We start from the raw sequence: 55873 nt of genomic DNA, 5'->3' as shown, positions 1-55873 counted from the left end.
TCAGATAGATATCCGCGTCCATACTACCCATGACCTCTACCAGCCTATCGGTGCCAGACGGATGCTCGGCTGATGTCATGATGCATTGGCCACCGAAACCTACGACAGCGTCTTGCACACGTTTATCGTCAGTAGCGACGATAACAGCTTCTGCCTCCGGCACTTTCAGTGCGGCCTCGTACACGTGCTGAACCATAGGTTTGCCTAGGATATCTGCAAGCGGTTTGCCTGGGAGACGGCTGGATCCGTAGCGCGCGGGAATGACTATGACCAAACGTTTAGTCACACAAAGCTCCTCACGTGGAAGTAACTGATGTTGAGGATGTCATCGGATTTCTAGCGGCGCAAAGCCCTTGACAAGGTCATCAATAGCCTTGATTTGCGTGAGAAACGGTTCAAGTTGGTCCAATGGCAATGCGCTAGGCCCATCGCACTTGGCTTGATCGGGGTTAGGGTGTGCTTCCAGAAACAGGCCGGCCAGCCCGACCGCCATTCCCGCGCGTGCAAGTTCAAGAACTTGCGCGCGCCGGCCACCGGACGCGGCGGCACCCGGATCGCGCTGTTGCAAAGCGTGAGTGACGTCGAAAATAATCGGTAGACCCCCGGTAACCCGCTTCATCACTCCAAAGCCCAGCATGTCGACGACCAGATTGTCGTATCCGAAGCAGGTGCCCCGGTCACAGAGAATAACCTGCTCATTGCCTGCTTCCCGGAACTTTTCAACGATGTTGGCAACTTGGGACGGGCTAAGAAACTGGGGCTTCTTGATGTTGATTACACGTCCGGTCTTCGCCATTGCAACAACCAAGTCGGTCTGCCGGGCCAGAAATGCTGGCAATTGGAGCACATCGGCGACTTCTGCGACAGGTGCTGCCTGCCAAGGCTCATGCACATCGGTAATGATGGGTACTCCGAACTCTGCCTTGACGGCTTCGAGAATTCGAAGCCCTTCCTCCATCCCAGGCCCGCGGTATGAATGGATGGATGAGCGATTGGCTTTGTCGAAGCTAGCTTTGAATACTATGGGTATTCCTAGTTTTTGCGTGATGTTGCAAAAGGTCTCTGTGGCCTTTAATGTTGAGTTTAGTGACTCAATAACATTTATTCCGCCAAATAATGTGAATTTGGATGAATTCGAGATGCTGCTAATGATCATGGTGCTTTCTTTTTATTTGGTTATGGATACGATGGATTGGTTCTTAATTTTATTAAAGATAAGGGGAGCTTGTAGCTCGAAAAGCTTATCATCTCGTTCGAGCCATGGTAACTCCAGTTCTCCATTGTTCGATTTTTTGCAATCACTAACGAAGCGTGCTAAATCTTTCTTTGATGCGGCGAACATTGTTATTACGTGATGTATTGATGTGGGGATCGGTGTGGTATCAATTTTAATGTTGGTGGAATTTTTGATCAGCCATTCAATCTCTCGGACGTCATGCTCACAGAACTGTGCGTATATTATTTTTTCTCTGTAGTTTTTGAGATTTGATGTTGCAGGCGGATGGCCATTTTTTATAGCTTCTCTTTTGACATGGTTTTTGCTATTCAATAGTTCTATGAATTGGGGGTATGTTGAGAATGGAAGATTTTTCTTTAATGGGTATACTCGCGTCACTGGGGAGAAGCAAATTGATTTGCATTTTCTTAGGTGGAGTCCTTCTGATATGGATCTTCCGCAGAAAATCGCTGGGTAGGCCGATTTGCTGGAGCCAAGAAGAATTAACTCGTTTTTCCTTAGCTTTTCTGCAATATTGAATATATCTGCGGTTAATTTGTCCGTTTTGAATGTATAGTACGAGTTTACAGATTCATGGATATAAAGTGTATCATGCTCAAAATTTGAGTGTTTGAGCATAAATCCGGAAAATGGCGAGAAAACCACGAGGATCTTTTTCGTGGTTTTCTTTGAGCGCTTAAATAGCCATTTGTAGTGTGGTGTTGAATTTAAGAGTTCCATGGCTTACGCTCCTGCGAACTTGCTTCTCATTTCGTTGATAAGAGGTATGATATCTTCCAATTCTATTGCTTTGCCGGTGAAGGGGTTAATGTATACGCTGAACTCAATGCATGATGCGTAAAATAATTCCTCTTTGGTAATTCTTCTTTGTCTTCTATTTATTGCTTGTCTGTCGTTTGTCAGTCCCCATCCGGCATAAAATGGAATACCGAAGGTCTCAACTTGAATACCTCTTAGAATTGCCTCAAAACCAACTTGGGAGGAAACTGTGTACACCTTGCGACATTTTTCTAGCAAAGAAACTATGTCTACATTCTCATCTAGGATTTTTAACCTTTTGTTCGTTGATGCTATTTCTCGCACTGAGATATTGTCAGGATGTTTTTTAAAATATATCGTTGAGTTGGGGTTTTCAGAAATTGCAGCCGATATCATGAGTTCAAAAGTTTTTGGAGTGGCTGATGCAAATTCAATGCTGGCATCATTGGGTTTTTGGTCTATGATAATAATGCAATCGTCATCTATCTCTAAGTTGATTTCTTGTTTCACATATGCGTTATATTTGGTTATTTTGTTTTTTATTATGGCATCTATTGCGTTTTCTGCCCTTTTCTTTTGTTGGGGTGTTAAAATGCTTTCCGATGAATTTAAATGATCCTCTAGTCTGGAAGGTTGTCTGGCGTCATAGTAGTATGATAGGTCGTCAAGTATGTATCCAAAGCTTTGGGCGGCTGGTCCGTTAAATTTATTGTCGAAGTAATTTGCAAATGCTCCAAAAAATGATGTCTCTGCAAAAATTATCCTCTTTCCATAATGGGAGGCGTAATTTATACATTTCCACCAGTTCTCATTCCTGATTCTGTTTACAAGCATTATTATTAATTGGGCCTGGGATGGATCGATGTTTCGTCCTATATTTTGGGATCTAAATATGGTCTTTATGTTGTCGTGAAAACCGCCGTCAATGTCGCGAGGTTCTGCGTTTGTAAAGATGTAGGAATTTTCAGGGATATTTGATAAAAATTCTTTAATGCTTTGCTTCGGTGTTTTTCTTGCTTCGTTTTGCAGGTGCATAATTGCAATGTGCGAAGCGGACTGTAGGTAGTCATAGGGTACTATTTTTCTTTCGGATGCATGTTTTATGGATTCCATTGACTTGCTTAGAGTTTTGGTGTTGTTTATGTTTTTTACTAAATCGACTGCTAATCTGTGGAATGAGTCCTCGAGCCTCTCCATGTTTAGTCGCGTTCTTCTTAGGTTTTTTACACTTTTGATGTATCCCAATAGTTTTGTATAGAACTTCTTTGCTCCTCTATTTTTTGTTTTCGCTTCCGAGTATGTGTGTTGGATTTTGTGTTTCGCTTCGTTGGGTTTGGTTTCTATTTTTTGTGTGGATAGTGATTTTTCGATGTCTGCCCAGTACTGAGTCATCTTTGCATAGGATTCCCAAGTTGAAGATAATGGGTGTTCGCGCGATATCCATGGTTTTCTTTTGTATGTGTAATGTATTATGGATGGATTTTTTACTGCGTCCCTGTAGTCTCTTAGGGATTGTTTGTTGTTGATTCCGACATTATTTTTTGCCCAATGCTTGTCAAAATACGATCCGTGAACATTCCATTTTAAATTTATATATTTTATGTGTGAATTGAATACGACGTTGATGATTTGCTGATCGCCGAGGGATATTTTGTATTTATTTGCTGCTATGTATTCGTTTATTCTTTCTAGAAAATTTATTTCCCTTATTTTTTTGAGGTTGATTAGCATGACGCCTGCGTTGATATGAGGCGCATCTTCAGGTAGTCCAAATTTCTTGCTGTAGATTTTGCTTATTGAGTCCTCTACGCCTGCAAAAATTGCGTCTTCTATATCTATTTCCCAGAGCTTTGAAATCGAGTCGGTGATGGCTAGATCGCCATCAAGATAAATTACTTTTTCGATTCTTTTTGGAAGAATGTCGTGCATTAGTAGTCTGTAGTATGTTGCAATTGATATTCCTGGTGTGGTTTTTATGTTTTTGAATTGACTTGCGTCAACTTCAATTGTGTGTAAATTAAATGCATGTATTTTTTTTAGGTCTATGAATTTCTTCTCGTCTTCGCTCTCTAGTTTTTTGTCTGTGAGAATGTAGATTTCGAGTTGGTGTGTGGATTTGTAGTTTTTGAGGAGGGAGGCGATTGTGACGGCTGTGTATGGTAGAAAGTTTTTATCGCTTGCAAATACGATGTTTATCTCTTTTTCTGTGTTTTGGAGTGCGTGTGTGGATGTTGCTGTGTTGCTTTGGGTTACGTTTTGCATTTCAAATACCATGCGTTTGTTTGGAGGTTTCGATGTGATGGGACTACGATAATTTAGGTTTGGTCTTATAGGTCAAAAACGACCTTCGCACTGACTGCGATCTGGTACATGATTTGCGTAATATCTTTCCAGAACTGACGATTTTTCTGGTCTACCCGTGGCAGCACTAGGATCTGGTCACCGGCCTTGATAGCAGGTTTCATGCCCCATCTGCCCATGTTCACCTGTTCGAACGTGCCGTCGCGACGGGCTACCACCACGCGTGCATCGTCGGCGCGCTGGGTGTAGCCCCCAGCGCGATCAATGTAGTCCTGCAGGCGCAGGCCGGATTCATGCGCCACGGCGTTGGGAAAGAGCACTTCGCCGCCCACCAACACCAGTCCGTCACGGGTGGGCACGCGCAGGATGTCGCCGTTTTCCAGCAGCAGGTTGGTGCGTTCCTGCACGGGAGCGATGACAACCTGGCCAAGCGGTTGTACCCGGCGTGCACGTTCAATCCATTGCAGGGTGAGTTGCGCTTCCTCCTGGCGCAGGCGGGCTTCGTCTTGCGAGCCGCTGCGGGCCGTCAATACGGCTGTCTCCAGGCTGCGCAAGGAGGTTTCGAGGATCTGTTTCTGGCGTTGCTGCACGCTGCGGCGGAATAGCTGGATGCTTTCGATTTCCGAGCGGTCATTGAACTGGATTTGGCCAATCAGCTGGCCCAGCGTACTGCCGTAGGGCAGTACGTATTCCTGCGCGCTGAAGTGTTCGCCTTCCACGCGCACGGTGATGGTGCCGGGTTTTTTATCGGCAGTGAATTCCAGCTCGTCGCCGTTTTGCAGAAAAATCTGGCTGGCCTGCGAAAGGGGGTAGTATTCGGTGTTGCGCACAGTGCCTGAGTTGCGCTGGATGCGCACGTGGGTCGCTTCGGCAAATGGCTTGGCGACGGCGATGAGCTGGGCAACTGATGGACGGGCACTGCTGACTTCAAAGCGCTTGGCATTCTCGACCAGACCGCTGACGCGCACGACGTTCTGGCGCGGCGGCACAAAGATCACGTCTCCATTGGCCAGCTGTACCGTGGGCATGGTGCCGTTGAGCAGAAAGTCATACAGGTTGACGGTGGCGCGTACCTGCTCGCCCCGCTTAACTTGCACCGCCAGATAGGTGCCGCGCTCCGGGTCTACACCCCCGGCCTGGTCGAGGTAGTGCAGCAGGCTGTCCATGCTGGTACCGCTGTAGGCACCGGGCCGATGCACGAAACCGCTGACGAACACCCGCACGGGCTGCGCTTCAGCCAGGCTGGCATAGCTTTGCACATTGGCGCGGAACACACGCCGCACGGCGTTGTTGACGACCTGCTGCAGGTTCTCGTTGCGTTCGCCCAGAACGCGCACAGGGCCCACGTGAGGTAAGAAGATGTTGCCCTGCGGATCGACGGTGAGCACTGCGTCGTAGTTGAATGCGCCCCACAGGCGCACCTGGATGCTGTCTCCACTGGAGATGGTGTAGTCCGGGTTGAACTGTGTGGCCCCGGCGTTGGCAAATGCGCCGGTGAAAAGCTGTGCACCGAAGACGTCGCTTTGCAGGTTGCTCTGGTAATCGAACTGTTGTGGTACCTGTGGCTGCACTTGTGGCACAGGCGAATTTGCGGCAGGCATGGGCATGGGCATGCGCGCCGCGTTGACGGCGGCCGCGCCCGGATGCGCGCGCAGGATCCCGGGATTTTGCGTCTGGTTGGTGCCGGTGCTGCTTGTGGTGACTTGCTGGCTGGAGTAGGCCGTGTTGCCGTCTGTGGCGGGCAAGTCGCCCGGAAAGGCAATGCTTTGCGCATTTGCCTGCGTGAGGGCAAGGCCGCAAAGCAATGTGGCAGGCAGCCACCGCATAGTTAGGCGGCGCAGTATGCGCATGGGCATTGACAGTTGCGGGGCGCTGGCGGTGGCAGTATTGGCAACGGGCTGGTTGGTTAACAGGGACATGGGAGCGCTTGCCTTCTGCGATGAAAGTGGATGGTGGCCGCATGGGTGCCGCTGGGATGCCACGGCGCCATTTCCGGCGCCGTGGGCGCGCGCAGTGGCTGGAGCGGCGGTGGGCAGTTGCAATGGCGCGTGGGCGACGGGCATGGCAATGGCGGCGGGCGTTCAGTCGATCGGTTGCAAAATCGTCGGAGCGGTCAGTCCTGGTGGTCGCGCACAATGGCCGTCATCAACGTGAAGATGATGGCGAGCGCGCCAATCAGCAGCGCGAAGACCAGGGTGTTGTACATGCGGCGCGGCTCCAGCGGCTCTTCCGCCAGTGTAGGCTGCTGCAGCACAGTGATCTTCTTGAGCATGCGCAGTGCCTCGACGCGGCCCCGTTCCAGCGCCATGACGGTGGAGCGGTAGACCTCGTCGGCAAACTGGGCCTGCATTTCAAGGCGCTGGTATTCTTCCACGGCGCGGTTGAGGGCCTCGCCGTCCTTGGCTTTGCCCTTTGCCTTGGGGCCTGCGGTGAGCTTGGCGCGTTCATTGCGGATTTGCTTCTGCAGGGCGTCTATGCGCAGTTCGATTTGTTTGACGTCTGCCGCCTCCGGGCTCAGGTATCCGAGCATGACGCTGCGCTGCGCCTGCAGCGAGGCCAGCTCTCCTTCCAGCCGCGCACTAATGGCGGCCAAGCTTTCGGCCTGTGCCTGTGGTGATATCAGACCAGTGGCGTTCTGGTACTCCAGCAGGGCATTGCGTGTTTGCTGTGCGCGATGATTGCTTTCCTCCACCTGCCGCTCGAGAAACTCCACCTGCGTGCGGGCAATGGTGTGGCCGATCTCGTTCATGAAGGCTTCGCCTTCAGTCAGCAATGCGCGTGTAATGGCCTGAGCCATGGGCGCGTCATAGGCCTGTGCCCGAATGCGCAGGACGCCGACCTGGTCATCGATCTCAATGCTGACGCGCCGCAGATAGTAGTCGTGAAATTCCTCCTGGCTGGCATCGTGCGGCAGGCGGGAGAGCCAATCGTACGCCGTACCACTGTAATGTGCCTTGAGGTCGAGGTCGTCCTGCAGCTTTTGCAGCATGTCTACCGAGCGCAGGTGGTCGCGCAGCAGGCGCAAATCCGTGGTGCTGTAGCCACCGCCCGTAAGGGCGCTGGCAAGATCGAAGCTCTGCCCTGTTTGCAGGTCAGTGTTTTCGACGATGAGGTGGGTTTCGGAGACATAGCGATCCGATGCCATCAGCCCCCAGTAGATGGCACCGATCAGTATGATCACCAGACTGGCAATCAGGAGGGGATGTCCGCGCATCCATTGCTTGCCAGCACGCACGCTGTAGGCGGGCTCGGAAAAGAAAGCGCGCGACGCTGGGGCTACTTGCGCATCCGCGTGGGCATCACTGGCCGCAACGTGCGCAGGCGCACCAGCTGCAGCTTTTTGCTCCGCCGGCATCTGTTCGGGGCGTGAGCCGGCTTCGGTGGATGTCTTATCGGTCATAGGGAGAGGCTGTGATTGTATTGGGCCAGCGCGTCGTTAATGTCGTCAAACCAATAGGCTTTGCCCTGGTCCAGCCAGATGCCGCTTTCGCAGAATTGGCGCAGGGTGCTTTCGCTGTGCGCCACCATGATCAGGCTGCTGCGCCCGGCCAGCTGTTTGAATGCCTGGTTGGCCTTGCGGCGGAATGCCGCATCGCCGACCGAGGTGAGTTCATCCACCAGGTAAATGTCGAAGTCGAATGCCAGGCTCATGGCAAACTTCAGGCGCGCCTGCATGCCGCTGGAATAGGTCTTGATCGGTTCGTCAAAGGCTTCACCAAGCTCAGCAAAGTCGTTGATGAATTCCAGGGTCTCGTGCATCCGCGCATCCAGGCCGTGCAGGCGGCAGACGAAACGCGCGTTCTGGCGGCCGGTGAGCGAGCCTTGCAGGCCGCCAGCCAGCCCCAGCGGCCAGGAGGTGCGGCAGTGGCGGATAACGCGGCCATGGTCCGGGCTGTCGATGCCACCGATGAGCCGCAGCAGTGTGGACTTGCCCGCGCCGTTACGACCGATCAGGCCGACACTGCGGTTGGCCGGAATGGTCAGGTTGATGCCGGTGAGCACCCAGCGCCCCAGGCCATGGTCGGTGCGGTAGCGTTTGTGCAAATCAATGATCTCGATCATAGGGCCTGCAAGCGTTTGGCAAATCGGCGTTGCAGTGCCAGACCCAGTACCGTCAAGCTCAACGCCCAGGCGGCCAGATAGCCCATGCTGATTTCAGGCAGCACGTGGTAGCCCGGGAAGAAGCCGCTGCGGATCAACTCCACGCCATGCACGATGGGGTTGTAGAGCAGCCATTCACGTGCGGTAACTGGCAACATGGCCGGTGAGTACATGATGGCGGAGAGAAAATACAAGGGCACGAAGATGAAGCCGACCAATTTCTCTGTCTCCGGCACCAGCACATACAGAACCGAGAAAGTCAGCGCAAAGCCTGCGCCCATCAGCGCCAGCAGCGCCAGCGCAGCGCAGGCGATGAGCGGATCATGCGGTAGTACGTCAAAGCCTGCCACCGCAGCCAGCAGTAAAAGCAGTACCAGCACAATGAACTGCAGCGTGCTTTCCAGCGCAATGCGCGCCAGCACGGTATCCACCGGCAACACCTGGCGGTAGGAGAGCAGGCCCCGGTTGGCGCCGATGGCCGATGCGCAGCGCCGGCCTGTGGCCACAAACATCTGATAGCCCATGAAGCCCAGCGCGAGAAACAGCGCAAAGTCCACACCGCTGAGGTGGCGCTGGCGCAGGGTGGAGAAGATCAGCATCAGAAAGCCCACGTGCACCAGCGGCTCCAGCAGCAGCCAAAGCCACGCCATGCGGCGCCCGTAGAGGCGGGTGAGCGCCTCGCGCATGAACAGCGCATGCCAGACAGCCCAAGCCACCTGCCAAGGCGAGCGTGTGGATGTGATGCCTGGTGGGGGGGAGGAAGGTGTCGCTTGCGTCATGGAAATAGCATGCGCTGCCACAGTGGCCCATGACTCTATGGGCGCAGGCAGGGTGTGTCGGCGTAAAAGCTGGCGTTCAGTTGCGAGTGCTGGATCAGATATCGTTGATAAGCACGAAATAGTACCTTGTCGACTTTGCCTGGTGATCGCCAGAATGCATCCAACGGTAGCGAAGGCCCGTAGACCAGCCCGTCAACGTTGTAGATGCAGTCCCCGAGCACAGCGACCGGCGTATTGTGCAACAAGGCCTGCAGCCCAGTCGTACTGTTGACGGTCACCAGGCCCTTGGCATGTTCCAGGACCGAGGGCAAATGCAAATCCTGCGCAATCAAAACGCGGTCTTGCACACCAAGGCGCCTGGCATGCTGGCGGATGACTTGATGGTAGAGCCGGTAGGGTCGGTCCATCGGGTGGTGTTTGATGACCAGCAGGTCCTGCTTGTCTGCTGCCCGTGCGAAGGACTCGAGCACGTGGCAAATCATGGCCTCGCTATTCGCGAAAGGCGAGTGGTTGACCATTTGGCTGTCGTTATGCACCTGTAGCGGCAGCAAAAAGTAGCGTTTGTGATTGTGTGCTGCCAGCAGTTGCCGCATCAATGGCCGGTCCGTCACATACGCACGAAGCTTGCGCAGTCCGCCAACCACCCCCCAGCGCCACGCCTGCGAAACAGGGTTAATAGGGCGGTGGTAAACGTGATGGCGATAGCGCGCATATCCAAGCAACATTGCCACGGAATAAATGCTGGCAATCAGTGCGGTGCGCCGAAAGCGCTGGCCGGTTACCTCTTGGGCTGTGTGCGCTGGCGTTGCTGGCAGGGCTCGGTAGAAAGCGCCATCGCGCGGCAGGGGGGACAGTGCATTGACACCGCCTTCCTCAAGGGTGACGAAGTCGGGCCGGACGTAGCCTTCCTCAAACACGTGGACGGCGAGACCCAGCTCTCGCGCAACCTTGCGAGCGATTTGATGCACGGGCCGGCTTTGGCCGAACAACGCGATGGCCTCATAGCGGTGAGTTTGAATATGCGCTGCGAGCCATTCAGATAAATCCTCGTGGCGGCCAGTGTAGGCGGTCGCTCCCGGAAAACGGTAGAACAGGGCATCGCCTGCGTTGAAGTTGATCTTCCCGACCTCGCAACCGTGCCGGCTGAGATACTGCGCCAGCTTACTGAAGAAGGGGCCCATAGGCCCCTGTAGTAGCAGGATTTTGTGGTGACGCAACAGACGCTGCAGAGGCGGTGGCGTGACAGACGAGTCCGCTGCCACCCTCATCTCTGTGGCTGAGTGCGATGCGGTGGCATCCTTGGCAATGGGGGCGTTGGTGCCGTCGTCTTGCCGGATTGGAGAATTATTGTGTGTGGCAAACAAGGCAGGTGTCGTGGGTTGCGCATTGTGGCTCAGGCTGATGCATGGAAGATTCCGCAGCCATCGTGATCATGGAGATGCTTGTTGCCGCAGACCTTGGCGCGTAGCAAAAGCCCTTCCAGAAGGCGCGAAGCCGATGAGGAGCACTGCGCGCCGCACATTGCCCGAGCCGAAGCAAATTGTTATGGAATCTGTTGGTATTCCTTGATTCTCGGGGCGGTGTGACTGCAACAAATCATGAAGAAGCGCACCGCGAGTCGCATGCCATGCGAAGGGCGCATGCACGCACATGGTGCGTCCAGGCACTCTTGCAACAAGGCTTGACCCAACTCTCGTCATGGATGCATCGCCCGTTTTCTCGAAGTTACCAATCTCTCTTGGTGTTGCAATTTTATCAGTGCAACGTGACGGTGTTTGTGTCGATCTTCCAACATGGTCTAGCCAAGGTATGGCCATTGCGGCACGCGCAGCGACGCAGCGGCTTTTGGCACCCAGCGGTAGAATCGCGCCCCATGCTTGCCCAAAGAACCATCCAGACAATCACCCGCGCGGTAGGCGTTGGGTTGCACAGCGGCCAGCGGGTCGAGCTGACGCTGCGACCTGCGCCGGAAAATACCGGCATTGTCTTCACGCGGGTGGATTTGCCTGAGCCCGAGGTGATACCGGTGAATGCCGAGGCCGTGTTCGATACGCGCCTGGCGTCGGTCATTGGCAGACCCGGGGCGCGAGTTTCGACGATTGAACACATCATGTCGGCCTGCGCGGGGCTGGGCATCGACAACCTCTACATCGACCTGACGGCCGAAGAGGTGCCGATTCTTGACGGCTCTGCAGCCGGCTTCGTGTACCTGTTGCGCGAGGCGGGCATTGCCGTGCAGGGCGCGCCGCGGCAGTTCGTGCGTGTGCGCAAGCCCGTGGAGGTGCGCGTCGAGGGCGTTGGCGAGTGCAAGTGGGCCAGGCTTTCTCCCTATCAGGGGTTCAAGCTGGGCTTTGAGATCGACTTCAGCCACCCGGCTGTGGATTCGACGGGGCAGCGCGTCGAGTTCGACATGGGCGAGGGCAACTATGTGCGCGATATTGCGCGCGCGCGCACGTTTGGCTTTACGCGCGATGTGGAAGCCTTGCGCGCCAACGGCCTTGCGCTGGGTGGCGGCTATGACAACGCGATCGTGCTGGACGATTACAAGGTGCTCAACAGCGAAGGGTTGCGCTACGAGGACGAGTTCGCCAAGCACAAGATTCTCGATGCGATTGGCGACCTGTACGTGCTGAGCAAGCCCTTGCTTGCCGCCTACAGCGCCTACCGCTCCGGACACGCGATGAACAACCAGCTGTTGCGCGCCCTGCTGGCCGACCAGGCGGCATGGGACATCGTGACGTTCGAGGATGACGCCGAGGTGCCGCGCGGCTTTGCCCTGCCTGCTTTCAGCTGGTGAGACTCGGGCTTTCGGGCTCTGGTCATGGACCTCTGTGCATTGCAGGCGCGTGCACGGAGCTTTACACCTCCGGCGTCAAATTCTGCCGCGCTCCAACAGCCATCAATCTTGGCTGCGGTCACGGGTCTGCACAGGTTGTGCAGATGGTCACGCTGCCTGGCGCTGCATGTCCCCGGCGGTAACCGACGGGCGGCCAAAGCTGCTGTAGTGAAATCCCAGTGCCTGCATCTGCGCGGGATCGTAGAGGTTGCGGCCATCAATGACGACGGGCTGGCGCAAGAGGCCGCGCACGCGTTGCCAGTCCGGTTGCCGAAAGGGCTTCCATTCCGTGGGTATGACCAGTGCGTCCGCATCGTCCAATACGGCATAGGGGTCTTGCGCATGCAGCACGAGCTGCCCACTGGTCAGCCAGTGGGCCGGCACGCAGCGCAGGACGCTGGCAGTGGCAACGGGATCATGGGCCTGCACGACGGCGCCGGCCTCAAGCAGTGAGGCGATCAGCTGCAGCGCGGGCGCCTCGCGGACATCGTCAGTGCCGGGCTTGAATGCGAGGCCCCAGACGGCGATGGTGCGGCCATCGAGTGCGCCCAGTTGTTGTTGCAGTTTGACGAACAGGCCCGCTTTCTGGATGGTGTTGCGCTCTTCCACTGCCTGCAGGATGTGGCTGGGCAGCCCATGGCGTTGTGCGGTGTGGATGAGCGCGCGCACGTCCTTGGGAAAGCACGAGCCGCCATAGCCGCAGCCTGCGTAGAGGAAGTCGTAGCCGATGCGGCTGTCGGAGCCAACGCCAAGGCGCACTTTCTCGATGTCCACACCCAGTTGCTCGCACAGGCTGGCCATCTCGTTCATGAATGAGATGCGCGTGGCCAGCATGGCGTTGGCCGCGTATTTGCTCATCTCGGCTTCGCGTCGGCCCATGACCATCAGGCGCGGTTGCTTGCGCAGAAATGGTGCGTACAGCGCTTCCATGGTCTGGCGCGCCTGATCGTCCGCACAGCCGATGATGACGCGATCGGGGCGCATGAAGTCTTCCACCGCGCAGCCCTCGCGCAGGAATTCCGGGTTGCTCACCACGGGAACCGTGAAGCCGGCCTCGCGCTGCGTCAGGCCCCGGGCAATGGTGCGTTCGATGCGCTCCGCCGTGCCGACGGGGGCGGTCGATTTGTTGACCACGACACACCGCTGTGGCAGCCAGCGGCCCAGTTCCTCGGCCACGGCAAGCACCTGCGAGGTGTCCGCCGATCCGTCCGGTGCCGATGGCGTGCCTACGGCGATGAAGCACAGGTCGATGTTGGTCAGCACAGGGCGCAGCGTTTGCGCAAAGTGCAATCTGCCCTGCTGGTGGTTGCGCAGCAGCAGCGGCTCCAGCCCCGGTTCGTGGATGGGCACCTCGCCGTCACGCAGGCGGGCGATGCGTTCGGCGTCCCGGTCCACGCACACGACGTGGTGCCCCATTTCTGCAAAGCAGGTAGCACTGACCAGGCCAACGTAGCCACTTCCGATCACGACGATGCGCATAATGCAGGAGTCCTTTTCGATCAAGCCATCAGAACCAGCACGGCCAGTAAGCTGCCGATGGCAGCGCCGGCGAGTACATCACTGGGAAAATGCAGCCCCAGCACCACACGCGAGAGTGCGATCAGCAGCGTGAAAGGCACCAGCACCCACGCCAGCAGCGGCAGGTAGAAGCAGGCGACCAATGTGAAGGCTACGGCGTGCAGGGTATGCCCGCTGGGAAAACTGAATTCGTCCAGTGGTGCCGTCAGGGCGACGACAGTGCCGCCACGGGCATAAGGGCGCGGGCGGCTGGTGACTTTCTTGAGCCATTTGTACAGCAGTACGCCGGCGACCCCTGCAACGGCCATGCGGAAGGCGGCCTGCAAGTGCCCGGCTGCCAGCAGCAGCGCCATCAAGGCGTACCAGAAGATTCCGTTGCCCAGACGGCTGACCGTGCGCATGAGCGCGAGCAATGCGGGATGGCGCAGGCGCTGCTGGAGCGCTACGCACAGCATCAGCTCGCGGTGGCTGAAGCCGTAAGCGGGGTAGGCGGTGCTGGCGTTGTCAGGCGTTCTGGGCTGGGCGTGCATGGGCGGAGCTCCTTTCAGAACCCGCATCGGCCTGGTGGCCTGAGCGGTCGGGATGGACGGGATGGCCTGCGCCTGCGATGGAGATGGCATCGCGGTAGTCGGCAATCAGCGCGTCGATGACGCTTTTCCAGCTGCGGCAATTGCTGCCTGCATTGCGCGCCATCTGACGCAACAAGGGGGCGTCAAGTGCGGTGGCGAGCGTGGCCTGCACGAACGCCTCCTGATCGCCAAATGGCACCAAGATGCCGTTGACGCGGTGCGTGATCAGTTCGCGCGCGGCGGCGTAGTCGAAGCCGATGACAGGTACGCCGCTGGCCAGGGCCTCCTGCACGACGTTGCCGAAGGTCTCGCTCATGCTGGCGAATACGAACAGATCAGCAGAAGCGTAGTGGGCGCTCAGGTCAGAAGTGTTGACGGGGCCCGTAAGGATCACGTCCGGGTAGCTGCGTGCCAGGCGGTGGTATTCGGGTCCGCCGCCCACCAGGACCAGTCGCGTGTAGGGCAGATGCTGGCGCACCGCTTCCCAGGCGCGCACGACCAGGTCCAGTTGTTTCTCGGCGGCAAGCCGACCCACGCACAGCAGCACCAGATCGTCCTTGCCAACGCCCCATTGCGTGCGCAATGCCTGGCTGCGGTGCTGCGGGTGAAATAGCGTCCGGTCGACGCCGCGCGACATCACGCGCACCTGGCGCATGCCCTGCCTGGTCAAGGCGTCAGCCAGTTCCTGCGTGGGGGCCAGGTTGATATGGCAGCGGTTGTGAAAGCGCACCAGGTAGTTGCTGACCACCTGGCGCAGAAAGCCAAAGCGGTAGTGCTCCGTGTAGCGGTCAAAATGCGTGTGATAGCCGCCCACAAGGGGCAGTTTGAGCTTGCTGGCAGCGCGTACGGCGGACCAGCCCAGCGGGCCTTCCGTGAGCACGTGCACCACGTCCGGTGGCTGCTGCTGCCAGTTGCGCAGCAGCGTGCGGCCAGCCGGCAGCCCGAAACGGATGCCGTTGTAGCCAGGCACGCCAATGCCTCGCACCAGCGTGGTGGGCAGATCGGCAAAGCTGGCCAGGCGCCCGCGGTTTTCCTCGGGCTGCACCGGTCGCACGATATGCACCTTGTGACCGGCGGCCAGCAAGCCATTGACGACGCGCCCGGCCGTCATGGCTACACCGTTGACCTCGGGAGGAAAGGTTTCGGTGACCAATGCAATACGCAGCGGCTTGTCGCCCGCTGGCGGCGACAAATCCTGCAACAGGCCATCAAAGGCAGAGGGGTGCGCCGTGTTCATGAGCAGTCACTCTAGGCAGCGGCCATGAACGGGGTATGACGCTGCAGTGACTGTTTCGTGACGGAGACGCTTTTTGCCAGTCCCCGCCAGGGTGTCCACATGGTCAGATGGCGCTCGTCATTGCGAGGGCGCTGTGGCAATCGGGGAGAGAAGGCGCTGGCGCTGAGCGGGCATTGCAGCGCTCCAGCGCGCAATGACAAGGCAGATATCCACCCTTGGTCATTGCCGCAAAGCGTAGCGCCCAAGCCGCTTCCCGGCGGCCGTGGGGGCTTCAGTGGTGGTGACGGGAATCAGTAGCTGCGCCCGTTCCTGTACATCGCGTGCTGGCGCCGCTGCAGCGTGGTTGATTGTTGCAGCACGGCGCGTGTGCGTTGTGCATGCGCGTGGGTGATGGCCAGGCCCAGTGCATCGGCCGCATCAGTGCCGGGCAGCCCGGGCAGTTGCAGCAGTCGGCGCACCATTTCCTGAATCTGGGATTTGGCGGCGCGGCCATGTCCGGTCATGGCCTTCTTCATCTGCAACGCGGTGTATTCCGAGACGGGCAGCTGGTTGGCCACCAGCGCCGTTACGCAGGCTCCGCGCGCCTGCCCCAGCATCAGCGTCGACTGCGGGTTGACGTTGACGAAGACGATCTCCACGCAGGCTTCGTGCGGCTGATACTGTGCGGCAATCTGGCTGATGCCGTCAAACAGGACTTTCAGCCTACCCGGCAGATCGCCCAGCGCCACCTTGGTCGTGCGAATGGTGCCGCTGGCCACGTAACGCAGCTGCTGGCCATCGCTGTCGATGACGCCAAACCCCGTGGTTTGCAGGCCTGGGTCGATGCCGAGAATACGCATGGGGACTGTTAGAGAGGCAGAGAGGAAGAACGAGCAATGGAGGCTGGCATGTCTGTAGCGGCCAGCAATGAGATGGCGTGCCACTTGCCGAGTGTACGGGCTCAAGACCGTGCGGCGGCCGTCACATCCGGATTCCGAGCTCCTGCCGCAGCGCCTCCATGAAGCGCGGGTCGGCCACCGCGCCTACGTTGAAGCGCGCCCATGGGGAGATGCTCGCGTCCACGGTGAAAATGCGCCCGGGAGCCATAACGACATCACGCCGCAGCATGCGTTGCGCGAAGGCGGTGGAGTCCGTGATGCCCGGCAAAGTTGCCCACAGGTAGAGCGACTGCGCATTCTGCGCGAAGACGTTGGCGCCAATGGCATTGAAGAGCTGCAGCGCCTGCTGGGTGGCGCGCGCCAGCTGCTTGCGCAGCCGGGTGATGTGGCGCTGGTAATGGCCCTCCCGCAGCATCACGTCGACCGTCCGCTCGCTGTACTCGGAGCTGGCTACGTGCACCAGGGCCTTGAGGTCGGCCAGGTCGCTGGCCAGCGCAGCGTCACAGGCGATGAAGCCAACGCGCAATGCTGCAGAAAACGACTTGGAGAAGCTGCCTATGTAGATGGTGCGCTCCAGCTGGTCGAGTGCCGACAGACGGGTGGATGCCGTGGGCTTGAAGTCGGCCAGCGGATCGTCCTCCACCAGCAGCAGGTTGTACTTGTGCGCCAGTTGCAGTACGCGATAGGCCTTGGCGGCAGAGAGATCCGAGCCTGTTGGGTTGTGCGCGAGCGACTGGGTAAAAAATAGCCGGGGACGGTGTGCAATCAGCAATTGCTCCAAGGCTTCCAGATCCGGGCCATCGGTCTGGCGGGGAACGCCAAGCACCTGCGCGCTGGCGACCTTGAGCTTGCCAAATAGCGGGTAGTAGCCCGGATCGTCCACCAGCACCTTGCCGCCTGGCGGCACGAAATAGCGGATCACAAGATCCATCGCCTCGTTGGCGCCCTGCGTCAGCACCACCTGCGTGGGCTCGGCGCCTACGCCGATGTCCGCGAGCTTGCCGATGATGCTTTCCCGCAGCGCGCTGTAGCCGAAACGGTTGCCATAGCGAAACAGCGCACCCAGCCCCGTGCGCACGACCTTGCTGTGGAACCTGTCGAGTCGCACATCGGCCAGCCAGTCACTTGGTGGAAAACCGTCTCCGACCGAGAGTGCGCCAGCGCGCGTCTTGAGCTGCTCACGCATCAGCCAGACGATGTCCATCGCGCGGCCCAGGTTGCCGCGGTCCTCCTCGTGCGGCGGCGGCGTGCCTTCGGCCTGCGTGCGATGCGCACACACGTAGTACCCCGAGCCCCGGCGCGGTTCTACCAGGCCTTTGTTGACGAGCATTTCGAAGCTGGCCACCACCGTGTTCTTGGCGTAGTGGTGCAGTGCCGCCAGTTCCCGCAGCGACGGCAGCTTGTCGCCCGCCTTGTAGACACCACTGAGGATTTGTCGCTCGATGGTGTCGGCCAGTTGTTGCGCGCGCGTTGCAGTACGGTGCTTGGGCATGGTTAGGCAGGCTTTCTATCAGAACCTGTTAGGGAGACGGTGCACATCGTGTCACTCGACTGTTCCTGGAAAGTGTACCTTTTAACAAGGGTACAGATCGCCTAGAGTGGGACGATTCAAATAGAAGGAGATAACCATGGTCGATTCCCGACTGGCCAACTTTCGCGCCCTCACACCCGCGCAGCGTCTCGAACACATTGCCAAGGTCACCGCGCTGACTGAAGATGAAGTGGCGCTGCTGGCGCAACCCGGCGCCCTGAGCGTGGACCGCGCAGATGGCATGATCGAGAATGTCATCGGCACATTTGAGCTGCCGTTCGGCGTTGCGGGCAACTTCCAGATCAATGGCAGGGATGTGCTGGTTCCGATGGCGGTCGAGGAGCCCTCCATTGTTGCTGCCGCATCCTTCATGGCCAAGCTGGCCCGCGAGTGTGGCGGGTTCGAGACGTCCAGCACCGGGCCAGTGATGCGGGCGCAGGTTCAGGTGCTGGGCGTGACCGACCCGTATGGTGCGCGGCTGGCGCTGCTCAAGCACCGCGAGGAAATCGTGGCGCTGGCCAATAGTCGTGACAAAGTGCTCATCGGCCTGGGTGGCGGCTGCCGCGATATCGAAATCCACGTATTTCCAGACACCCCACGTGGTCCCATGGTGGTAATGCACCTGCTGGTGGATGTGCGTGACGCCATGGGTGCCAACACGGTCAATACCATGGCCGAATCGGTCTCGCCGCTGGTAGAGAAGATCACCGGGGGACAGGTGCGCTTGCGCATTCTCTCCAATCTTGCGGACCTGCGCCTGGCGCGTGCCCGTGTGCGGCTGACGCCTGAGGTGCTGCGCACGAGGGAGAGGGCGGGGGAGGCCATCATCGATGGCGTGCTGGATGCCTACACTTTCGCGGCGATTGATCCGTATCGTGCAGCCACGCACAACAAGGGGATCATGAACGGGATTGATCCTGTGATCGTTGCCACCGGCAACGATTGGCGCGCTGTGGAAGCGGGCGCGCACGCGTGGGCTTGCCGCAGCGGACGGTATGGCTCACTCACGACCTGGGAGAAAGATACCAGCGGCGCCCTGGTTGGCACCATCGAAATGCCGATGCCGGTCGGCCTCGTTGGTGGAGCGACCAAGACACATCCCCTGGCACAGCTTTCGCTCAAGATCATGGGTGTGGCGACGGCGCAGGAGCTTGGCGAGGTCGCGGTGGCCGTCGGCCTGGCGCAGAACCTTGGGGCGCTGCGGGCGCTGGCCACCGAAGGCATCCAGCGCGGCCACATGGCCTTGCACGCGCGCAACATTGCACTGGTTGCCGGCGCTGTGGGCGACGAGATTGACACCATTGCCAAACGCATGGCGGCCGAAGGCGACGTGCGCACTGACCGGGCACTGGCGTTGCTCAAGGAACTGCGCGGCACATAAAAGTCGTTTGAACGGGTGCCTGACGGCTTTCGAACCGGTTCCACGCGTTTAACACAAGGAGACAAGCAAATGACACATGCACCTCAGGTGCCAGCCGGACAATCGCTCGTGGAAGTGTGGGGCGATACAGCCGAGCTGCGACATATGGCTTGGGCCATCGTATTGGGCATAGGCATCAGCCTGTCAGGTTTTCTCATCGCCAACAAGATTCTGCAGGTGCATGTGGCCAGTGCCGAGTTGGCGCGTGCCTACGCGATGCTGGCAGGCCTGGCTGGCTGCATTCTTTCGGGCGTCGTGTGTGCAGTGCTTTTCAAGCCCAAGCGGCTGGTCGTCGAGGATGGCGCTGCCGATCCTCGCTGGCGCGAGGAAGTCATCGAAGAGTTGCGCCAGCAATACGGCAGCCTCGGTACGGAGGCCGAACTGTCGCCAGCCGTGGCGCAGGAGATGCGCGAGCTGGGCCTGTATGAACTGTTCACGCGCGATGCGCGCGATGACATAACGTCAGCACGTGCGCGGTAAACAAGGAGACATCGCAATGAGCGCAGAACTCGTTCAACAAATTTGGATTGCCGCAGCCATGGGGCTGGTCGGAGCGGCTGTTTTTGCCGCCATCGGCTTGGTCTCCGGAACGGATGAGACAACCACACTGGCACCGTTGACGCTGCTGGTGGTGTTGTTGGGGGTGCCGCCGGCAGGCGTGTTTACGTTCTTTCTTGCGGGTGCGGTGGCCAAGCACATGACGCACGCCGTGCCGACGGCATTGCTGGGCATTCCGGGCGATACCCTGGCTACGCCACTGCTGCAGGATGCCAACACGCTGCGCAAGCTGGGGGTGCCGCACATCGCGCTGCGCAAGATGATTTCGGGTGCCATCATTGCCGCGTTTGTGGCTGTGCCGTTGGCGGTGCTATTTGCCGTGATGCTGGCGCCGTTTGGGGACGCCATCACCAAGTCGGCGCCATGGATTTTTCTGGTGGCAGCGGTACTGATTGCCTATTTCTCGCCGGGTCGCTGGGCGTCGGTGGCGCTGCTGGTGCCGTTCGTGGTGCTGATTCTGGCATTGAAGGCGCTGACCGGCAGCTACGATGTCAACCTCAGCGTGAGCTACTTTCTGGGCATTGCCATCGGCCCGTTGGTAGCCGACCTGTTTTCGGTGATTTCGCCCGTTGAGCGCGGGCGCATGCGCAGGGACACACCGCGTACGTTCGAGCTCGCCCCGGATGTGAAGGGGTGGTCCGGGTACTTCCCCAACCCGTTCAAGGTGCTGGACCGCAAGCAGGTACGCTGGACGATCGGCACGGCTGCGATTTCCAGTGCCACGTTCGTCTTCAGTCCTGTGGCGATGACGGTGGCTCTCGGCGAACTGGTGGGCTCGCGCGTGCGCCATGCCTATCACCGCCTGACAACGGTGCTCAGCGCCCGCAACGGAGTGACCGAGGCTACTTACATTGCCGAGGCCATGATCCCTCTGATCGCATTCGGCCTGCCGCTGAGCCCCGTTGCTGCAGGCCCGGCGGCGCCGCTGTTCAATGCGCCACCGCGCTTTACGGTCGACAGTGCCACGGGCGCCACGCACAACCTGCACGATCTGATGAACCACTGGGAGTTCCTGGGGTACGGCATGATGGCAGTGGCGCTGGCAGCGCTGGTGTCCTATCCGTTCGCAATGAACTTCGCGCGCAGCGCCGCGCTGTTCGTCTCCCGCAAGGTCAGCCACGAGGCCATCATCGCCACGTTCATCGGCCTGATCTTCGTCATCAGCGTGTGGGAAGGGCAGCTGCTTGGCCTGCTGGTAATCACGACGATGGGGTTGGCCGGCGGCCTGCTCTCGCGCGTGCTGGGGTTCAATACCGGTGTGCAGTTCATGGGGTACTACGTGGCAGTGCTGTCTGCGCCGGCGCTGATCAGAACACTGGGGTGAGCGATCAGGTAAGCGGGCGTGCGCAAGCGTGAAAGCACTGCTCAGACCTATTTGGCGGTGCTTTCACGTTGTCGCGTGAACAAGCGTTTTATTTGCCAGGCAGTTCCACCGCTCCCATGCGTTGCACAATGACGCGGGTACGCTGGTTGACATAGCGGCTGTGGGGATTGGCGCCCAGCCGACGCGGGCTGGGCAGCAGCACGGCCAGTTTTGCGGCCTGCGCGGCCGAGAGCTGGCGCGCGCTGGTACCAAAGTAATGCCTGGCAGCGGCTTCAATGCCGTAAATGCTGTCACCCCATTCGATCTGGTTGAGGTAGATGTCGAGGATGCGCTGCTTGGGCAGCGCCGCTTCCAGCATCCACGCCAGCAGCAACTCCTGGCCCTTGCGCACAAAGCTGCGCTCGCCCGAAAGAAACAGGTTCTTGGCCAGCTGTTGCGTGATGGTCGAGCCGCCCAGTACCCGTTCACTCTGTAAGTTGCTTTGCCATGCGTTGCGCAGGGCTTGCCAATCGACGCCGCGGTGGCTGAAGAACAAGCTGTCCTCCGAGGCAATCACCGCGCGGCGGGCATGATCGGAGATCGCTGCGCCCGATACGGGGGTGTGCTGCCAGCGCACTGCGCGCTGCTGCACAAGGTTTTGCCAGATGGCCGTGCGTTGAAAGGCCGTTGAAGGCGGCTGCCACAGGTTCAGGCTCAACGTGGCCAGCAGAAAGTACAGCTGCAGGCACAGCCCTGCAAGCGCGCACAGTATCAACCAGCGCCACATCCACCTGGTGACGGGATTGTTGCGCAGGCGATTGGACACTGACACGGTCATGGCCGGGCAGCAGGAGGCTACGCGCCTGCGGTGGTGGCGTCAATCTCGGCGCGCAGCACTTGCAGCACCGCTTGAGCGGGAGGACGCACACCGCGCCAGATGGCAAAGGCCTCGGCCGCCTGTTCGACAAGCATGCCCAGTCCATCGCGTACTGTGATGCCGGGCGCGTGGCTGGCGCAGGCCTGCAGGAAGGGCTGCGCAGCCTGCCCGTACATCATGTCGTAGACGAACGCCTGCGGCGCAAGGCAGTGCAGCAGCGCCTGCATCGGCAAGGCCGCGCCCTGCAGGCTGCTGGCCGTGGCATTGATGAGGATTTGCTGTCGCGGCAGGGATGCGCCTTCAAGTTGCGCCAGTGACAGTGCCCCTAGTTGCACATCGTGGGCGCGCGCAACGTCCCGATGGCTGGCCACCAGCGCCTCGGCCCGGATGGCAGTGCGATTGACGACGGTGACGCTTGCCGGGCCTTCCTGCAGCAGGGCGGCCAGTGCGCCAGCGGCGGCTCCGCCAGCGCCCAGCAACAGAATGTGCCGATCCGAGAGAGGCTGCGCTGCATTGACGGTGATGTCGCGCACCAGGCCAATGCCATCGGTGTTGTAGGCCAGGATGTGGCCATCGGGCTGCAGCACCAGTGTATTGGCCGCGCCTGCGAGCTGCACGCGTGCATCGCGGTCGTGGGCGAGGCGCGCCGCCTCCGCCTTGAAGGGTACGGTGACGTTGCAGCCCTTGACGCCTTCTTGCTGCAGCTTGGCAAGGGTCTGTGCGAATCCGTCCACCGGCGCCAGGCAGGTGGTGTAGTGCAGGGATTGCCCGGTCAGGGCAGCGAAGTGCTGGTGAATGGCGGGTGAGCGACTGTGGGCAATGGGGTTGCCGATGACAACGTAGTGGTCGGTGCTAGGTGTTGGTGTGGGCATGGGCGCTTAGAACCTGTTCATGGTCTTTTTATACACCGCGTTGGTTCACCAGACGATGCGATGCAAGGCGCAAACCGCAGTCGGGCCGGTGGCCCGGCGAGGATTTGTAACGCCGCAGCGTGCGTCCGGCGAGCCAACCCCAAGGGCAGCCAGGTAAAAGCACACCGGGCGGCGTTGCCCGCCTTGCGCAGACAGCCAGTCTGGGCTGCGGCAGGCGCCTTGCCCGCCGCACTTTTGCCTGACTGCGCGATGCATAAAAAGATCATGAACAGGTTCTTAGCGGTCGCGGGCCTGCTGCATCTGCGTGGCGAGCGTGGCGTCGCGCTTGAACTCGAAGGTGGAGGTAAAGCCGATCTGGTCTGCCGTGCGGCGGATGTCCGGCGAGAAGCTGCCAAACGGCCCGGCCTTGTAGACGATGGCCTCGGCACGGCGGTCCAGTGCCAGGTTGCCGGAGCTGACATCCACGTCCGCCTGCAGCACGCTGCCGTCGTGGTTGATGAGGACCGTCAACACCAGACGGCCATAGAGCTTCTGGCCGTTCTGGGTCGGAAAGTTGCGGGTGCCGACGTCCTCGATGGCGCGGCGAACTTTATCAAGGTAAAGCGCGGTGACCGCATCTTGCGTGGCTGGACTGATGTAGCGTTTCTTGGGTCGTTCGTTCTCGAGCTTGACGAGCCGCTCCATCTCCGCCAACTGCTTGACCAGCAGCAGCCGGCGTTCCTGTTGGGCAATGGCTTCGGGCGAGAGGTCGGTGCGGCGCGGATCAGGCACGGGCAGCTGCGCCACCTGCTGGCGCAGCTGTGCCAGCAGGCGATTCTGCCGCTCGCGCGGGGTCTCCTGACGTTGCTCGGCTTCTTCCGTGTCGCTGCCCATGCGGGTGAGCGCCGAGTAAGGAGTGGGGCTGGTGGCGCGGCCACGGTCGGCGTCGCCGCCACCGGCCAGTGCCACCTGTGCCACGGCCTTGACCTCCTGGGGGCGCTCCTCGCTTTGCGCGTTGACGAGAATGATCTCCAGCGGCTGGGTGTTGAGTACGCGCTGAAACGTTTCGGGGCTGACAAAGCGGATCGACAGCACTACCGCATGCACCACCGCCGAGAGGAGTAGGGCGATGGACAGGGGCGAGAGATGACGCAGGCGCTCCAGCACTTTCACGGTGGCGATCACTCCGTCACGGAGGCCTCTTGGGCGGCGGGCTCGGGGGCCAGGTCAACGGCGATGGCCAGTGCCTCGGGCAGCAGCGACTCCTCATCGTCTGGGGCATCTTCCTCGGCGGTCTGCGCGAGGCTGGCGATGACGGTGCCGCTGATTTCCAGGGCGAGCAGATCCGCTTCGCCCAGCCGCACGCGCACGCGGCTGCCGCGCGCCAGGGCTTGCGCGCCCATCACGCGCACCACCAGCGGCAGCGTGTCTGCGCGCACGAGTGCTGGCTCGCCCTCCTGCGCTTCGCGGATCACGGCCGCATCGATTTCGGTGATGCCGTTCTGCTGCACGTAGCGCAACGTCCAGTAGCGCTCCATGTCACTCTGGTAACGGTTGTAGGCGGTGTACGTGGCATCGAACGCGCTGATCACGGAGAACAGCTCGGCGTCTTTCGGCTTGAAGGGGGCGGCCAGCGCTGCGGTCTGGCCGTGCTGCACGGCAGCGATGATTTGCCACTGGTTGACCAGATCGACATAGCGGCGCAGCGGCGAGGTCGCCCATGTATAGCTGGCCACGCCCATGCCGGCATGGGGCAGCGGTTTGGTGCCCATGCGCACCTTCACGCCGGGCGCCAGGCTGTGCTGGCTGCGGTAGATGCCGGGCACGCCGAAGTGCGCCAGCCAGCCGCCCCAATGGCTGTTGGCCACGATCATGGCTTCGGCCACGATCAGGTCCAGCGGTGCACCGCGCTTGCGGGTGGTGATCTCGACGGTTTCGCTGCCATCTGGAATGGCGCCTTGCTGTCCGTGCAGGCGGAAGTTGTAGTCCGGGCGCGAGAAGTGCTCCGGCTTGCCGCGCACGACTTCGCGGCGCGACTTCAGGACCTTGGCCAGGCGGTGCAGAAAGGCCAGCTGCGGCTGCAGCGCGATGAGCTCCGCCGGCACATCGGCCTGCCCGGCGACGGAGGGTGCCGCCAGCCAGTCCTCGGTGACGATATGGTCGATGCGGTCATAGCGCAGGTTGTGCAGCGTCTCGACGCGTTCGATGCGGGTCTCGTGCGACAGCGGCTCCAGCGTCGCCTCGTCATAGACGACGTACAGCGACACGGCCGGGTTGGCGCGGCCTGCATCCAGCGTATAGGCCTGCACCACGTCGTTAGGCAGCATGGTCAGCTTGGCCCCCGGCATGTAGACCGTCGAAAGCCGCGCGCGTGCCAGTTGGTCAAGCGCATCGCCGCGCTGAATCGCCAGGCCTGGCGCGGCAATGTGGATGCCCAGCGTGACCTGACCGCTGCCCAGTCCCTGCACAGAGAGTGCGTCATCGATTTCCGAGGTGTGGGAGTCGTCGATCGAGAAGGCCTGTACGGGTGCCAGCGGCAGCTCGGTCTGCGGCGCGGGGGCCGTCACTTCCGGAAATGCATAGCCCTTGGGGAACTGGTCGAACAGAAAACGCTGCCAGTGGAACTCGTAGGGCGAGCGAATGGCCCCGGCGCGCTGCAGTAGTGCCAGCGGGGCGGCACCAGTATTGCGGGCCGCCTCCACCACGGCCTTGTATTCGGGCGCGTTCTTGTCAGGCTTGAAGAGAATCCGGTAGAGCTGCTCGGCAATGGGTTCGGGCGTGCGGCCTGCGGCCAGATCGCTGGCCCAGGCCTCGATCTGTTGCTGCTGCAGGCGTTTCTTCTCGATCGCGGCCAGGGCTTGCTTGAGCACGTCCTGCGGGGCCTTGCGGAACTGGCCCTTGCCGGCACGGCGGAAGTAGTGGGGCGCTTCATGCAGCCGCAGCAGGGCGGCCGCCTGGTGCACGACATCGGCGTCGGCACTGAAATAGTCCTGCGCAAGGGCAGCGAAAGTGAAATCGCCTTCCGGCGCAAATTCCCAGGCCAGGTCCAGGTCGATCTCCTGCGCCTTTTCCTGCGCGCGGCGCAGCAGCTCCGCGGGTGCGGGCCGCTCGAACTTCAGCAGCGCGTTGGCCTTCTTGACCTTGACGCGCTTGCCACTGTCGAGCTCGACCTGCGAGGAGGCATCGGCCTCGGAGAGGATGCGGCCAGCCTGGAATTTGCCAGCCTCTTCAAACAACAGATACATCGCCCTATTCTCGCATGGCCGGTTGTGCGTCGGGAATATATCCGGCAACGGCGTTCACGCCCTTTTCAGAACCTGTTCTATGTCGTTGCATCCGCCCTGTGGCGCTATCCTGTGTGGTTTCATCAGCGAGCGGGTGCGTCGTGCCTTGCCGTCCCGGGCGGGATCGCGCGGTTGGTGCCGAAGAGCGCAGGTAGGCAGCCGCATGTTGCATGCGGGCGGCGCGGGCAGGTCTGCGCCCCGCCCAAGGCTTGCCCGAGTGTTGAATATTTGTTGCAATGGACGCGCTCTGCACGAGTTCCAACGGCTTCATGTCGTTAAACTAGCCTGACCTTCGGCAAGGGTTGCCGTTCTTTCGGGCGAGATGTTGCGCACGCGCCGACAGATGCCCGACGAGGTAGCGCCTATTTCGCAGCCATTTCTGACATGCCAGCTTCTGCCACCACCGACCCTCGCCACGCCAACGACGCTTCCAACGGTGGCGTTTTTGTACTGGGTGAGTTGCTGCAGTGCACGGATGCGGAGCTCGCCCAGCTGGAGCAATTGTGGCAGCAGCAAAACGACGGCCTGATTGCCGCCTTTGGGAATGCCATGCGCGCGCTCGATTGCTCCGGAGCGGCGGGCGCGCAGCTGGCGCGCCAGCATCTGCATCAGGCCATCGTGAGCCTGCAGATGCAGGACATAGCCGCGCAGGTGCTGCGTCAGGCACGTGAGCGGCTGCAAGGCTGCGTGCGCAGCCTGCATGATGGACGGGCGCGACAGCCGGCCGCGCTGGTGAACGTCACGGAGTCGATTGGCGCGCCGCCGCTTCGGATGCAGCTTGACAGCGCGGGATCGATTGAATTGTTTGACAATGCCACGCAAGCCGGGCATGGAGATGCAGAATGACCAACACATTGCCCCTTCGTATCTTGGCCGTGGACGACTCTCCGTCCATGCGGCGCATGGTGTGCTATACGCTTGAAGCGGCAGGCTACGCAGTGGTGGAGGCCGTTGATGGCGAAGATGCGCTGCAGCAGGCGCAGCAACACGATGACATTGCGCTGGTGCTGGCGGACCAGAACATGCCGCGACTCGATGGGCTGGGTCTGACGCGCCGGCTGCGCGCCATGCCGGCCTATGCCAGCACGCCCATTCTCATCCTCACCACCGAATCCGGCGACGACATCAAGCAGGCAGGCCGTGCTGCCGGAGCCACGGGTTGGCTGGTCAAGCCCTTTGACCCGGTACGGCTGGTGGATGTGATTCGCAGGGTGACGGCGCCGGCAGCGCGCGCCTGATGGCAGGGGGCAGGGCCGTGACGGAACGTTCGAAGGCACCGCCTTTCTCACTGCCGCAGCTTGACTTCCAGCAGTTTCATCAGTTGTTCTTTGATGAGGCGCAGGACAACCTCGACGAGCTGGAGCGGCTGCTGCTGGACACCCGCGCAGGCGCCGACCAGGAGAGCCACCTGCAAGCGCTGTTTCGCTGTGCCCACTCCATAAAGGGCGGGGCAGCCACTTTTGGTTTCGACGCGGTTGCCCGACTGGCACATGCAATGGAGACCTTGCTGGATGCCTGGCGCAAGGGGCATGCGCGCCCGAGCTCCGAATGCATCGAGCACATGCTCGCGGCCTCCGATGCGATGCGGGCCATGGTCGTGCAGCACGCGCGCGGGCAGGCAGTGGCCCCCGCAGTCATTGCCAGGGCCCAGGAAGCCGCCCAGACACTGCACCAGCATGGCGGTGCCGGCCAGCGTGCACAAGACGCTGCCCCCGCTGAAGGTGACGCGGGTGGGGCTGCCCCTGCCACTGGTGACGTGGCGCGCGAAGGCGAGGACTTCGGCTGGTTTGACGACGACGCCCCCGGCGTGCCCCCTGGCCAGTCGCACAGCGACACGCCACACCATTCGGAGCCGCCGTTGGTGGCGGAAGACTGGACGGCACCATGGACCGACGCCGCAGGCAATGCCAGCAGCGTGCGGGTGCCGATCGGGCGGATCGATGGCATTGTCGATCTGGTCGGTGAGCTGATCGTTGCGCAGACGACCCTGCAGCAGGCGGTGACCGCGCTGCCCCAGCAGCAGCGCTCGCATCTGGCGCCCACGATTCGGCGACAGAAGATGCTGCTGCGCAGCCTGCGCGAGGCGGTGATGCAGGCGCGTATGGTGCCTGCGTCGCAGCTGTTTCAGCGCCTGCCGCGTCTGGTGCACGCACTGGCACAGCGGCTTGGCAAGCAGGTGCGTCTGGAAACCAGTGGCGATGCCACAGAACTCGACAAGGCCGTGGTGGAGCGGCTGACCGATCCGTTGATCCAGCTGGTGCGCAATAGCATGGACCACGGCTTCGAGACGCCCGCGCAGCGGCGCCAGGCGGGCAAGCCCGAGGTGGGACGATTGCAGTTGGCCGCACGGCATGAAGGCGCGGAGGTCGTCATCGAAGTGCGCGACGACGGTCGGGGCCTCTCGCGCGAGCAGTTGCTCGCACGCGCGCATGCCAGCGGCGTGGCCATGGATGCGGATGCGCCGGACGCGCAGGTGTGGCAGCTGGCGTTCACGCCAGGGCTGAGCACCAGCGATGCCGTCACCGACATTTCCGGGCGCGGCGTGGGCATGGACGTGGTGCAAAGCAATGTGCATGCGCTGGGTGGGCGCATCGCCATCGAATCGCGCGTTGGCGAAGGCACGGTGGTGACACTGTGGCTGCCGCTGACGCTGGCGATCACCGACGGGTTGCTGGTGCAGGTGGGCAGTGAGCGCTATGTGCTGCCGCTGGCGGCGGTCGAGGCCTCCATGCCTGCCGGGCAGGCGGACATCCAGACCGTACAGGGCGTGCAGATGCTCATGCGCCTGCGCGGCGATGCGGCTCCGGCCAGTCGTCCGCTGGCGGAGCAGGTGCCGCATGGCGGGTATTGCCCGATCGTAGCGCTGGATACGCTGCTGGGCGTGCGGCGCCAGGATGGCAGCCAGGCGTGCAATGCCACCCTGGTCGTGTTGCGCAGCGGGACGCGGCGTGTGGCGGTACTGGTCGATGTGCTGCTCGATCACCAGCAGGTGGTGGTCAAGAATGTGGAGCGCCACTTTCGCAAGCTGCCCTACGTGGCAGCCGCGACCCTGCTTGGCGACGGCGCGGTGGCACTGATCCTGGATGTGGCACAACTGGCCAATGCACGCCTGACGGAGCCGCAGTCGGCCACAGCGGCAACCCTTTCCAATCCGAGAGCGCCGCGCGGCGACGCGGCAGGAGCAACGGCATGGCAGTGAGTCATTCTTGTGCCCAGCGTACCTATCTGACGTTTGCGCTGGCCCATGAACGTTATGCGTTCGATGTGGTCTGCGTGCGCGAGATTTGCCGCTATCAGGCACCGACGCGCATCGCCACTGCGGCGCCGTTCGTCAAGGGCGTGGTGCACCTGCACGGCGCCATTGTGCCGGTGCTGGACCTGCGGCTGCGCTTTGGCTGTCCGCGGGCCGACTATGACGACTTCACCGTGATGGTCGTGGTCGAGGTTGATGCGCGCATGGTTGCCATGGTGGTCGATGCGGTCAGCGATGTGGTGGAAGTGGCGCAAGAGGCCGTGCAGCCGGTGCCCGACATGCAGAGCGTCATCCATGCCAGCTGCTTTACCGGCCTGGTCGAACAGCCCGAAGGCATGCTGGTGCTGCTGGACGCGCAGCGGCTGGTGCGTGAAATCGACGCATGGCTGGATGCGCACGAGCAGGAGTCTGCAGGTGCCGCCGCTGGGGGATGAAGCCGCTGGCGCTGCGCAACTGCCCGTGCTGCAGCCGCACGACTTCGCACGGGTGCAGGCCATGATTCATGCCCGGGCGGGCATCCATCTGCACGATGGCAAGCGCGCGATGGTGCATAACCGGCTGGCGCGCCGCCTCAAGGCGCTGGGCCTGGCGCAGTTCGATGCGTATCTCGATCGGCTGCAGGCCGATGCGCATGATGCGGAGTGGCAGGCCTTTACGGATGCGCTCACCACGAATCTGACCGCCTTCCTGCGCGAGCCGCACCACTTTGCACTGCTGCGCGAGCTGCTGGCGGGCGATGCCTCGGCACCCTCGTGGCGCATCTGGAGTTGCGCGGCAGCCTCGGGCGAGGAGGTGTATTCGATTGCGATGACGGTGGACCAGGTGCTGGGTGCCCGCGCCGACAGCGTGCGCATCCTCGGCAGTGACGTGAACAGCCAAGTGCTGGCCGTTGCGCGGCGGGCCGAGTACGCCATGGCTCGCGTGCGCGATGTGCCGGTGGACATGCTCAAGACCTATTTTCAGCGCGGCAAGGGCGCGCAGCAGGGGCGGGTGCGCATTCAGCCCTGGCTGGTCGAGCGTGTACGGTTCTGCACCGTCAATCTCGCGTCGCCGCGGTGGGAGGCCATCGCCCAACCTCAGGATGTGGTGTTCTGCCGCAATGTGCTGATCTATTTCGATGCTGACACGCAGGATCGTGTGGTGCGCCGCCTTGCCCAGGTGCTGCGCCCCGGCGGCTTTCTGTTCATGGGGCATGCGGAGCACCTCAGCCGGCATCTGGATGTGTTCGAGCCCTTTGCGAGGACGGTGTATGTGCGCCGCTGACGCTGCTGCCGGCTACCGCTCCTCGCGGAGGCGCGCGGACGAGTTCGCCAGCGCACGGGGCTGGGTGGCCTACCGCGATCGCGAGTTCGGCAAGCCCGCCGTGAAGATTCTTCCCGGCGGCTTTTATGCGACCCAACGGGACTGTGTGCTGGCCACCGTGGTCGGCTCCTGCATATCGGTCTGCTTGTGGGATAGCGCCGCGGGCGCCGGTGGAATGAACCATTTCATGCTGCCGCAGGCCGAATTGGCGCGCGCGCCCGGTCTGGTCGAGGGCGCCTATGGCATGGCCGCCATGGAATTGCTCATCAATGCCTTGCTCAAGCTCGGTGCCGAGCGCAAGCGTCTGCAGGCCAAGGTGTTTGGCGGTGCGCAGATGATGCAAAGTCCCGGCGTGCACAACGTTGGCGAGCGCAACGTGCAGTTCGTGGACGCTTACCTGCGCACTGAGGGTATTGCCGTGCTGGCGCGCGACGTGCTCGGGCTGCAGCCGCGGCGGCTGGCATTTTTCCCACGCGATGGCCGGGTGTTGCTCAAACGACTGGGGTATGTGCCGCAGGATGCACGGGCGCAGCGGGCGCAGAGTGACAGTGCCCTGGCGCTGGCGCGCCGCAATGCCGGCGGCAGTGTCGAGCTGTTTGATTTATCTCGCTGACGGCAATGCGTAGGGCAACGGCAGACAGACCATCCGGACAGCTGCAGCAGCGCCGCATCCGCGTGCTGGTCGTGGACGACTCCGCACTCGTGCGTCAGTTGCTCAGGACCATCATCGACGCCCAGCCGGATATGCGCTGCGTGGGAGTCGCCAAGCATGCTGCCATGGCCCTGCAGATGGTGCAGACGCTGGCGCCGGATGTGCTCACACTGGATATCGAGATGCCGGGCATGTCCGGGCTGGAACTGCTTGAGCGCCTGATGCATAGTCAGCCCCTGCCGGTCGTGATGATCTCTGCGCAGACGTGCGAAGGCGCCGAAACCACGCTGCGGGCACTGGAAATGGGCGCCGTTGATTTCGTGCTCAAGCCGCGCATCGGGGTCGCCGATGGCTTGCACCAGCTGGCACAAGCGCTGGTAGAGAAAATCCGGGCCGCGGCGCAGGCCAACGTGGCAAGCTCGCGCCATCACGGCCTGTCGATGGAGGCTGACCACGCGGTGCAAGCAGGTAACACACCCGCGCACAGTGAGATCGCTGCTGGCACGCGGGACATGGCGGGCGGTGCCTGTAGGTATCAAGCGACTGCCACGCAGCTGGTGGCCATCGGGGCATCCACGGGGGGCACGGACGCGATACGGACTGTGCTGCAGGGGCTGCCCGAGACGATCCCTCCGGTGGTCATCGTGCAGCACATGCCAGCTGGTTTCACGCGCAGCTTCGCCGCGCGACTGGATGCTGACTGTGCGCTGCGGGTGTGCGAGGCGCGCGACGGCGACGTCTTGCGCGCGGGGCACGCCTATGTTGCACCGGGTGGACTGCATCTGCGTGTGCAGAAATCCGGCACCTCGTTGGTGGCTCGGTTGGCCGAGTCCGAACTTGTCATGCATCACCGGCCTTCGGTGGATGTGCTGTTTCGTTCCGCATTGCTGGCCACCGCACGGCACACCATTGCCGTGCTGCTAACTGGCATGGGAACCGACGGGGCCCAGGCCCTGCGCGCTCTGCGCCAGGCGGGTGCCTACACGATTGCGCAGGATGCGGCCAGCAGCGTGGTCTACGGGATGCCGCGTGAAGCCGCGCTGCTGGATGCTGCCGTGGACATCCTGCCACTGGCGCAGATTGCCGCGGCAGTGGTGCGTCATGCCTTGTCTGAATGACGCGGAAAGCGCCCGCAGTCGCGGCGATTCAGCTTCTGACCTCGCCCAGTGTGTAGAGAAACGTGGCGATCTGCGGCAGATGCTCGGCAAACGCATGGGTCAGCGCATGGTCATGGCCTTCCAGAATGAGGCATTGCGCGTCTGCGTGGCGTTCGGCCATTTCTTGCCAGTTCAGCACTTCATCGCCCTTGGCAATCACGACCAGGTGCGGTGCCTGGCATGGCGCGCCGCGGCTGTCCAAGGCGCGCAGCTGCTCGATGTACTCCGGCTTGAAGTAGAACGCTTCCTCGGGCCTGTGCCATTGCGTGTTCTGGCCGATGTAGCGCGCCAGGTCGCGCGCGGGATTCACGGCGGGGTTGAGCAGCACGGCGGGGCAGGCGTACCGCGCAGCAACCCAGCTGGCGTAGTAGCCACCAAGCGATGAGCCCATCACTGCCATGCGTTTGTGCGGCCAGGTGGCGACCGTCGCCTCGATCAGTTCCGCGGCAGCCTGCGGAGAAGGCGGCAGCTGCGGAATCTGCACCATCACATCCGGGTAGTGCGTGCTGAACCACTGCAGCGTCTGCTGCGCCTTGGCCGACATGGGCGACGAACGAAAGCCGTGCAGGTACAGCAAGTGTGTGAGTGTTTGGGCATGGACGCGGGACATGGCGCAGGTGTCCTCGTAATAGCAAAGTGGCTGCGTAGGCGCTGCATTCCGTGCATGTCAGAATGACAGACACAACTTTGCACCAAGACCCATCCATTTCCAACCCTCTGAGCGACAGATCCCGTTGAAAACCAAGGGCATTGGGCCCACCGTGCTAGCTCGCCTTGAACAAATGGGCATCGCATCGCTGGCGCAACTGGCCGCTGCGAATGTGGCCGACATCCTGGCGCGTGGAGCCAGTCTTACGGGCAGTAGCTGCTGGAAAAACAGCCCGCAGGCACGCGCGGCGATAGCTGCCGCCATCACGACCGCGCGTGAACAAATCCTTGCACGGCCCTGACGCTATCACCGGTTGCGCGATTTCATGGCGCGTTCGACTTCGCGCTTGCCTTCGCGTTCCTTGATGGTGCTGCGCTTGTCATATTCGGCTTTGCCCTTGGCCAGCGCGATTTCGCATTTGACGCGTCCGTTCTTCCAATACAGCTGCAGCGGCACCAGCGTGTAGCCCTTCTGCTCCACTTTGCCGATCAGGCGTTTGATCTCGTCCTTGTGCAGCAGCAGTTTCTTGGTGCGGTCGGGGATGGGATTGACGTGGGTGGAGGCGGACTTGAGCGGATTGATCTGGCCGCCGATGAGAAAGATCTCGCCATCGCGGATGACCACATAGCCATCGGTTAGCTGGGCCTTGCCGCTGCGCAGCGCCTTGACCTCCCAGCCTTGCAGCACCATGCCTGCCTCGTGACGCTCTTCCAGGAAATAGTTGAAGAAGGCGCGTTTGTTCTCGGCAATACGGCTGGAATTTTGCTTTGCTTGTTTGGTGGCCATGGCGTGAAGGTGGGGCCGCCGGAGGCGGGCTTCAAGGCGCGCGGCATGGTCGCTGACCACCATGGACTTAAAATGCCATGTTTAGCCAGCAATACCGCAACGCAAGGTGCAGCCAAGCATTCTATGCAGTTTTATCGCGAGCCGGCGGTTGAAAAGACTATGGACAGGTTCTGAGATGAAGCAAGTCGAGAAATCCGCGCTGGTTTGGCACGGCCCCGCAAGCATGTTTGCATTGGTGACTGATGTGGCGCGTTATTCGGAGTTCCTGCCATGGTGCGATCGCTCGCGCGTTCTGGAGCAGGATGAACACGGCATGACGGCAGAAGTTGGCATAGCCCTTGGCAAACTGCGTCAGTCATTTGTGACGCGTAACACGCATGAGGGTACTGAGAAGGTCCACATGCGCTTGCTGCGTGGGCCTTTTTCCGCGCTGGAAGGTACGTGGACGTTTCAGCCTGTCGGCGGCGCAGACGCGCATGCATCGCAGGCGTGCAAGGTGACGCTGGTGCTGCGTTATGACTTTGCGTCGTTGCCCTTGCGCCTGCTGGTCGGTCCGGTGTTCGACAAGATCGCCAACACCATGGTGGATGCATTCGTGCAGCGCGCCGATGCGCTCTACGGCAAGCGTCCGGGATGACGGGCGGCGAGACGCAGATCACGATTGAGGTGGCGCTTTGCGTGGCGCCGCGTCAGGTGGAGCGCTGGCCGCTGTCCGTTGCCGAAGGCACAACGCTCGCGCAGGTCAGTGCAATGGTCCTTGCGCGTTGGCAGACGCTGGCGTGCGATGATGCTGTGGTGCATGCGCAGAGCTGGCGCTGGGGAATCTGGGGGCGCATCGCGGATGCGAATACGATGTTGCAGGATGGTGACAGGCTGGAGGCCTACCGCCCCTTGCTGGTCGACCCGAAGGTGGCGCGGCGGCAGCGGTTCGCCCGGCAAGGCGCCCGCGGCGCCGGTCTGTTTGCCAAGGGGCGCAATACAAAAAAGCTCTAGTAGCAATTCCTTGGCGTTATCTGTTCAGGATTTACGGGGCGCAGCTTGCGGCGCATGTCCACTGTGGGCATCGTCCGTGCAGGAGTAAGATGCAGCGCCATGCGTTACGCAGGTGACAGCCGCACCTGCTCGGATGCCAGATAACCAACTGGAGCGTGAAGCGATGGGTAAATCCGTGATTGTGCTGGGAGCCGGGATGGTGGGCACCAGCACGGCTCTGCATTTGGCCAAGCGTGGCGATGATGTCGTACTCGTGGACCGACGCTCGCCGGGACGGGAGACGTCCTACGGCAATGCCGGGCTGATCCAGAGTGAGGCCGTTGAACCCTATGGATTTCCGCAGGGCCTGGCACCGATCCTGAAGGTCATTCGCAAGGGCGGCGTCGATGTCAACTACCACCTCACAGCCATGCCGGGTCTTACCGGCGTGTTGGAGAAGTACTGGCTCAACTCCACGCCCAAGCGCTACAGGCAAATCGTGCAGGAGTTCAGCCGCCTCATTCGCCATGCGATCAGTGCGCATGCGGAGCTGATGGCCGAAGCCGGCGCAGAGCACTTGGTGCGCAAGCACGGCTGGATCAAGGCCTTTCGTGACGAGCGCAACATTGTTGAATTAGTGGAGCACGCCCAGTGGTTGCAGCAGGAGTTTGGCGTGCCGCATACGCCGCTTGACCGGGCTGCGCTGGCCAGGCTGGAGCCGCAGTTGAAGGGCTTTGCTGGAGGCGTGCATTGGACCGAGCCTTGGGCCGTGCGCGACCCGGGCGCGCTGGTTGCCAGCTACGCGCGCTATTTCGAGCGACTCGGCGGCCGCTTCATGCTCGGCGATGCGCTGAGCCTGCGCCCCAGGGGCAAGGGGTGGGCTGTGCAGACCGATGAAGGTCTGCTGGAGGCCGAGCAAGTGGTGGTGGCGCTGGGGCCGTGGTCCGCCGGCTTAACCCGTAAATTGGGCTATCGGCTGCCGCTTTTCATCAAGCGAGGCTACCACCTGCATTACCGCGGCGAGCCGCTGAATCATCCGCTGCTTGATGCGGACAATGGCTTCATGCTGGTACCAATGGAAAAAGGGCTTCGGCTGACTACCGGTGCGGAATTTGCACGGCTCAATGACCGTGCGACGCCTGTGCAGGTCACCAAGGCTGAGCGCATCGCGCGGGAACTTGTGCCGCTTGGCGAACCTGTGGAGGACGAGCCGTGGATGGGCGCACGTCCTTGCACGGTGGACATGAAGCCGGTGCTTGGGGCCGCACCACGCCATCATGGCCTGTGGTTCCACTTCGGCCATGCGCATCAGGGCTTCACGCTGGGGCCAGCCACTGCCAAGCTGCTGGCGCAGGTGATGCACGGCGAGCAGCCATTTACCGACCCGACGCCTTACGGGCCAGGGCGTTTTCTCGCAAAATGAAGTGATTCGCCTGATGCAAAAAGGCCATGGAAGTGCCAGCGCCGTGCTGACACCGCCATGGCGCGGTGCGTTGTCGCGTCAAGTTAGCGGCGGCGCCCGCCTGTGAGCAGCAGCGTGAACAGCGCGCCGGCTGCGGCCGAGAAGAGCAACGCCTTGCCGGGCTTTTCATGCACATAACGGCAGGTGGCCTCCTGCAACTCCAGCACGCGTTCGCGGGCGCGCTCGCTGGTGTCGGCTACGAGGTTGATGCTTTGCGTAGCCACGTCCAGTGCCTTGTGGGCCAGCTGATCGATGGTGGGATCTGCATGTTCGCGCAATCCGCGCACGCCGCGCTCGACCTCGCGCAGGCCCTCATCGACAGTGCGGCGGGTGCTCTGCACGGCCTGCTCTGCGCCTTCCAGCGCACGATCTGCGACGTCGTGCGCCACGTCGGAAGCCTTGTCGACGCCGCGCTCGACCTTGTCAAGCGCGGTCTCTGCAGTATCGCGGATGGCTTCGTCGGCCTTGTCTGCTGCTTCTTCGATTTTCTTGCCGGTTGTCTTGGTGTTCATGAGGCAATTTCTCCTGTGAATCAATCGATGGCGAAATGAAGGCGGGTGTCAGCCGGATGCCGACGACCCTGCAAGTATGCGCGCATTTGCCTGGCAGGCAGATCAGCCTGGCTGGCCAGATGGCGCGTCGCAGCGCTCATCGCTTGAGCATGTTGAGCACGAAAGTGACCACGGCAATGATGATAAACACGAAGAAGAGAATCTTGGCAATCTCAGTGGCGCCTGCGGCAATGCCCGTGAAGCCAAACAGCGCGGCGATCAATGCGATGATGAAAAATATGACGGCGTAGCGAAGCATGAACTCTCTCCTGTCAGGGCGCAATGGGTGGCACGGCTGGCCGGGAAGTGCTCGGTTTTGCAGGCTCCGCGCCGGCGGAGATGCGCTGTGAGCAGCCATGCCCACACTGTAGGATGGCGCTTGCAGGCGCAATGGCGGGACATACGATCAGCACCCTGTAGGTGCTCGCCTTCTGCGGGTGTCGGACTGCTCCCACGTGCGGGTGGCTGTTCCTCCTCGTAGCGGGCGGTAGCCGCACGCGCAACTGCGGCATGGATGACATGGCCGTCAAAACGGAGGGAATTTTTTCGGTCATCCGGCCTCCCACAGCCATGGTGGCAAGATGCTGCCCTGCTATTTCTCTTGAAAGGACTGACGTTGAACCGAGCGATTGCTACTTTGCTGGGGGCTGTTTTGCTGACGTTGGGCGTGATTGCCGGCGCAGCAATGTTTGTGGTGTTGTTATTGGTGGGCGCTACCGTGTGGCTGGCATTCAAGGCACGCATGTGGTGGGCGCGTTGGACGGGCAAGCCGGTACCAACCTGGTCGGTGGGTGGGCTGGCTGCGCGGCAGGGATTCATGCGCACATACGGCAGCTTCCGCAGCACCGCGGCGACACACGGCAGCGCCGCACCCCACGCGCCTCGGACGATTGACGACGTGACCGATGTTGAGCCGCGCACACCGGCTGCCGAGCGGTAACGCTGGGTACGAGAACGGGTTGGCGCGGCCGGTCCTGTTATCGGGGGCCGGCGCTGCGTTGTAGGCGTTGCGTTGATTTATTTGATCCATGTGGGAATCTTGGATGGATGGGCTGCTGGCTGCGTTGGCCCTGCCTGAGTACGGGCTTTCCACGGTGTTTGTCGTGGCGCTGTTGTCAGCGACGCTGTTGCCCATGGGGTCCGAGCCTGCGGTGTTCGGACTGGTGCAGCTCAATCCGGCGCTGTTCTGGCCTACGATGGCGGTGGCAACACTGGGTAATACTCTGGGGGGCGTCATCAGTTGGTGGATGGGGGGGCTGGCCGGGCGTGCTGTCGAGCAGCGCATGGCACGAAAGGCGCCCTCTGAGAGCCCACCAAACCCGCGTGCATTGCGCTGGCTGCAGCGCTTCGGGCCCAAAGCGTGCTTTTTGAGTTTTCTTCCCGTGGTGGGCGATCCGCTTTGCGTGGTTGCCGGCTGGCTGCGCATGCCGCTGGGCCCTTGCGTGCTCTACATGGCGGTGGGAAAGTTCCTGCGCTACGTTGTGATGACGTGGCTGCTGATGCACGCCGCGCACGGGGGGATGCAGTGGTGGCGCGCGCTATAGCGCACGGTCCCAACGTCGCTGCTGTATGCGTGAGAACCTGTTGACGATTTTTTCATGCGCTTTTGCCCGGCTGCCCTTGGGGTTGCGCCGGATGGCAAGATCGTCAACAAGTTCTGTGTTGTTCGAGGCTGTGAAAAAGCCGCAACCAGGTGTGGTTGCGGCTTTGTTCCTGCTGCCATGCACATGCCGCGGCGGCGGGCGCCGCGCCGTGTATCAGGCTTTCTTGGCTTGCTGGTAGCGGCGCTCGACCTCAGCCCAGTTGATGACCTCGAAGAAGGCCGAAATGTAGTCCGGGCGACGGTTCTGGTACTTCAGGTAGTAGGCATGCTCCCACACGTCCAGACCCAGGATCGGCGTGTTGCCGGAGCCAATGCCTTTCATGAGCGGATTGTCCTGGTTGGCGCTGCTCTCGATCTTGAGCTTGCCATTCTTGTCGGTCGACAACCATGCCCAGCCGCTGCCAAAGCGTGTCTTGGCGGCATTGATGAAGTCTTCCTTGAACTTCTCGAAGCCCCCCAGGTCACTGTCGATGGCCTTGGCGACATCGCCGGCGGGCTTGCCGCCACCACCCTTGCCGGCCGGTGCCATCACGGTCCAGAACAGGCTGTGGTTGGCGTGGCCGCCACCGTTATTGCGCACGGCGGTGCGGATGTTTTCCGGCAGCTTGTCGAGATCGGAAATCAGCACTTCGACGTCCAGGCCATCGAACTCGGTGCCCTTGACGGCGTTGTTGAGGTTGTCCACATACGTCTGATGATGCTTGGTATGGTGGATTTCCATCGTCTTGGCATCGATTTCAGGCTCCAATGCGTCATAGGCATAGGGCAGAGGTGGCAAGGTATAGCTCATGGTGGATCCTCTTCGCGGTTGGTAATTGAACAACTGTTGGACGGATGGCGGCCGCGCGGCCATGGCGTTGTCAGCCATGCGCTGCAAACCGCCCTCAGTCCATCGAATTGATTCTAGCCCGCCGCGGGAATTCCGACACAGCGCGGGCTTGGAACTGTATTGGCATCGCGGTCAAATGGGCTGACCGTGCCTGACTTGGCCGCTAGCCCAGATCCAACGCCTGGCCGGACGCGTGCAGTTGGACGATCGCTTCGTGCGGCTCACGCTGCAGCAATGTGGTGATGAACGATTCGCCATCGACCTGGCAGTAGGCCATGGACCACTGGTCGTACAGCCGATCGCCGGCGAGGGGCTCATTCAGCAGCGGTGTGAAGTTGCTGTGGCGTGGATCTTTTTCCAGGCGCTGCACCAGTGCGTGTACGCTGCCTTGTGGGCCTTCGATGTACTGACAGAAGCACTCGCCATCGAACACCAGCACGCCAGTGATGCCGTTGGCGGCATTGAATACGCGCGAGGTGCGGATGATGGCGCTGACGCACGATGCGTCATGGCCACTGGCCAGCATGCTGTGGTAGAAGAAACGGTGTAGCTGTGTCTGCACGGGTGCTTTCCTGAGAGCCTGGTCAAAGTCTTTTCATACGCCGCGCGGTCAAAATGGAGTGCCGCCGTCTCAGTAAGCCCGCTGGGCTGCGGCAGGAGGAAGCGTCGCGACGTTGTGGGCTGCATCCTGAAGCAGCAGGCGTGCGATGGCGTCTGCCGGCTGAGGGTGATGAAACAGAAAACCCTGCGCAATGGTGCAGCCCTTCTTGCGCAGCATTTCCAGTTGGGCTGCCGTCTCCACCCCTTCGGCGATGATGGTCATGTGCAGGGCCGGGCCCAGCTGGCACAGCGCCCTGACGATGGCGGCGATCACAGCATCTGCGTGCATGCGATGGATGAAGTCGCGGTCGATCTTGATGAAGTCGACCGGGTAGTCGCGCAGGTTGGTGAAGGATGAATGGCCCGTGCCGAAGTCGTCCAGCGCGATGCGCACGCCGGCCTGTTTGAGTTTGCGCAGCGCACGCTCGACAAAGGCTGCGCTGCGCTCACTCAGGCTGTGTTCCGTGATCTCGATCTCGATCAGATCGGTGGGAATGCCGTGCGTCTGCATTTGCTGCAGCAGCCGCTCCGCGTAGTCGTCACGCAGGAACTCCACCGGTGCGGCATTGAGCGAAATGGGCACCGACAGAAGTCCCCGCGCGCGCCATGCGGTAATGTCGCTGAACACCCGCTCGCGCATGGCATCGCTGATGTGGGTGGCCAGCTCGTAGTTCTTGAATGCTTCTGCCACCTGCCGTGGCAGGCGAGCCTGCCCGCGCCTGTCGCGCCAGCGCAGCAGCGCCTCGAAGCCCTGGATGCGCCGATCATCGATACGGATCTTGGCCTGATAGAACGGCTCGATGCTCTTTTCACGGATGATGGCGCGGGCGCGGATTACCTGTGCCGCAGTCCGCGCGGCGTTGTGCATCAGGTGTACGTTGTACATGCGCACGCCGCCACGCCCGCTGGTCTTGATGTCGCTCAGGGCGACCTCGGCACATCGCAGCAGACCGGATGCGTTGCGCGCATCGCGCGGATACAGCGTGCAGCCGATACTCATGCCCACGTTGATGGGCCTGCCACGGTGCAGGATCGGTAGCTCGGCCTGGCGCTGAATGCGTGCGGCAGCCTCCAGCAGCGCGTCCATGTGGGGCAGCTGTGGCAGGATGATGGCGAATTCGTCGCCATCCAGGCGCGCGATGTAGCTATCGCCAGGCAGGCAGGCCCGAAGGCGCCGGGCCAGGCTGCGCAGCAGCTGATCGCCAGCTACGTGGCCCAGCGTGTCGTTGACATGCTTGAAATGGTCCAAATCGACCAGCAGCAGTCCAATGGACGGGTCGCCTTGCCGATGATGCGCCAGACTGCGTTGCAGCTGCATCTTGAAGCTGTTACGGTTGGGCAGGCCAGTGAGCGCATCGATTTGGCAAGCGTCGCGCAGGCGCTGCTCAACGCTGCGTAGCGCCGTCACGTCCCGGGAGACGCAGAGTATGGATATGACCTTCCCGCGAGCATCGGTCACGGGTGTAAGTAGGTTGTCCCAGTAGCAGGGGATGTCCTGGACCTGCGTGACACTGGAGAAGCGGCATGTCTTACCAGCGGCAGCGCGAGCGAGCGCGCGCCGCGCAGCGGGGTGCATGGCGCTGGGCAACAGGTCGAGCCAGCGTCGCCCGGCTGCCGCAGCCTCCGCGACGTTAAGGGCCTGGCAGCCCGCGCTGTTCATGTGCTGAAGCACACCCTGCGGCGTGAGCACCTTGATGCAGTCAGCACTGGCATTGGCCATGCGCTGGTAGGTGGCCACAGTGTGCGCGAGGCGTTCGCACTGGCCGACCTCCTGATCCACCTCCGCGAGGCTGGCATGAATCAGCAGCTGCGCGCCGCCGGCGAGCGGCCAGCGTGCCATGGTGAGCTTGTACCAGCGGGCAACTCCTTCATGGCACCCCAGGCGCAACAGCATATGCGAAGGCTTGGTGGCACCCGGACACGCCTGTGCCAGGGCTGCCACGCAGGCAGAGACGGCGGCATTGCCAGCCTGCGCGTCCGCGCCGTCCACCAGTGTCCGCCATGCGGCATTGGCCAACACCTGATCACCACCGGTGTCGTATAAGGCCAACGGTTGGGGCATCGTCTCCAGAGCCTCAGCCAGCGGCGAGGCAATGGCGGCAGCGCGGGGGCAGGGCAGAGCGGGCATGCTGGAGCTTCCTGTATCAACTGGGTGAAGCGGAAGCAATTTTTGACATTTGATTGAACGATACCATGGAACGCTGTGTTCCGCTTTCACGTACTGTGAGGCGGGTTAGCGTGCCAGAGGTGGCAGGCACCTGTCGTGTGACGCAGGCAATGGTTGCCGCCCCCGAATGCACGAGGAGCTGAATTGCGCGGCGGGATGGCGCGCGCGGGCCATGGCAGGCCCGAGTCATCGCATGTGCTGGGGGTGTGCTGCGCGTGAGGATCCGCTGCGCACCCAGCGCTGATGGGGCCAGGTGATGGACGCGGAAATGGACTGTCGTGCGCCGGCGCAGGGGGCAGATCCATTCAAGATCTTGCCATGTGCTTTTGCGTGGCGTTGGGGGGCAGTAGCGCCCGGTGGCGATGCAAATCCTCACCGGGCTGTCGGCCCGACCTGCGGTTTGCACCGTGCAACACTGGCGCCTGGCAGGCAGCGCGCCGTATGAAAGAAATCGTAAACAGGCGCTGAGGGCAACACGGCCCGGCCGCCGCCCTTGGCGGCCCACTGGCGCTTTGCGGCGTGCGTTGGCTACGCGTAGGTGCGTGTCTCACCCTCGCCAAACAGATTGCAGATGGCCCGCGCCGACAGCTCCGGGTGCTGAGGGTCGGTGCCGACATCCTCACTGTAATGCCAGGTCATCGCGCACTTCTGGCCGGGAGCCAGTGCCACCTGCACGGCCAGGGTATCGCCCGGTTGCAATGCTGCCGCGGAGGTGATGAACACGAACTTCAGGTCATCGCCCAGGCTGGCGAGCAACGCATAGTCCTGCGGCGGCGCGGTGATGGTGATGGCCGCTTGCAGTGACGCGCCGAGCTTGCCAGCCTCGCGCATCTTCTCGATTTCCTTGTTGGCCACATCGCGGATGGCTCGGACGCGCTCCCACTTGGCACGCAGGTCCGCAGCGTCGGCGGTTTCGGGGATGGTGTGGTAGGTCTCGATGAAGATGCTCTCTGACTGACCGGGCGCGAAGATCGGCCACGCTTCCTCGGCGGTAAAGGAAAGGAACGGGGCCATCCAGCGCAGCATGGCATGGGTGATGTGCCACAGCGCAGTCTGCGCGCTGCGTCGCGCCAGACTCTTGGCCTGCGTGACATAGAGCCGATCCTTGAGGATGTCCAGGTAGAACGCACCGAGTTCCTCCGAGCAATAGACCTGCAGCTTGGCGACGACAGGGTGGAACTCGTAGACATCGTAGTGGGCCAGTACCTCGCGCTGGAACTCGGCAGCCTGCGCAAGCGCATAGCGGTCGATCTCCAGCATCTGCTCCAGTGGCACAGCGTCCCTGACGGGATCGAAGTCACTCGTGTTGGCCAGCAGAAAGCGCAACGTGTTGCGAATGCGGCGGTAGGCATCGACTACGCGGGCGAGAATCTTTTCGTCGATGGCCAGGTCGCCAGAATAGTCGGTGGAGGCCACCCACAGTCGGATGATTTCCGCACCGAGCTTGTTGCTGACTGTCTGCGGTGCCACCGTGTTACCCAGCGACTTGCTCATTTTCTTGCCCTGGCCGTCGACCGTGAAGCCGTGCGTGAGCAGGCCCTTGTACGGCGCGCGTCCATTGAGCGCGCAGGACAGCAGCAGCGAGGAATGGAACCAGCCGCGGTGCTGGTCGTGACCTTCCAGGTACAGGTCGGCTTCCGGACCATGCTGGTGACCGGCCTGCGCGTGCGTGCCGTGCAGCACGTGGGAGAAGGTCGAGCCGGAGTCGAACCAGACGTCAAGGATGTCGCCCACCTTGTTGTACTGCACGCCTTCTTCAGGACCCAGGATGTCCTCGGGCGTGACACGGCTCCAGGCTTCGATGCCACCTTGTTCCACGATGGCGATGGCCTGGTCGAAGATCTCCATGGTACGCGGGTGCAACTGCTCGGTTTCCTTGTGCAGGAAGAATGGCAGCGGCACGCCCCAGTTGCGCTGGCGGGAGATGCCCCAATCGGGTCGGTTGGCAATCATGTCATACAGCCGTGCCTTGCCGTTGGCCGGGTAGAAGCTGGTCTGCTCAATGGCAGCCAGCGCCGCCTGGCGCAGCGTCATGGCCGGCTTTTCCTTGGCAAACAGGCCTTCACCCTCATCCATGCGCACAAACCATTGCGCGGTGGCGCGGTAGATCACCGGCGTCTTGTGGCGCCAGCAATGCGGGTAGCTGTGGGTAATGGGCTGCGTGGCCAATAGCCGGCCCGCCAGGCGCAGGGAATCAATGATGACGGGCACGGCCTTCCAGATGTGCTGGCCGCCAAACAGCGGGAAATCAGGCGCATAGACGCCATTGGCCTGTACCGGAGTCAGGATGTCCGTGTGCTTGAAGCCGTGGCTGGTGCAGGAGTTGAAGTCGTCTACGCCATAGGCCGGTGCCGAGTGCACGATGCCGGTGCCATCTTCGGCGGTGGCGTAGTCGGCAGGGATGACCGGTGCCGTGCGGCGATAACCGGCATCTACATCGTGCAGAGGATGCTGAAATTGCAGGCCGTCCAGCGCCTTGCCGGGTGCCGTCGCCACCACAGTGCCATGCAGGCCGAAGCGTTCGAGGCACTGTGGCACCAGGACATCGGCCAGCACCAGGTAACCTTTGTCGGTATCGACAAGCGCGTAGACGATCTCGGGATTGACATTGAGTGCCTGGTTGGCGGGAATGGTCCAGGCGGTGGTGGTCCAGATCGCCACGAACGCATCCTTGCCCGCATCGGGCAGCGCGGCCAGCCCGAAGGCGCGCGCCAGCGCCTGCGGGTCGTCGGCCTTGAAGGCCACATCCAGCGTGTCCGATTTCTTGTCGGCATACTCGATTTCGAATTCGGCCAGCGAGGACTGGCAATCGAAGCACCAGTAGACGGGCTTGAGGCCGCGGTAGAGGAAGCCGCGCTCCATGACCTTTTTGAGCACACGCAGCTCTCCCGCCTCGTTGGCGTAGTTCATGGTCTTGTAGGGGTTGTCCCAGTCGCCCAGTACCCCCAGGCGCTTGAAGCCGGCCATCTGCTGTTCGATCTGCTCCTGCGCAAAGGCACGCGCCTTGGCCTGCATGTCCTCGCGGCTGAGGTTGCGCCCGTGCAGCTTTTCGATCGCATTCTCGATCGGCAGACCATGGCAGTCCCACCCGGGCACATAGGCTGCGTCATAGCCTTCGAGCTGGCGGGACTTGACGATCATGTCCTTGAGGATCTTGTTGACCGCGTGGCCGATGTGGATCTGGCCATTGGCATACGGCGGGCCGTCGTGCAGTACGAACAGGGGCCGGCCCTTGCGTGCGGCGCGCAGTTTCTGGTAGAGGCCTTGCTCCTCCCACTTCTTGATCCACTGCGGTTCACGCCGGGGCAGGTCACCGCGCATCGGGAAGGGGGTATCGGGCAGATTGAGCTTGCTGCGGTAATTGGGCTTGTCAGCCGTCTGATCGAGGGCGGTCGAATCGTTGGACATGCTAGTTGGGGCGAGCCGTCACTGGCAGGACAAGAGCCAGCTGTGCGCTCGAAAAAAGTTGCAGGGAGTGCGTGCCGCGCGGGCAAGGGGTGCCGAGGGCAGGCCGCGACGCAGGCGGTGCGATGCGTACGGTACGCTGCCGCCAGGGCCTCGGTTGCGCCCGGAGGGCATCAAATTCGATCGCGGGTGGTCTGACGCCGGGTGCGCGTGGCGCAAGTCTGCACGGCTGCGCGCAGCACTTGCGTGATCGCGCGGTGCCACGCGAACGCCGGGCCGGCAGGGGCACTACACGAGATGGGCATGGCGTTCATCGGGTATTCGCAAAAGGCCACGGGCGCTGTGGCACGCCAAGTGGCGATCCAGGTGGCGCGGCGTGGAAAAAAGGTACATTCTAGCGGGATCGCCTGCGCTGCCGGGGGCAGTCGGTTTGGTGCCTGACGCTGCTGCCGTTAGAATCCGCGCCTGGCACCTGCGTCGTGCGTCGCTATTGATGCGGCGGCGACGCACATGTTTGCTTGTGAACGAGGGTGCCTTGGCGGAGAACCTGTTGGCACGCTGGCACGCCCTGCGACGTCGATGGCGCGCCATATTGTGCGCATTGTGCACAGCCTTTTCCCCGTTTCTGGATCACATGCCCTGTGCTGGCGCATCCGGCAGCGGCCCCGTTCGTTTATTGAATCACCCAGACTGTAGTTATGAAAATCGCCCAAGAAATCCGAGCCGGCAACGTCATCATGCATGGCAAGGATCCCATGATTGTCCTCAAGACGGAGTATGCCCGTGGCGGCCGTGGCGCGGCCACCGTGCGCATGAAGCTCAAGGCGTTGCTCTCGTCCATGGCCACGGAGGTGGTGTTCAAGGCAGACGACAAGATCGACAACGTCATTCTGGAAAAGAAGGAGTGCACGTACTCCTACTTCGCCGACCCCATGTATGTTTGGATGGACAGCGAGTACAACCAGTATGAGGTGGAAGCTGCCAACATGGGGGATGCGCTGAACTATCTGGAAGACGGGATGACCGCCGAAGTCGTGTTCTATGACGGCAAGGCCATCTCCGTGGAACTGCCCACCGGCGTCGAGCGCGAGATCACCTGGACCGAACCCGCCGTCAAGGGTGATACGTCCGGCAAGGTGCTCAAGCCGGCCAAGATCTCGACCGGTTTTGAGGTTGCCGTGCCACTGTTCGTGAATCAGGGCGATCGCATTGAAATCGATACCCGCACGGGCGAATACCGCAAGCGGGTGTAACTGGCTCGTAGGGGAGGGCGGAACCTGCGCTTCCCAGTCCGAGGCAACGCGGTGCAGGTTGCCAGCACCCTGTGCTCAGACGAGAAGATGGCCCCGCAAGGGGCTTTTTTGCGCGAGGCGACCGGCATTTCAGCGCAAAATTGCGCCCCAATATGGGGTGATGCGCATTGATTTGGTGCGCTCGGCCCTGGTTGCGCCTTGAATCTGTCTAGATGCCGCCTGGCGACGGCAGTAAACGGGTGCGTATTCCCATCATTACAACCTACAGGAGTCCAGCCATGTCCGAGCCGTCGTTGCAACAGTTTCTTGCCGGGGTTGTCCAGCGCAATCCCTTGCAGCGCGAATTTCACCAGGCCGTGACCGAGGTGTTCGAGAGCCTGTGGCCGTTCATCGCAGAGCACCCGAGGTATGCGCAGCAGGGTCTGCTGGAGCGCTTGGTGGAGCCCGAGCGCATCATCATTTTCCGCATCAGCTGGGTCGACGATGCGGGCCAGGTGCAGGTCAACCGCGGCTATCGCGTCCAGCACAGCATGGCCATTGGCCCCTACAAGGGAGGGCTGCGCTTTCATCCGTCGGTGAACCTGTCGGTGCTGAAGTTCCTGGCGTTCGAGCAAACGTTCAAGAACGCGCTGACGACGCTGCCCATGGGTGGAGCCAAGGGCGGTGCGGACTTTGACCCGAAGGGAAAGAGTCACGGCGAGATCATGCGTTTTTGCCAGGCCTTCGCAACGGAGCTTTTCCGCCACGTGGGTGCCGACACGGACGTGCCTGCTGGTGACATTGGCGTGGGCGCGCGCGAGATTGGCTTCCTGGCCGGGTATCTCAAGAAGCTCACCAACCGTGCCGACTGCGTGCTTACCGGCAAGCCATTGCATCTTGGAGGCTCGCTGATCCGACCGGAGGCAACCGGCTATGGCACGGTTTACTTTGCCGAGGAAATGCTCAATCAGGCGAAGAAGTCCCTGCAGGGCATGAAGGTGGCCGTTTCCGGCTCCGGCAATGTGGCCCAATACGCCATCGAGAAGGCGATGGCGCTGGGCGCGGAGGTGGTCACTTGCTCGGACTCCGGCGGCACGGTCTATGATCCGGACGGGTTCACTGCGGAAAAGCTGGCACTGTTGATGAAGATCAAGAATCAGGACTATGGCCGGGTCAAGGACTATGCGGAGCAGGTCGGTGCGCAGTACCTGGAAGGGCAGCGACCCTGGCAGATTCCGGTGGAGGTCGCATTGCCCTGTGCGACCCAGAACGAACTGGATGAGACCGATGCGAAGGCGCTGATCGGCAATGGTGTAGTCTGTGTGGCAGAGGGCGCCAACATGCCTTGCACTCAGGCGGCGGTGCACGCCTTCGAGGCGGCCGAAGTACTGTATGCCCCCGGCAAGGCCAGCAATGCCGGTGGGGTTGCGACCTCCGGGCTGGAGATGAGCCAGAACGCTGCGCGCCTTGCCTGGCCGCGTCAGGAAGTCGATCGCCGCCTGCTCGAGATCATGCGTGGCATTCATGCGGCGTGCGTGCAGTACGGCAGACAGCCCGACGGCCGCATCAGCTACCAGCACGGCGCCAATATTGCCGGCTTCGTCAAGGTGGCCGATGCGATGCTGGCGCAGGGTATCGTCTGATGCCGGTGGGCGACGGCATGCCCACGCCCGCGTTGCTGCGCAAGCCGTTTCTCGTCCTGACCGGGCCGACTGCCTGTGGCAAGTCCGCGCTGGCGTTGGCGCTGGCAGAGGCGTTGGCGCCGCACTGTCGTGTTGAGATCGTCAGCGTTGACTCGGCGCTGGTCTACCGCGGCATGGACATCGGTACGGCCAAGCCCAGTGCGGCCGAGCGGGCGCTGGTGCCGCACCATCTCATCGATATCCGCGAGCCGCACGAGCCATACAGCGCCGCGGCATTCCTGCAGGACTGTGCGGCGGCGGTGGATGGCATTCTGGCACGCGGGGCGCTGCCCTTGCTGGTGGGTGGCACCATGCTGTACCTGCATGCACTGCTGCACGGGCTGGATCCTTTGCCGCAGGCGGATGTGGCCGTGCGTGCGCAGCTGGATGCCCGCGCTGCGCGTGAGGGCTGGCCTGCAATGCACGCTTGGTTGGCCGAGGTCGATCCCGTGACTGCGAAGCGATTGGCGCCGCGCGACGCGCAGCGCATCCAGCGTGCGCTGGAAGTGTGGTGCGTGACCGGCCAGCCGCTGTCCGCGCTGCAGCAGCGCAGTGCGCAGGACAGGTCGTGGCAAGCGGCATGGATTGCCGAGCGGGTGGTGTCGCTGGAGCCGACATCGCGCGCCTGGCTGCATGCGCGCGTCGCGCAGCGCTTTGCGGTGATGCTGCAGGCCGGTTTTCTCGATGAAGTGCGGACCTTGCGCCGTGATGCGCGTCTGCACGCCCAGTTGCCCAGCATCCGCAGCGTTGGCTACCGGCAGGCGTGGCAGATGCTCGACGGTACAGTCGCTGAAAGCGAATGGGTTGCGCAGGCCGAGGCGGCCACCCGCCAGCTCGCCAAACGGCAGATCACGTGGCTGCGCAGCATGGCTGGGCGTCGCGTGCTGCATCCTGATACGCATGGTGAGGCGCAAATGCTGGAGTCCACCCTGTCGGCTATTCAGCCGGTATTGCGCCGCCTGTGAGAAGATCGTGGCTTACCGAAGGTCCGCAAACTCCTGTCGACAAGTACGCTGCCCCCGTCGGAGCGCATGGGCGCGGCAAGCGGTGCAGACCTTTGCAGGGCCCGAAGACAGACTTTCGCTGATGTCGTCTGGTAACCTTGCCCTGCGCCTGCGTCGCCATATGCGGCGATATCTGGTCAGGGGGGGCGCCGCATTCGGCTGCGCGCAGTCCGGGCCGGTACTATGCATCCATTGCCCCTATGACCGATTCAACCGCCTCCTTGCTCCGCACCGATCGCGCACAGCTGCTGCGCGCACTGGCTGATCATCCTGCATTTGACCTGCTCGTCATTGGCGGGGGCGCTACCGGGCTGGGCGTGGCGCTGGATGCGGTCACGCGTGGCCTGTCCGTTGCGTTGGTGGAGGCGCATGACTTTGCCAAAGGCACTTCGTCACGCGCCACCAAGCTGGTGCATGGCGGTGTGCGGTATCTGGCGCAAGGCAACGTCGCGCTGGTGCGGGAGGCGTTGCATGAGCGCGCCGTGCTGCTTGCAAACGCGCCCCATCTGGCGCAGCCGTTGCCGTTCGTGATGCCCTCTTACAGATTGTGGGAGACGCCGTTCTATGGTGCTGGCCTGCGCGTGTACGACGCGCTGGCAGGAGACCGTGGGCTGGGTGCCACGGAGTTTCTCTCCAATGTCAGGGTGCGGGAGTTGCTGCCCAATGTGGCCACCGGCGGGCTGCGCGGTGGCGTGAAGTACTGGGATGGCCAGTTCGACGATGCGCGGCTGGCGCTGGCGCTGGCGCGCACGGCCGCGCACCACGGCGCGCATGTGCTCAACTACTGCCGCGCCGAGCGTTTGCTGCTGCAGGACGGGCGCGTTGCCGGCGCGGAAGTGGTGGATGCCGAAAGCGGCGCGCGTGTCGCCGTGCAGGCGCGCTGCGTCGTCAATGCCACGGGCGTCTGGGTGGATGCGTTGCGCCAGCAGGCCGAGCCGACCGCGCCGCCACTGGTGGCGCCCAGCCAGGGCACCCATGTGGTGGTCGATCGTCATTTCTGGCCAGGCAACCACGCCTTGCTGGTGCCCAAGACCAGCGATGGTCGCGTGCTGTTTGCTGTGCCCTGGCTGGGGCAGGTGATTCTTGGTACCACCGATGTGCCGCGCGATGACATGCCGCTTGAGCCGCGTGCCAGGGCGCAGGAGGTCCGCTTCATTCTCAAGGAGGCCGCGCGCTATCTGGCGGCAGCGCCGCGCGAGCAGGATGTGCGCAGCATCTGGGCGGGATTGCGTCCATTGGCGCGGCCTTCCGCCGATGCGGGGCAGACCAAGAAAATCAGCCGCGAGCACACCATCGAGGTGTCCCCTGGGGGGCTCGTGAGCGTCACGGGCGGAAAGTGGACGACCTACCGTGCCATGGCCGAGGATGTCATCCGCCAGTGCCAGCTTGCGCAGCTGTTGCCGGTCAAGCTGCCTGCTGGCCGGACCGCCCATCTGCCGTTGCTGGGCAGTGAGGAAGGTGGGCCGCGCGCCTCTTTGCAGGATGCGCGCGGCTTGGCCGCCTACGGCAGCGAAGCGCCATCGGTGGGCGCGTTGCCTGGCGCGGATGTGATGCTGGATGCGCCCCGCGGCCTGAGCGAAGCCATGGTGCGTTTTGCCGTGCGTCACGAATACGCCCGCACGGTAGAGGATGTGCTGGCGCGTCGCAGCCGCTTGCTGTTTCTCGATGCCGCAGCGGCACAGCGGCTCGCGCCGCGGGTGGCGGACATTTTGGTCGAGGAACTGGGAGCGGCGCATGACGCGCAGCTGGCCGCTTTCGAGCAGCTGGCCGCTGACTATCAACTGTCTCGGGCATAGCAGCAAGCAATGGTGGATATGCGGCGCTGTGGCGCGACAGCGACGGTCGCGGGCCACGATTTTTAGATTGCATGTAAAAACAAGTTGACTGCGCGCCGCCTTGGCTGCGATAATTACCTGCTTCACCTTTTGGGGTGATTTCTGCCCAATCGCTTTGACGCAGTGCGTACGGCCAATGGCTTTATTGGCTGCACGGGTTGGAGTGGCGGGTCCAAGACTGACTGTGTGATGCAGTGGCCGGCGCCAGCTGGCCGTATGGCTGCTTCATGTGCGCAGGTTAAGTTGGGAATTTAAATCAAATGATCCAGACAGAATCTCGTTTAGAGGTTGCCGATAACACGGGTGCGAAATCCGTGTTGTGCATCAAGGTGCTCGGTGGCTCCAAGCGTCGCTACGCGAGCGTTGGCGACATCATCAAGGTCTCCGTGAAGGAGGCTGCGCCGCGTGGTCGCGTCAAGAAGGGCGAAATCTATAACGCCGTGGTTGTGCGTACTGCCAAGGGTATTCGCCGCCAAGATGGGTCGCTGATCAAGTTCGACGGCAATGCGGCAGTGCTGCTCAATGCCAAGCTTGAGCCTATCGGTACCCGTATTTTTGGCCCGGTCACCCGTGAACTGCGCACCGAGCGCTTCATGAAGATCGTGTCGCTGGCTCCTGAAGTGATTTGAGGTGTGGCATGAGTAGCAAGATTCGCAAGGGTGACGAAGTCATCGTGCTGGCTGGCCGAGACAAGGGCAAGCGCGGTGTGGTGCTGGCCCGCAAGGATGAGAACTATCTCATTGTTGAAGGCGTGAACGTCGTCAAGAAGCATGTGCGCCCCAACCCCATGAAGGGTGAGCAGGGTGGCATCATCAACAAGACGATGCCGATTCACCAGTCCAATGTGGCGATCTACAACCCGGCGAGCGGCAAGGCTGACCGTGTGGGCTTCAAGGTTGACCTGGCGGCTGCAAAGGGTCAGCGTCGCGTGCGCGTGTTCCGCTCCAGCGGCGAAGAGATCAAGGTGGCGTAAATGGCAAGATTGCAAGAGTTTTATCGTGACAAGGTTGTGGGTGACCTGACCAAGCAGTTTGGCTACAAGTCTCCCATGGAAGTGCCGCGCATCACCAAGATCACGCTCAACATGGGGGTGGGTGAGGCTGTTGCTGACAAGAAGGTCATGGATAACGCGGTGGCGGACCTGACCAAAATTGCTGGCCAAAAGCCTGTCGTGACTAAGGCGCGCAAGGCCATTGCCGGATTCAAGATCCGTGAAGGTCAGCCCATTGGTTGCATGGTGACGCTGCGTGGTGCACGCATGTATGAATTCCTGGATCGTTTCGTGACCGTGGCATTGCCGCGTGTGCGTGACTTCCGCGGGATTTCCGGCAAGTCTTTCGATGGTCGTGGCAACTACAACGTGGGTGTCAAAGAGCAGATCATCTTTCCGGAAATCGAATACGACAAAGTGGATGCGTTGCGTGGTCTGAACATCAGCATCACCACAACGGCGAAGACGGACGAGGAGGCCAAGGCGCTTCTGGCTGCATTCCGTTTCCCATTCAAGAACTGAGGTGCAGTGTGGCAAAAAAAGCATTGATTGAACGAGAGCTCAAGCGCGAGAAGCTGGTTGCCAAGTACGCTGCAAAGCGTGCTGAGCTCAAGGCCATCATCGACGACAGCAAGCGCAGCGATGAAGAGCGCTATCAGGCACGTCTTGCGCTGCAGCGTCTGCCGCGCAACGCCAACCCGACGCGTCAACGTAACCGTTGCGAGCTGACCGGCCGCCCGCGTGGCACTTTCCGTCAGTTTGGTCTGGCACGTGCCAAGGTGCGTGAGCTGGCGATGTCTGGCAACATCCCTGGCGTCATCAAGGCCAGCTGGTAAGCACGGACAGGAGATTGAATCATGAGCATGAGTGATCCTATTGCCGATCTGTTGACCCGCATCCGCAATGCGCAGATGGTCAACAAGACATCGGTATCCGTGCCTTCTTCCAAGCTGAAGCTGGCCATTTTGCAGGTGTTGAAGGACGAGGGCTACATTGAGGGCTTCGAAGTCCAGCGCGACGGCAACAAGGCCGACATCCGCGTGGATCTGAAGTACTACGCCGGTCGCCCCGTGATCGAACGCATCGAGCGCGTCAGCAAGCCTGGCCTGCGCGTGTACAAGCCGAGCAAGGCCATTCCGCAAGTCATGAATGGCTTGGGGGTGGCGATCGTGACGACTCCCAAGGGCGTGATGACCGACCGCAAGGCGCGCGCAGCTGGCGTCGGCGGCGAAGTGCTTTGCTTCGTGGCCTGAAGCCCGATTGGAGGAATAGAGAAATGTCTCGAGTTGCTAAATTGCCGGTGGTCATTCCAAGCGGCGTCGAAGTGGCCATCAAGAATGGTCAGATTTCGGTCAAGGGCGCGGGCGGTCAGTTGGCTGTCGCTGAAAGCAAGTTGGTCAAGGTGTCGCAAGATGGTGCGGCACTGCGTTTCGAGCCCGCGAACGATTCGCGTGAGGCTGATGCGCTGGCAGGCACGCTGCGCCAGTTGGTCAACAACCTTGTCGTGGGCGTCTCCAAGGGGTTCGAAAAGAAGCTCAACCTGGTTGGCGTGGGTTTCAAGGCGGCCGTCAATGGCAGGAAGCTCAACCTGTCGGTGGGCTATTCGCATCCGGTCGAATTCGATCTGCCTGAAGGCGTGACGGCAACGACGCCGACGCCGACGGAAATCGTGCTCAAGAGTGCGAACAAGCAGGTGCTCGGCCAGTTTGCCGCTGAAGTCCGTGAAGTGCGTCCTCCCGAGCCCTACAAGGGCAAGGGCATCCGTTATTCGGATGAGGTCGTCACGATCAAGGAAACCAAGAAGAAATAAGAGGCTGCAATATGTTGAGCAAAAAAGAACAGCGTTTGCGCCGCGCCCGCCAGACCCGCATTCGCATTGCCAAGCAGGGCGTTGCGCGGCTGACCGTGCATCGCACCAATCAGCACATCTACGCAACCGTCATCTCTGGCGATGGCGCCAAGGTGGTGGCAACGGCATCCTCGCTGGAAAGCGAACTGCGTGGCTCCGTCAACGGTGGCTCGGTCGAGGGTGCAACGGCTGTTGGCAAGCGTATCGCCGAGAAGGCCAAGGCTGCTGGCGTGGAGAAAGTGGCGTTCGATCGTGCGGGCTTTGCCTATCACGGCCGCGTCAAGGCATTGGCAGAAGCCGCGCGTGAAGCCGGCCTGCAATTCTGATCGGGGCGACTAGCAATGGCTACCAGAAACCAAGCAAGAAACCAAGATGAAGCCCGTGACGATGGCTTCAAGGAAAAGATGATCGCCGTCAACCGCACGACCAAGGTCGTCAAGGGCGGTCGCATCCTGGCTTTTGCCGCTTTGTCTGTTGTCGGTGACGGCGATGGTCGCATCGGCATGGGCAAGGGTAAGTCCAAGGAAGTGCCCTCGGCTGTGCAGAAGTCGATGGAAGAAGCACGCCGCAACCTGTTCAAGGTATCGCTCAAGAACGGTACGCTGCACCACGGCGTGCATGGTCAGCACGGCGCAGCCAAAGTGATGCTGATGCCCGCCCCGAAGGGGACCGGCATCATCGCCGGCGGCCCGATGCGGGCGGTCTTCGAGGTGGTCGGCATCACTGACATCGTGGCCAAGAGCCATGGTTCGTCCAACCCCTACAACATGGTCCGCGCCACGCTGGATGCGCTCAAGCGCTCGACGACTCCTGCCGAGATTGCTGCCAAGCGCGGTCTGCAGGTCGAAGACCTGCTGGCGTAACGAGGTGACAACAATGTCCAACAATCAAACCGTCAAGGTTCAGCTGGTACGCAGCCCCATCGGCACGAAGGAGTCGCATCGCGCGACCGTGCGTGGCCTGGGTCTGCGCAAGCTCAATAGCATCAGCGAACTCAAGGACACGCCTGAAGTGCGTGGAATGATTAACAAGATCAGCTATCTGGTCCGCGTTCTGTAAGAGGTTTGTGATGCAACTCAATACCATCCAGCCCGCCGCAGGTGCCAAGCATGCCAAGCGCCGTGTCGGCCGTGGTATCGGCTCCGGCTTGGGCAAGACTGCCGGTCGTGGTCACAAGGGGCAGAAGTCCCGCGCGGGCGGCTATCACAAGGTGGGCTTCGAAGGCGGTCAGATGCCGCTGCAGCGTCGCCTGCCCAAGCGCGGCTTCAAGTCGCAGACGCTCAAGTTCAATGCCGAGATCACGCTGGCGGAGCTGGACGCTCTGGGACTGGCCGAAGTGGACGTGCTTGCGCTCAAGCAGGCCGGTCTGGTTCGTTCCATTGCCAAGGTGGTCAAGGTCGTCAAGTCCGGCGAAATTACCCGTGCGGTCAAGCTCAATGGAATCGGCGCGACTGCAGGTGCCAAGGCAGCGATCGAAGCCGCTGGCGGTTCGCTGAATTAAGGGCAGAGGCGGCGCATCGTTTTCCGTGAATTGGATGGATGCTCCGCGTCTGCGGGCGTGGCCACTCTTTTGTGAATGAGGCTTGATCTTGGCGACAAATACCGCTCAATTGGCAAAGTCCGGCAAGTTCGCTGACCTGCGTCGGCGTCTTGTCTTTTTGCTGCTGGCACTGGTGGTGTACCGCATCGGTACGCACATTCCCGTGCCGGGGATCAACCCTGCGCAGCTGGAGCAGATGTTTTCCGGTTCGCAAGGCATCCTGGACCTGTTCAACATGTTCTCCGGCGGGGCACTGGAGCGCTTTTCCGTGCTGGCGCTGGGCATCATGCCCTACATCTCTGCTTCCATCATC

The 55873-nt window shown here is 61.5% G+C and carries 58 protein-coding genes (2 of these 58 running past the window's edge); 32 read left to right on the top strand and 26 right to left on the bottom strand.

Annotated elements, in window-relative coordinates; translation table 11 throughout:
* The 9 genes from kdsB to AAV94_RS08855 all read right to left on the bottom strand — a co-directional run.
* On the bottom strand, window positions 1-286 hold the start of the coding sequence (kdsB, locus tag AAV94_RS14660; protein WP_156454389.1) for a 3-deoxy-manno-octulosonate cytidylyltransferase. The gene continues 992 nt to the left of window position 1, outside the view; the window shows 286 of its 1278 coding nt (coding positions 1-286); it begins with the start codon at window positions 284-286; the stop codon falls past the left edge of the window.
* A 39-nt stretch (window positions 287-325) separates the two neighbouring features.
* Window positions 326-1156, bottom strand: a complete 831-nt coding sequence (kdsA, locus tag AAV94_RS08880; RefSeq protein ID WP_046741958.1) for a 3-deoxy-8-phosphooctulonate synthase — start codon at window positions 1154-1156, stop codon at window positions 326-328.
* A gap of 12 nt (window positions 1157-1168) precedes the next feature.
* The gene (locus tag AAV94_RS14880; protein WP_156454388.1) at window positions 1169-1957 is read right to left on the bottom strand and encodes a hypothetical protein; all 789 of its coding nucleotides are present in this window, start codon (window positions 1955-1957) and stop codon (window positions 1169-1171) included.
* 3 nt (window positions 1958-1960) lie between these two features.
* Window positions 1961-4258: a glycosyltransferase gene (locus AAV94_RS14655; RefSeq protein WP_197408043.1), complete on the bottom strand. Its 2298-nt coding sequence runs from the start codon at window positions 4256-4258 to the stop codon at window positions 1961-1963.
* 65 nt (window positions 4259-4323) lie between these two features.
* A complete protein-coding gene (locus AAV94_RS08875; RefSeq protein ID WP_407927310.1) occupies window positions 4324-6216 on the bottom strand; it encodes a polysaccharide biosynthesis/export family protein in 1893 nt (630 codons plus the stop codon).
* Window positions 6217-6410: 194 nt separating this feature from the next.
* Entirely contained in the window at window positions 6411-7697 is a 1287-nt protein-coding gene (locus AAV94_RS08870) for a hypothetical protein (RefSeq protein ID WP_052754990.1), read from the bottom strand.
* Window positions 7694-8359, bottom strand: coding sequence for an ABC transporter ATP-binding protein (locus tag AAV94_RS08865; RefSeq protein ID WP_046741957.1), 666 nt, complete (start codon window positions 8357-8359; stop codon window positions 7694-7696). The genes AAV94_RS08870 and AAV94_RS08865 overlap by 4 nt, the downstream gene beginning before the upstream one ends.
* The gene (locus AAV94_RS08860; RefSeq protein ID WP_046741956.1) at window positions 8356-9177 is read right to left on the bottom strand and encodes an ABC transporter permease; all 822 of its coding nucleotides are present in this window, start codon (window positions 9175-9177) and stop codon (window positions 8356-8358) included. Before AAV94_RS08860 ends, AAV94_RS08865 begins: the two co-directional genes overlap by 4 nt.
* 35 nt (window positions 9178-9212) lie before the next feature.
* A complete protein-coding gene (locus AAV94_RS08855; protein ID WP_052754989.1) occupies window positions 9213-10358 on the bottom strand; it encodes a capsule biosynthesis protein in 1146 nt (381 codons plus the stop codon).
* A 692-nt stretch (window positions 10359-11050) separates the two neighbouring features.
* Between AAV94_RS08855 and lpxC the strand changes: the two genes are divergently transcribed.
* The gene (gene lpxC, locus AAV94_RS08850) at window positions 11051-11974 is read left to right on the top strand and encodes a UDP-3-O-acyl-N-acetylglucosamine deacetylase (protein ID WP_046742058.1); all 924 of its coding nucleotides are present in this window, start codon (window positions 11051-11053) and stop codon (window positions 11972-11974) included.
* Between the two features lie 147 nt (window positions 11975-12121).
* On the opposite strand, the gene AAV94_RS08845 is transcribed toward lpxC, so the two are convergent.
* The 5 genes from AAV94_RS08845 to AAV94_RS08825 all read right to left on the bottom strand — a co-directional run bounded on the left by AAV94_RS08845 (window position 12122) and on the right by AAV94_RS08825 (window position 17707).
* On the bottom strand, window positions 12122-13492 hold the full coding sequence (locus AAV94_RS08845) for a UDP-glucose dehydrogenase family protein (RefSeq protein ID WP_046741954.1): 1371 nt from the start codon (window positions 13490-13492) through the stop codon (window positions 12122-12124).
* A 20-nt stretch (window positions 13493-13512) separates the two neighbouring features.
* Window positions 13513-14061: a phosphatase PAP2 family protein gene (locus AAV94_RS08840; protein WP_084824838.1), complete on the bottom strand. Its 549-nt coding sequence runs from the start codon at window positions 14059-14061 to the stop codon at window positions 13513-13515.
* Window positions 14036-15337, bottom strand: coding sequence for a glycosyltransferase family 4 protein (locus AAV94_RS08835; protein ID WP_052754988.1), 1302 nt, complete (start codon window positions 15335-15337; stop codon window positions 14036-14038). Before AAV94_RS08835 ends, AAV94_RS08840 begins: the two co-directional genes overlap by 26 nt.
* A 290-nt stretch (window positions 15338-15627) precedes the next feature.
* The gene (gene ruvC, locus AAV94_RS08830) at window positions 15628-16176 is read right to left on the bottom strand and encodes a crossover junction endodeoxyribonuclease RuvC (protein ID WP_046741953.1); all 549 of its coding nucleotides are present in this window, start codon (window positions 16174-16176) and stop codon (window positions 15628-15630) included.
* Between the two features lie 121 nt (window positions 16177-16297).
* Window positions 16298-17707, bottom strand: a complete 1410-nt coding sequence (locus AAV94_RS08825) for an aminotransferase-like domain-containing protein (RefSeq protein WP_046741952.1) — start codon at window positions 17705-17707, stop codon at window positions 16298-16300.
* A gap of 136 nt (window positions 17708-17843) precedes the next feature.
* Between AAV94_RS08825 and AAV94_RS08820 the strand changes: the two genes are divergently transcribed.
* The 3 genes from AAV94_RS08820 to AAV94_RS08810 all read left to right on the top strand — a co-directional run bounded on the left by AAV94_RS08820 (window position 17844) and on the right by AAV94_RS08810 (window position 21048).
* Entirely contained in the window at window positions 17844-19127 is a 1284-nt protein-coding gene (locus AAV94_RS08820) for a hydroxymethylglutaryl-CoA reductase, degradative (protein WP_046741951.1), read from the top strand.
* Window positions 19128-19196: 69 nt separating this feature from the next.
* Entirely contained in the window at window positions 19197-19646 is a 450-nt protein-coding gene (locus tag AAV94_RS08815; RefSeq protein ID WP_046741950.1) for a hypothetical protein, read from the top strand.
* Window positions 19647-19662: 16 nt separating this feature from the next.
* Complete coding sequence (locus AAV94_RS08810) at window positions 19663-21048, top strand: tripartite tricarboxylate transporter permease (RefSeq protein ID WP_046741949.1); 1386 nt, start codon at window positions 19663-19665, stop codon at window positions 21046-21048.
* 88 nt (window positions 21049-21136) lie between these two features.
* Here AAV94_RS08810 and mtgA read toward each other — a convergent pair whose 3' ends face one another.
* The 4 genes from mtgA to AAV94_RS08790 form a co-directional block, all read right to left on the bottom strand.
* Entirely contained in the window at window positions 21137-21865 is a 729-nt protein-coding gene (gene mtgA, locus AAV94_RS08805) for a monofunctional biosynthetic peptidoglycan transglycosylase (RefSeq protein ID WP_046741948.1), read from the bottom strand.
* A gap of 17 nt (window positions 21866-21882) precedes the next feature.
* Window positions 21883-22776, bottom strand: coding sequence for a shikimate dehydrogenase (gene aroE, locus AAV94_RS08800; protein ID WP_046741947.1), 894 nt, complete (start codon window positions 22774-22776; stop codon window positions 21883-21885).
* Window positions 22777-23052: 276 nt separating this feature from the next.
* Complete coding sequence (locus tag AAV94_RS08795; protein WP_046742055.1) at window positions 23053-23928, bottom strand: energy transducer TonB; 876 nt, start codon at window positions 23926-23928, stop codon at window positions 23053-23055.
* An 8-nt stretch (window positions 23929-23936) separates the two neighbouring features.
* The gene (locus AAV94_RS08790; protein WP_046741946.1) at window positions 23937-26000 is read right to left on the bottom strand and encodes an RNB domain-containing ribonuclease; all 2064 of its coding nucleotides are present in this window, start codon (window positions 25998-26000) and stop codon (window positions 23937-23939) included.
* Window positions 26001-26423: 423 nt separating this feature from the next.
* Here AAV94_RS08790 and AAV94_RS08785 point away from each other — a divergent pair, with 423 nt between their 5' ends.
* The 7 genes from AAV94_RS08785 to AAV94_RS08755 are packed head-to-tail and all read left to right on the top strand — an operon-like array spanning window position 26424 to window position 32364.
* Entirely contained in the window at window positions 26424-26885 is a 462-nt protein-coding gene (locus tag AAV94_RS08785) for a hypothetical protein (protein WP_046741945.1), read from the top strand.
* Window positions 26882-27277 carry a response regulator gene (locus AAV94_RS08780; RefSeq protein WP_046741944.1) on the top strand — a complete coding sequence of 132 codons (396 nt, stop codon included), beginning with the start codon at window positions 26882-26884 and terminating at the stop codon, window positions 27275-27277. Before AAV94_RS08785 ends, AAV94_RS08780 begins: the two co-directional genes overlap by 4 nt.
* Before the next feature lie 17 nt (window positions 27278-27294).
* A complete protein-coding gene (locus AAV94_RS08775) occupies window positions 27295-29238 on the top strand; it encodes a chemotaxis protein CheA (protein ID WP_197408042.1) in 1944 nt (647 codons plus the stop codon).
* Complete coding sequence (locus AAV94_RS08770; protein ID WP_046741943.1) at window positions 29229-29726, top strand: chemotaxis protein CheW; 498 nt, start codon at window positions 29229-29231, stop codon at window positions 29724-29726. The genes AAV94_RS08775 and AAV94_RS08770 overlap by 10 nt, the downstream gene beginning before the upstream one ends.
* Window positions 29683-30555, top strand: coding sequence for a CheR family methyltransferase (locus AAV94_RS08765; RefSeq protein ID WP_046741942.1), 873 nt, complete (start codon window positions 29683-29685; stop codon window positions 30553-30555). Before AAV94_RS08770 ends, AAV94_RS08765 begins: the two co-directional genes overlap by 44 nt.
* Complete coding sequence (cheD, locus tag AAV94_RS08760; RefSeq protein WP_052754986.1) at window positions 30542-31207, top strand: chemoreceptor glutamine deamidase CheD; 666 nt, start codon at window positions 30542-30544, stop codon at window positions 31205-31207. Before AAV94_RS08765 ends, cheD begins: the two co-directional genes overlap by 14 nt.
* Before the next feature lie 5 nt (window positions 31208-31212).
* Window positions 31213-32364 carry a protein-glutamate methylesterase/protein-glutamine glutaminase gene (locus tag AAV94_RS08755; protein WP_046741941.1) on the top strand — a complete coding sequence of 384 codons (1152 nt, stop codon included), beginning with the start codon at window positions 31213-31215 and terminating at the stop codon, window positions 32362-32364.
* A 28-nt stretch (window positions 32365-32392) separates the two neighbouring features.
* Here AAV94_RS08755 and AAV94_RS08750 read toward each other — a convergent pair whose 3' ends face one another.
* On the bottom strand, window positions 32393-33013 hold the full coding sequence (locus tag AAV94_RS08750) for a YqiA/YcfP family alpha/beta fold hydrolase (RefSeq protein ID WP_046741940.1): 621 nt from the start codon (window positions 33011-33013) through the stop codon (window positions 32393-32395).
* 124 nt (window positions 33014-33137) lie between these two features.
* Here AAV94_RS08750 and AAV94_RS08745 point away from each other — a divergent pair, with 124 nt between their 5' ends.
* Complete coding sequence (locus AAV94_RS08745; RefSeq protein WP_231731320.1) at window positions 33138-33353, top strand: helix-hairpin-helix domain-containing protein; 216 nt, start codon at window positions 33138-33140, stop codon at window positions 33351-33353.
* Window positions 33354-33358: 5 nt separating this feature from the next.
* Here the strand turns inward: AAV94_RS08745 and smpB are convergent, their stop codons facing one another.
* Window positions 33359-33838 (bottom strand): SsrA-binding protein SmpB, encoded by a 480-nt coding sequence (smpB, locus tag AAV94_RS08740; RefSeq protein ID WP_046742052.1) that lies wholly within the window; start codon window positions 33836-33838, stop codon window positions 33359-33361.
* 175 nt (window positions 33839-34013) lie between these two features.
* On the opposite strand from smpB, the gene AAV94_RS08735 reads away from it, so the two are divergent.
* The 3 genes from AAV94_RS08735 to AAV94_RS08725 all read left to right on the top strand — a co-directional run bounded on the left by AAV94_RS08735 (window position 34014) and on the right by AAV94_RS08725 (window position 36233).
* Entirely contained in the window at window positions 34014-34475 is a 462-nt protein-coding gene (locus AAV94_RS08735; RefSeq protein ID WP_046741938.1) for a type II toxin-antitoxin system RatA family toxin, read from the top strand.
* On the top strand, window positions 34472-34831 hold the full coding sequence (locus AAV94_RS08730; protein WP_046741937.1) for an RnfH family protein: 360 nt from the start codon (window positions 34472-34474) through the stop codon (window positions 34829-34831). Before AAV94_RS08735 ends, AAV94_RS08730 begins: the two co-directional genes overlap by 4 nt.
* A gap of 133 nt (window positions 34832-34964) precedes the next feature.
* Window positions 34965-36233 carry an NAD(P)/FAD-dependent oxidoreductase gene (locus AAV94_RS08725; RefSeq protein ID WP_231731318.1) on the top strand — a complete coding sequence of 423 codons (1269 nt, stop codon included), beginning with the start codon at window positions 34965-34967 and terminating at the stop codon, window positions 36231-36233.
* Between the two features lie 83 nt (window positions 36234-36316).
* Here AAV94_RS08725 and AAV94_RS08720 read toward each other — a convergent pair whose 3' ends face one another.
* Entirely contained in the window at window positions 36317-36784 is a 468-nt protein-coding gene (locus AAV94_RS08720) for a hypothetical protein (protein ID WP_156454386.1), read from the bottom strand.
* 136 nt (window positions 36785-36920) lie between these two features.
* Complete coding sequence (locus AAV94_RS14650; RefSeq protein ID WP_046741936.1) at window positions 36921-37082, bottom strand: DUF1328 domain-containing protein; 162 nt, start codon at window positions 37080-37082, stop codon at window positions 36921-36923.
* A 357-nt stretch (window positions 37083-37439) separates the two neighbouring features.
* Between AAV94_RS14650 and AAV94_RS08710 the strand changes: the two genes are divergently transcribed.
* Window positions 37440-37763: a hypothetical protein gene (locus AAV94_RS08710; protein WP_156454385.1), complete on the top strand. Its 324-nt coding sequence runs from the start codon at window positions 37440-37442 to the stop codon at window positions 37761-37763.
* Window positions 37764-37851: 88 nt separating this feature from the next.
* A complete protein-coding gene (locus AAV94_RS08705; protein ID WP_046741934.1) occupies window positions 37852-38367 on the top strand; it encodes a YqaA family protein in 516 nt (171 codons plus the stop codon).
* Window positions 38368-38580: 213 nt separating this feature from the next.
* Here AAV94_RS08705 and AAV94_RS08700 read toward each other — a convergent pair whose 3' ends face one another.
* From AAV94_RS08700 to ileS, 4 genes are all read right to left on the bottom strand, one after another.
* Window positions 38581-39216, bottom strand: a complete 636-nt coding sequence (locus AAV94_RS08700) for a superoxide dismutase (RefSeq protein ID WP_046742049.1) — start codon at window positions 39214-39216, stop codon at window positions 38581-38583.
* 202 nt (window positions 39217-39418) lie between these two features.
* Window positions 39419-39817: a BLUF domain-containing protein gene (locus AAV94_RS08695; RefSeq protein WP_156454384.1), complete on the bottom strand. Its 399-nt coding sequence runs from the start codon at window positions 39815-39817 to the stop codon at window positions 39419-39421.
* A 69-nt stretch (window positions 39818-39886) separates the two neighbouring features.
* On the bottom strand, window positions 39887-41983 hold the full coding sequence (locus tag AAV94_RS08690; RefSeq protein ID WP_052754985.1) for a putative bifunctional diguanylate cyclase/phosphodiesterase: 2097 nt from the start codon (window positions 41981-41983) through the stop codon (window positions 39887-39889).
* Window positions 41984-42550: 567 nt separating this feature from the next.
* Window positions 42551-45430: an isoleucine--tRNA ligase gene (gene ileS / locus AAV94_RS08685; RefSeq protein WP_046741932.1), complete on the bottom strand. Its 2880-nt coding sequence runs from the start codon at window positions 45428-45430 to the stop codon at window positions 42551-42553.
* Between the two features lie 695 nt (window positions 45431-46125).
* Here ileS and efp point away from each other — a divergent pair.
* The 15 genes from efp to secY all read left to right on the top strand — a co-directional run.
* A complete protein-coding gene (gene efp / locus AAV94_RS08680; protein WP_046741931.1) occupies window positions 46126-46680 on the top strand; it encodes an elongation factor P in 555 nt (184 codons plus the stop codon).
* Between the two features lie 278 nt (window positions 46681-46958).
* The gene (gene gdhA / locus AAV94_RS08675) at window positions 46959-48302 is read left to right on the top strand and encodes an NADP-specific glutamate dehydrogenase (protein ID WP_046741930.1); all 1344 of its coding nucleotides are present in this window, start codon (window positions 46959-46961) and stop codon (window positions 48300-48302) included.
* A 17-nt stretch (window positions 48303-48319) separates the two neighbouring features.
* A complete protein-coding gene (gene miaA / locus AAV94_RS08670) occupies window positions 48320-49306 on the top strand; it encodes a tRNA (adenosine(37)-N6)-dimethylallyltransferase MiaA (protein ID WP_046742047.1) in 987 nt (328 codons plus the stop codon).
* Window positions 49307-49545: 239 nt separating this feature from the next.
* Window positions 49546-51141 carry a glycerol-3-phosphate dehydrogenase/oxidase gene (locus AAV94_RS08665; protein ID WP_046741929.1) on the top strand — a complete coding sequence of 532 codons (1596 nt, stop codon included), beginning with the start codon at window positions 49546-49548 and terminating at the stop codon, window positions 51139-51141.
* A gap of 299 nt (window positions 51142-51440) precedes the next feature.
* On the top strand, window positions 51441-51809 hold the full coding sequence (gene rplN, locus AAV94_RS08660) for a 50S ribosomal protein L14 (RefSeq protein WP_046741928.1): 369 nt from the start codon (window positions 51441-51443) through the stop codon (window positions 51807-51809).
* An 8-nt stretch (window positions 51810-51817) separates the two neighbouring features.
* Entirely contained in the window at window positions 51818-52153 is a 336-nt protein-coding gene (gene rplX / locus AAV94_RS15075; RefSeq protein WP_046741927.1) for a 50S ribosomal protein L24, read from the top strand.
* A complete protein-coding gene (gene rplE / locus AAV94_RS15070) occupies window positions 52154-52693 on the top strand; it encodes a 50S ribosomal protein L5 (protein ID WP_046741926.1) in 540 nt (179 codons plus the stop codon).
* 8 nt (window positions 52694-52701) lie between these two features.
* A complete protein-coding gene (gene rpsN, locus AAV94_RS08645) occupies window positions 52702-53007 on the top strand; it encodes a 30S ribosomal protein S14 (RefSeq protein ID WP_046741925.1) in 306 nt (101 codons plus the stop codon).
* 21 nt (window positions 53008-53028) lie between these two features.
* Window positions 53029-53424, top strand: a complete 396-nt coding sequence (gene rpsH / locus AAV94_RS08640) for a 30S ribosomal protein S8 (protein WP_046741924.1) — start codon at window positions 53029-53031, stop codon at window positions 53422-53424.
* Between the two features lie 23 nt (window positions 53425-53447).
* Window positions 53448-53981: a 50S ribosomal protein L6 gene (rplF, locus tag AAV94_RS08635; protein ID WP_046741923.1), complete on the top strand. Its 534-nt coding sequence runs from the start codon at window positions 53448-53450 to the stop codon at window positions 53979-53981.
* 11 nt (window positions 53982-53992) lie between these two features.
* Complete coding sequence (gene rplR / locus AAV94_RS08630) at window positions 53993-54346, top strand: 50S ribosomal protein L18 (protein ID WP_046741922.1); 354 nt, start codon at window positions 53993-53995, stop codon at window positions 54344-54346.
* A 15-nt stretch (window positions 54347-54361) separates the two neighbouring features.
* Window positions 54362-54883, top strand: a complete 522-nt coding sequence (gene rpsE / locus AAV94_RS08625; RefSeq protein ID WP_046741921.1) for a 30S ribosomal protein S5 — start codon at window positions 54362-54364, stop codon at window positions 54881-54883.
* A gap of 13 nt (window positions 54884-54896) precedes the next feature.
* Entirely contained in the window at window positions 54897-55079 is a 183-nt protein-coding gene (gene rpmD / locus AAV94_RS08620; protein ID WP_046741920.1) for a 50S ribosomal protein L30, read from the top strand.
* Between the two features lie 10 nt (window positions 55080-55089).
* Window positions 55090-55521 (top strand): 50S ribosomal protein L15, encoded by a 432-nt coding sequence (gene rplO / locus AAV94_RS08615; RefSeq protein WP_046741919.1) that lies wholly within the window; start codon window positions 55090-55092, stop codon window positions 55519-55521.
* 88 nt (window positions 55522-55609) lie between these two features.
* A protein-coding gene (secY, locus tag AAV94_RS08610) for a preprotein translocase subunit SecY (RefSeq protein ID WP_046742046.1) crosses the window boundary here: on the top strand, window positions 55610-55873 show its start. The gene runs 1050 nt beyond the window's last position; only the first 264 of its 1314 coding nucleotides appear in the window; its start codon is at window positions 55610-55612; the stop codon falls past the right edge of the window.

The organism is Lampropedia cohaerens, assembly GCF_001005215.1.
Lineage (GTDB): Bacteria > Pseudomonadota > Gammaproteobacteria > Burkholderiales > Burkholderiaceae_C > Lampropedia > Lampropedia cohaerens.
Note: the sequence above shows the minus strand (reverse complement) of the source record. Positions and strands in the feature narration are given on the sequence as shown.

Coding starts and splice junctions, on each gene's coding strand:
- rplO (WP_046741919.1), top strand. CDS start 55,090: ATGCAACTCAATACCATCCAGCCCGCCGCAGGTGCCAAGCATGCCAAG.
- AAV94_RS08665 (WP_046741929.1), top strand. CDS start 49,546: ATGACCGATTCAACCGCCTCCTTGCTCCGCACCGATCGCGCACAGCTG.
- rplX (WP_046741927.1), top strand. CDS start 51,818: ATGAGTAGCAAGATTCGCAAGGGTGACGAAGTCATCGTGCTGGCTGGC.
- AAV94_RS08735 (WP_046741938.1), top strand. CDS start 34,014: ATGAAGCAAGTCGAGAAATCCGCGCTGGTTTGGCACGGCCCCGCAAGC.
- rplN (WP_046741928.1), top strand. CDS start 51,441: ATGATCCAGACAGAATCTCGTTTAGAGGTTGCCGATAACACGGGTGCG.
- AAV94_RS08845 (WP_046741954.1), bottom strand. CDS start 13,492: ATGCGCATCGTCGTGATCGGAAGTGGCTACGTTGGCCTGGTCAGTGCT.
- gdhA (WP_046741930.1), top strand. CDS start 46,959: ATGTCCGAGCCGTCGTTGCAACAGTTTCTTGCCGGGGTTGTCCAGCGC.
- AAV94_RS08755 (WP_046741941.1), top strand. CDS start 31,213: ATGCGTAGGGCAACGGCAGACAGACCATCCGGACAGCTGCAGCAGCGC.
- AAV94_RS14880 (WP_156454388.1), bottom strand. CDS start 1,957: ATGGAACTCTTAAATTCAACACCACACTACAAATGGCTATTTAAGCGC.
- AAV94_RS08785 (WP_046741945.1), top strand. CDS start 26,424: ATGCCAGCTTCTGCCACCACCGACCCTCGCCACGCCAACGACGCTTCC.
- ileS (WP_046741932.1), bottom strand. CDS start 45,430: ATGTCCAACGATTCGACCGCCCTCGATCAGACGGCTGACAAGCCCAAT.
- AAV94_RS08855 (WP_052754989.1), bottom strand. CDS start 10,358: ATGGGCCCCTTCTTCAGTAAGCTGGCGCAGTATCTCAGCCGGCACGGT.
- AAV94_RS08870 (WP_052754990.1), bottom strand. CDS start 7,697: ATGACCGATAAGACATCCACCGAAGCCGGCTCACGCCCCGAACAGATG.
- efp (WP_046741931.1), top strand. CDS start 46,126: ATGAAAATCGCCCAAGAAATCCGAGCCGGCAACGTCATCATGCATGGC.
- AAV94_RS08700 (WP_046742049.1), bottom strand. CDS start 39,216: ATGAGCTATACCTTGCCACCTCTGCCCTATGCCTATGACGCATTGGAG.
- AAV94_RS08725 (WP_231731318.1), top strand. CDS start 34,965: ATGCCAGATAACCAACTGGAGCGTGAAGCGATGGGTAAATCCGTGATT.
- miaA (WP_046742047.1), top strand. CDS start 48,320: ATGCCCACGCCCGCGTTGCTGCGCAAGCCGTTTCTCGTCCTGACCGGG.
- mtgA (WP_046741948.1), bottom strand. CDS start 21,865: ATGACCGTGTCAGTGTCCAATCGCCTGCGCAACAATCCCGTCACCAGG.
- AAV94_RS08730 (WP_046741937.1), top strand. CDS start 34,472: ATGACGGGCGGCGAGACGCAGATCACGATTGAGGTGGCGCTTTGCGTG.
- AAV94_RS08835 (WP_052754988.1), bottom strand. CDS start 15,337: ATGAACACGGCGCACCCCTCTGCCTTTGATGGCCTGTTGCAGGATTTG.
- AAV94_RS08865 (WP_046741957.1), bottom strand. CDS start 8,359: ATGATCGAGATCATTGATTTGCACAAACGCTACCGCACCGACCATGGC.
- rplR (WP_046741922.1), top strand. CDS start 53,993: ATGTTGAGCAAAAAAGAACAGCGTTTGCGCCGCGCCCGCCAGACCCGC.
- AAV94_RS08840 (WP_084824838.1), bottom strand. CDS start 14,061: ATGCACGCCCAGCCCAGAACGCCTGACAACGCCAGCACCGCCTACCCC.
- rpsH (WP_046741924.1), top strand. CDS start 53,029: ATGAGCATGAGTGATCCTATTGCCGATCTGTTGACCCGCATCCGCAAT.
- cheD (WP_052754986.1), top strand. CDS start 30,542: ATGTGCGCCGCTGACGCTGCTGCCGGCTACCGCTCCTCGCGGAGGCGC.
- AAV94_RS08770 (WP_046741943.1), top strand. CDS start 29,229: ATGGCAGTGAGTCATTCTTGTGCCCAGCGTACCTATCTGACGTTTGCG.
- AAV94_RS14650 (WP_046741936.1), bottom strand. CDS start 37,082: ATGCTTCGCTACGCCGTCATATTTTTCATCATCGCATTGATCGCCGCG.
- AAV94_RS08765 (WP_046741942.1), top strand. CDS start 29,683: ATGCGCACGAGCAGGAGTCTGCAGGTGCCGCCGCTGGGGGATGAAGCC.
- AAV94_RS08780 (WP_046741944.1), top strand. CDS start 26,882: ATGACCAACACATTGCCCCTTCGTATCTTGGCCGTGGACGACTCTCCG.
- AAV94_RS08810 (WP_046741949.1), top strand. CDS start 19,663: ATGAGCGCAGAACTCGTTCAACAAATTTGGATTGCCGCAGCCATGGGG.
- AAV94_RS08790 (WP_046741946.1), bottom strand. CDS start 26,000: ATGTATCTGTTGTTTGAAGAGGCTGGCAAATTCCAGGCTGGCCGCATC.
- rpsE (WP_046741921.1), top strand. CDS start 54,362: ATGGCTACCAGAAACCAAGCAAGAAACCAAGATGAAGCCCGTGACGAT.
- rpmD (WP_046741920.1), top strand. CDS start 54,897: ATGTCCAACAATCAAACCGTCAAGGTTCAGCTGGTACGCAGCCCCATC.
- ruvC (WP_046741953.1), bottom strand. CDS start 16,176: ATGCGTATTCTCGGCATCGACCCAGGCCTGCAAACCACGGGGTTTGGC.
- AAV94_RS08815 (WP_046741950.1), top strand. CDS start 19,197: ATGACACATGCACCTCAGGTGCCAGCCGGACAATCGCTCGTGGAAGTG.
- AAV94_RS08705 (WP_046741934.1), top strand. CDS start 37,852: ATGTGGGAATCTTGGATGGATGGGCTGCTGGCTGCGTTGGCCCTGCCT.
- rplE (WP_046741926.1), top strand. CDS start 52,154: ATGGCAAGATTGCAAGAGTTTTATCGTGACAAGGTTGTGGGTGACCTG.
- AAV94_RS08860 (WP_046741956.1), bottom strand. CDS start 9,177: ATGACGCAAGCGACACCTTCCTCCCCCCCACCAGGCATCACATCCACA.
- aroE (WP_046741947.1), bottom strand. CDS start 22,776: ATGCCCACACCAACACCTAGCACCGACCACTACGTTGTCATCGGCAAC.
- AAV94_RS08690 (WP_052754985.1), bottom strand. CDS start 41,983: ATGCCCGCTCTGCCCTGCCCCCGCGCTGCCGCCATTGCCTCGCCGCTG.
- smpB (WP_046742052.1), bottom strand. CDS start 33,838: ATGGCCACCAAACAAGCAAAGCAAAATTCCAGCCGTATTGCCGAGAAC.
- AAV94_RS08720 (WP_156454386.1), bottom strand. CDS start 36,784: ATGAACACCAAGACAACCGGCAAGAAAATCGAAGAAGCAGCAGACAAG.
- AAV94_RS08820 (WP_046741951.1), top strand. CDS start 17,844: ATGGTCGATTCCCGACTGGCCAACTTTCGCGCCCTCACACCCGCGCAG.
- kdsA (WP_046741958.1), bottom strand. CDS start 1,156: ATGATCATTAGCAGCATCTCGAATTCATCCAAATTCACATTATTTGGC.
- lpxC (WP_046742058.1), top strand. CDS start 11,051: ATGCTTGCCCAAAGAACCATCCAGACAATCACCCGCGCGGTAGGCGTT.
- AAV94_RS08750 (WP_046741940.1), bottom strand. CDS start 33,013: ATGTCCCGCGTCCATGCCCAAACACTCACACACTTGCTGTACCTGCAC.
- AAV94_RS14655 (WP_197408043.1), bottom strand. CDS start 4,258: ATGCAAAACGTAACCCAAAGCAACACAGCAACATCCACACACGCACTC.
- AAV94_RS08825 (WP_046741952.1), bottom strand. CDS start 17,707: ATGCCCAAGCACCGTACTGCAACGCGCGCGCAACAACTGGCCGACACC.
- AAV94_RS08875 (WP_407927310.1), bottom strand. CDS start 6,216: ATGTCCCTGTTAACCAACCAGCCCGTTGCCAATACTGCCACCGCCAGC.
- rplF (WP_046741923.1), top strand. CDS start 53,448: ATGTCTCGAGTTGCTAAATTGCCGGTGGTCATTCCAAGCGGCGTCGAA.